The sequence below is a fragment of the Rhizobium lentis genome, from assembly GCF_014200175.1.
Taxonomy (GTDB): Bacteria; Pseudomonadota; Alphaproteobacteria; order Rhizobiales; family Rhizobiaceae; genus Rhizobium; species Rhizobium mulingense.
Map to the genome: position 1 here is coordinate 229,125 of NZ_JACHBD010000010.1, position 55,262 is coordinate 284,386.

A 55,262-nucleotide genomic window follows, 5' to 3' on the forward strand; every position below is an offset into this window, starting at 1 on the left:
TTTCTAGCGCTTGATCTCTGTGTGAGGCGGATCGACCCAGGCTATCATGTGAGGAACTCGAACATATGCAGCTGCCGCCGCTGAACGCATTGAGGGCCTTCGAAGCGACCGCCCGGCTGATGAGCCTGTCAAAAGCCGGAGACGAGCTGCATGTGACCCACGCCGCGATCAGTCACCAGATCAAGCATCTGGAAACGTGGCTGGGACGCAAGCTGCTGCAGAAATCTGGGCGCGGCGTTGCGCTGACGTCAGCAGGCACCGAATATTATCTTGCCGTCTCCGGCTCATTGGCAGCCATAGCCCACGCAACCGGCAACATGCGCAGAGACCACAATATGCGCTCGATCACCGTCGGCTGCATTCCTTCGATCGCGTCGCGCTGGCTGGTTCCCGCGCTGCCGTCGTTCCGGGAGAGCGATCCCGATCTCGATGTCAGGATCGTTTACGCCAGAGCGGAAGAACGCTTCGATCACGAAAGCCTGGATGTTCTCATCACCATGGGGGAAGACCTGTCGGGAGGCCGGGAGAGCCGTCTGCTTTTCTCCCGGCGCAACCAGCCGGTGGCGAGCGTCCATTATCTGGCAAAGCGGAATTGGACGATCGAGAACGTTCCCTTTGCCACGGCCGCCCTGCTGCATGACGAATCCGTGGACGGCTGGAAAGAATGGTTCCGCAAGGCCGGGATAAAGCCACCCGAGCCGATCCGTGGGCCGATATTTCAGGACTTCAATATTCTGGCCACGGCAGTGATTGCCGGGCATGGGATCGCTCTATGTCCTGTCGAGGTGTTTCGCCGTGAGATCGAGCGCGGCGACCTTGTCGTGCTTTCGGACATCTCGACGGCAGAGACCCAGGGATATTATCTGATCACTAGCGCCTGGGCGAAGAAACCGGTCCGTCGCTTTGCCGAGTGGTTTGTTAAGGAGTGTAGATCCAGCGCTCCTCCGATCATTGAATAGGCGAGCGACCGCCGGCAACCTGACCAGAGCTGGAATGTCACGAAACTTTCATATTGAAGCCATTGCGAAAATCGAAAAATAATCTACAGTTTTAGTCAGGAAACAAGATTTCCTGAAGCAAACGAAAGGATACTGATTGGTCACATTTTTCACGAATGTCTTTCTCATTGCCTATTTCGCTCTGATTTGCGCCCTGCTCGCTGCGATTGGCCAGCGCAGATCGAAAAGCTCCGGCGATGGCGGGGGAGGCTGGTTCGACGCCTCAGACGACGGCGGCTGTGACGGCGGCGGCGACGGAGGTGGAGGAGACTAGATCAAACTGAAATCGATAGAATGCCCGACCGCCTCAAGGCGGTTTTTTGTTGCCTGGTTTTAGGCCGTACCTTGCTGGCAGCGAGCCCTCCTTCCCCCTCCACGAGCATCGAGACGAAGAGCCTGCGCCGCAGGCAAGCGATCTTGGCGTGCCACAAACGCAAATGGCCGCCTTCGGGTGAAGACGGCCATTGCATGTATTTGCGATCGTGGTGCCTTAGGCGCGCGCCGGCAGCAGGGGGTAGCCGACCATGACGGCGCGGCCGAGCAGGGCTGCGACGAAAGCCTTGATGACGTCGCCCGGGATGAAGGCCATCGAGCCGACGAAGGCTTTGGTGAAGCCGAGGCCGGCGACGGTCGCGAGATAGGCAATGCCGAAGGCGTAGAGCACGACGATGCCGCCGGCCATGGCGGCGAGGAAGAAGCTGACCGTCTGCACCAGGCCGGATTGCCCGTGGTTGACCAGGCGCTCGCTGAGATATCCGGTGACGAAGGCGCCGAAGATCCAGCCGACGAGGAAGCCGGCCGTCGGCGAGGCGAAGATGGCAAGGCCGCCGCGGCCGCCGGAAAGCACCGGCAGGCCGATGGCGACGAGCAGCAGCACGATCAGCACGGAAATCGCGCCGCGCCGGGCGCCGAGCACGACACCGGCCATCATGACGCCGAGCGATTGGGCAGTGATCGGCACCGGAATGAAGCCGAGCGAGATCGGCGGCAGCAGGCCGAGCGCCACGATGATCGCGGCAAAGAGGGCGGTAAGGACGAGGTCGCGGGTGCTCATCATGGATTCCTGTTTATCAATCGTTAACTCACATGCCGCCGAATGCCGCGCGCGTCAATCGCCGCGGCGATATTATCCGCATCTCGGAGCGTCAGGATGATCAGCGGCGCAAGCAGGCTCGTCGGCCGGACCTTCAGCCCGCGGGCCCGGTGCGCCTCGCGGATCGCTTGATAACGCTCGACAATCTCCGGCACGAAGCGCAGCACCAGCCCAAGCGCCAGGCCGATATCGTCGGCCTGCACGAGGCCGGTGCGCTCGAGCGGGCGGGCAAGCGCCGTCACCTCGTCGATGAACTCCGTGATCGAAGTCGTCGCCGTCACGGTGGCGGCCAGCAGCATCAGCGCCGTAAGCCGCAACAATGGCACGAGCGCCTGCTGCCACGGATTGAAGATCAGGTTGAACAGCGCCACGACGGCGATCGTCAGGAAGACCGGCCGCAGCCGCCTGAGCGCCTCGCCGAGCGGCAGGCCGACCATGCGATAGACGACCGCCGTCATCAGCGCGGCGATCGAAAGCAGAACGAGGTTGTCGGTGATGAACAGCACGATGCCGAAGGTCGTCAGCGACAGGAGTTTCAGCCGCGGTGAAAGCCGGTGCATCACGCTGCTGCCTTCGACATAGAGCGACTGCATCAGGCGGCGATCTCCCTGTAGCGGGCGATCGACTCGCTCGCCGGCGCGTCGGCGGCAAGCCGCCCCTCATGAAACAAGAGCACCCGCTCGAACCCGGCGATCAATTCGAGATCATGGGTGATGACGATGGCGCTTTCCGGCAGCCCGGCGATGATGCTCTCGACCAGCGCCCGGTTTTTGAGGTCGAGCTGGTTGGTCGGCTCATCGAGGATGAGGATGCCCGGCCCCGTCGCCAGCACCGAGCAGAGCGCCGCCACCTGCAACTCGCCGCCGGAAAGCTCGTGCGCCCGGCGATCGGCGAGTGCCTCGGCGCCGAAGCGGGCGAGCACCCCCTCGACCTTGGCCTCGATCTCCGCCTTGCTGAAGCCGCGCCGCTTCAGCCCGAAGGCAATGTCGTCCCTGACGATCGGCAGGATGATCTGGTTCTGCGGCGACTGGAAGATGAAGCCGACATCGGCCGCCGCCGCCTTCTCATCGGCCGTGTCGCGGCCGTTGACGGTGACGCGGCCGACCGTCGGCTTGGTCAGCCCGTTGATCAGCCTAGCGAACGTGGTCTTGCCCGAGCCGTTGAGCCCGATGACGCCGATGCGTTTGCCGCTGATGCCGAGCGTCAGCGGTTCCAGCGCTACCCGCGTTCCGAAATTGACCCCGGCGCCTTCGAATTGTATGTCCAAATCAGTCCCTCGTATCCTGTCCGTTTAAGACGCGATCAGGATCAATGTCGTGCGGGAAGCGTCACGGCACGAGATTGCCGACACCAGCCCCTCATCCGGCTGCCGCCACCTTCTCCCCGCTTGCGGGGCTCCGAAGGGACATGCCGCGACCTCTCCTTTCCCACTCGCTCTCGCAGGGCAGGTCCACTCGCCCCAGGCGGGGAGAGGGTTAGGGTGAGGGGCAGCCACTGGCGCCAACCGGACAGCAATGCTTCTATACGGGGACATCGGCTTGATGAAGAGCAAATCGCGATATCGGGTGGCTAGGAAGATTTTCCGCGATATGATGGCCGCATGACGAATCTGCTTTCCAATTCCGACGCCCGCCGGGTCTTTCTCGCCAAGCAGGGCCTCAGCGCTCCGCCGAACCGCGCCCTGACCAAGCAGGGCCTGCTGCAGCTCATCCATGATCTCGGCTTCGTCCAGGTGGACAGCATCCAGACGGTAGAGCGAGCGCATCATCAGATCCTGTTTTCCCGCAACCAGACCTACAGGCGCGAACATCTGAAGGCACTGCTCGAGAAGGAACGAGCGCTGTTTGAGCACTGGACACACGATGCCTCCATTCTGCCCAGCGCCTTCTTCGTCTATTGGAAGCACAAGTTCCGCCATCAGGAAAAGGTCTTGGTCGAGCGCTGGCGCAAATGGCGCGGCGAGGGTTTCGAGGCGGCCTTCGAGGAGACCTATGAGCGTGTCCTTCGCGACGGCGCGATGCTGGCGCGCGACGTCAAGGCCGATGGCCACGTGTCCGGCGGCTGGTGGAACTGGCATCCCAACAAGACGGCGCTCGAATATTTCTGGCACACCGGCAAATTGGCCATCGCCGGCCGCTCGAACTTCCAGAAGATCTATGATCTGACGGAGCGGGTCATTCCGGCGGAATTCCGCGAGCCGGAGGTCAACCGCGAAGACTTCGTCGACTGGGCCTGCCGTAGCGCGCTCACCCGCCTCGGTTTTGCCACGCATGGGGAGATCGCCGCCTTCTGGAACCTCGTTTCGCCTGACGAGGCCAAGGCCTGGGTGTCAGCCCATCGCGACGAACTGACCGAAGTGCTGATCGAGCCGGCGACCGGCGACAGGGCGCGCGCCTCCTGGGCCTTTGCCGATTTCTTCTCGACGCTCGACAGCCATCCCGACGCACCGCCGCGCATCCGCGTGCTCAGCCCCTTCGACCCGATGATCCGCGACCGCAACCGCACCGAACGGCTGTTCGGCTTCTTCTACCGCATCGAGGTCTTCGTGCCGGAAGCCAAGCGCGAATATGGCTATTACGTCTTCCCGCTGCTCGAAGGCGACAGGCTGATCGGCCGCATCGACATGAAGGCGGACCGGAAGAAATCGACGCTCGATGTCAGGCGGCTCTGGCTGGAACCGGGCGTCAAGCCGTCGGCAGGAAGGCTGGAAAAGCTGGAAGCGGAACTGGAGCGGGTGGCGCGGTTTGCCGGCGTGGAGAAGGTGGTGTTGCTCGAGGGGTGGAGGGGGTAGCGAATTATCCGCTGACGTTCCGCGCCCTCCAGGGAGACCGTAATAAGTGCGGGCCGAATGTAACACCAGCAGCGGTGCCTCTCTGTACGCCGACGGCGAGTTTGGCAACAACGTCAACCACACTCTCCGTCATCCCAGGCCTTGAGCCTGGGATCCATGCCACGACTGCCGGTGGACGCGGTGTGGATGCTCGGCTCAAGGCCGAGCATGACGGAGAGCGGGGTGCACAGGAGGCACCCATTCACAGCGCAGATGCCGTGTCAGCCGCCATCCGCTAGAACAGGATGATTTTAGGCCCGGTCGGCCTAAAATCTGAATCCCGTTCTAAATTAAAGAGTTAGAGCATGATGTCGTCCGAAAACCGCCCACACTTTTTCGGCATAATACTCTAGCGAAATCAGACAGTCAGTCACGGCTTGAATTGATCACGGTAAGGAAGGAGAGACCTCAGCAAATCTCCGTCTTGCTGATCTTGATGCCAAAACCTTCCAGGCCGACGTAGTGGCGCTCGCGGCTGGTGAGCAGCTTGATCGAGCTGACGCCGAGGTCTTTGAGGATCTGGGCGCCGAGGCCGATTTCCAGCCATTCGCTTTCGCGGCTCTGCGCCTCGGCATGGGCTTCGCGGCCCTGGTTGCGGGCCTTGCGCCCATTGTCGTAATGTCCGACGCCGACGGAGCCCTCGCGCAGATAGACGATGATGCCGCGCCCTTCGGCGGCAATCTTCTCCATGTAGAAATCGACCGGGCTGTTCTTGCCGAAGAGATCTTCCGCGACACTCTCCGGATGCAGGCGCACCGGGATGTCGACGCCGTCGCGGATGTCGCCGAAGACAACGGCGAGATGCTGCATCGGGTCCCAGGGCAGGGAATAGGTATGCGCCTTGGCCTTGCCGAAGGGCGTGTCGATGTCGAAGCTCGTGCCGTGCTCGACCAACGTTTCCTTGCGCTGGCGATAAGCGATGAGGTCGGCGACGGAGACGAGCTTCAGCCCGTGCTTTTCGGCGAATTCGACAACCTGCGGCCCGCGGGTGACGGTGCCGTCATCATTGACGAGTTCGGAGATGACGCCGATCGGCGGCAGGCCGGCAAGCTTGCAGAGATCGACGGCGGCTTCCGTATGGCCCGAGCGCATCAGCACGCCGCCTTCGCGCGAAACCAGCGGGAAGATATGGCCGGGCCGGACGAAATCGGCGGCCCCGACATTCGGATTGGCGAGGTTGCGCACCGTCAGCGTCCGGTCGTCGGCGGAAATGCCGGTCGTCGTGCCGTGCTTGAAATCGACGGAGACGGTAAAGGCGGTCGTATGGGCCGAGTCGTTTTCCGCCACCATGGCGTTGAGGTTGAGGCGCTTGGCCTCTTCCTTCGGCATCGGCGCACAGACGATGCCGGATGTGTGGCGCACGATGAAGGCCATCTTCTCCGGCGTGGTGTGGACGGCGGCGACGATCAGGTCGCCCTCGTTCTCGCGGTCATTGTCGTCCATGACGACGACGATTTCGCCGGCCTCGAAGGCCCTGATGGCGTCGACGACGCGTTTCTGATCGTAAGACATGGACGCTCCTATTTCAGCCGGCCGGTCTGGCCGCGGTCGCGAAGATAATGATCTGCGACGGCGCAGGCGACCATCGCCTCGCCGATCGGCACGGCTCGGATGCCGACGCAGGGGTCGTGCCGGCCCTTGGTGCGGACATCGACATTCTTGCCTTCGGCATCGATCGACTGGCGTTCGGTCAGGATCGACGAGGTCGGCTTGACGGCGAAACGCGCCACAACCGGCTGCCCGGTCGAGATCCCGCCGAGAATACCGCCGGCATTGTTGGAAAGAAAGATCGGCGTGCCGTCATTGCCCATGCGCATCTCGTCGGCATTGTCTTCGCCCGATGTTTCGGCGGCGGCAAAGCCGTTGCCGATCTCGACACCCTTGACGGCGTTGATCGACATCAGCAGCGAGGCGATATCCTGGTCGAGCTTGGCATAGATCGGGGCGCCAAGGCCGGCGGGCACGCCCTCCGCGATCACTTCGACGACTGCGCCGATCGAGGAGCCGGCCTTGCGGATGCCGTCCAGATATTCCTCCCAGACCGGCACGATCGCCGCGTCCGGCGAGAAGAACGGGTTCTGCCCGACCTGCTCCCAATCCCAGTTGCGGCGGTCGATCTTGTGTTTGCCGATCTGCACCAAGGCCCCGCGCACGGTCACACCGGGAACGACGAGGCGGGCAATGCCGCCGGCCGCAACCCTGGCTGCGGTCTCGCGTGCCGAGGAACGGCCGCCGCCGCGGTAGTCACGGATGCCATATTTGAGATCATAGGTATAATCGGCGTGGCCGGGGCGGTATTGCCGGGCGATCTCGCCATAATCCTTGGAACGCTGGTCGGTGTTTTCGATCAGCATCGAGATCGGCGTGCCTGTCGTCGTCATGGTCTCGCCGTCGACATCCAGCATGACGCCTGACAACACCTTCACCAGGTCGTCCTCGCGCCGCTGCGTGACGAAACGGGATTGTCCGGGCTTGCGCTTGTCGAGCCAGACCTGGAGATCGGCGAGCTTGAAACGCAGGCCAGGAGGGCAGCCGTCGACGACGCAGCCGAGCGCCGGACCATGGCTTTCGCCCCAGGTGGTTACGCGGAAGAGGTGACCGAATGTATTGTGCGACATGTGTTCCCACGGGCGGCGCCAGGGCCGGTCGCCGCCGGCCGCGCCATTGCTTGAAAAGGCGCGTCACTCATAGGCCAAAAAGCCGCCGAGGCAAAAGCCTTTCTTTGCGCGAAACCGGCAGCTGCGGAAATCCTGTTTCCGGGCTCGGGAAAGGGTAGCCGCCACGACGGCGGAGGTAGACGCCGCGGGAGGCGCCATGATTAACGCGGCATCTTGATTATATTTAAAATCCTATTCATCAATTGGGCGGGAAAAGCCATTCTTACGGGCAATTTTCGCCATATTCAGGAGCTTATCTGTGGCCAGTGTTCTCGTGCAGCGTTTCAAAAGGATTGTTGCCATGCGTTTCGTCGTCGCCACGCTTTTGGCCACAGCAAGTTTCCTGTCGCCGATGAGCGGCTTTGCCGAGAGCGCCGACGTCGAGGCGACGATCAAGAAGGTCGACACGGCCAATCTCGTGCTGACGCTTGACGATGGCAAGACCTATCAGGCGCCGGAGGAATTCAATTTCGACGGCCTCGAAGCCGGCGTCAAAGTGATCGTCTTCTACACCGAAGTCGACGGCAAGCGCGTCATCAACGATCTCGATATCGTCAAGTAAGCGACCATACGCCGAGATCGGCGTATAACATTCACTTTCATTCAGTTACATATGTACACTATGACGCGGCGATGGATGCCAGCCGTGGGGAACACTCGTGTCCGTTATGGAGAATGGTCTATGAAGCGCGCCTCGATCATAGTGCGCGCGGATTGAGATGAAGAGGCAGGCGTTTGGGTTGCCAGCAGCAATGATATCGAGGGGCTGGCCGTCGAGGCTGATACGCTCGAAGCACTCAAGCCGAAGGTTGTCGCAGCGATCACCGATCTTTTCGAATTGAACGGCTTCACCTCGAGCCCGCCGGAAATCCCCGTTCATATCAGCCGAACAGCGTTCGCATTCCTAATCCAACTTACTGAGCGCATGGCCGGCTATCTCCGCAAACTTAAGGAGTTGCCGTTGAAAGGTGGCTGCGAATACGTGCGACCGGGGAAGGGCGATCAAGAAATCTGGTAGAGCCCGATTTCCAACCGCCACTTCACCGTCGATCATGGCGTAAAATCTCGCCCTACAGCCAATGAAACGCTGAAACAGGCCGGATTTCCGAAGGCATTCTGATCGAGACGTAGTAACGACGCCTACAGCCAGACGATCGTCCGCTCCTTGGTGTCGATCCTGACGATCTGGTCCTGCGGGATCCCGCCTTCCGCCGCGCTGCTTTTCGGCAGGTCGGCGACCATCTGGAAAAGCGTGCGGATGACGCCGCCATGGGTGACGCAGACGGTCGGGCGATCGACGGAGCGCAACCATGAGCCGGTGCGCCAGGAGAGGATCTCATAGCTTTCCGCGTCGTCGCCGGGTGGGATGAAATCCCATTTCGAGGCATTGCGTTCCGCCACCCGCTCGCGCTGCGTCGCCTTCAACTCCTTGAGCGTCGAGCCCTCCCAATCGCCGAAGGAAATCTCCACCAGCCTCGGATCGGTGCGATAGGCAAGCGGCGGCAGCCCCATGGCGGCGCGCATGATTTCCATGGTCGCGCGCGTGCGCCCGAGCGGGCTGGCGACAAAATCGAATTCGCCCACCGTTTCGCCAAGAATTTCCGCCAGCGCAATGCCGTTCCGCCGGGCCTGTTCCAGGCCGATGGCGTTCATCGGAATGTCCTTCTGGCCCTGCAGGCGGCGCTCGGCGTTCCAGTCCGTCTGACCGTGTCTGATCACATAGATAAGCACGGTCCAGACTCCGGAGGCATTTAGTCCTTGACGACCGAAATATCCGGCGCGTCGACGGCCTTCATGCCGATGACATGATAACCGCTGTCGGCATGGTGCACTTCGCCGGTGACCGAGCGCGAAAGGTCGGACAGGAGATAGAGGCCGACATCGCCGACTTCCTCGATGGTGACGGTGCGCCGCAGCGGGGCGTTATATTCGTTCCACTTCAGAATATAGCGGAAATCGCCGATGCCGGAGGCGGCGAGCGTCTTGATCGGTCCGGCCGAAACGGCGTTGACGCGGATGTTCTGCGGCCCGAGGTCGACGGCGAGATATTTGACGCTGGCTTCGAGGGCGGCCTTGGCGACACCCATGACATTATAATTCGGCATCACCTTCTCGGCGCCGTAATAGGTCAGCGTCAGCATCGAGCCGCCTTCCGTCATCAGCTTCTCGGCGCGGCGTGCGACCGAGGTGAAGGAATAGACGGAGATCTGCATCGTCTTATTGAAATTGTCGGGCGAGGTGTCGATGTAGCGGCCGGTCAACTCGTCCTTGTCGGAAAAGCCGATCGCATGCACGAGAAAATCGATCTTGCCCCACAGTCTTTCGACATTCTCGAAAACCGCGTCGATGGTGGCTTCGTCGGCGACGTCGCAATGGCCGACGAGCGTCGCTTCGATTTCGGCGGCGAGCGGCTCGACACGCTTCTTCAGCGCATCGCCCTGATAGGTGAGCGCAACTTCTCCGCCCTGCGCATGAATGGCCTTGGCAATACCCCACGCAATCGAACGATTGTTGGCGACACCCATGATGACGCCGCGTTTGCCTGCCATGAGGCCGGATGCTTGAGCCATATTTCGCTCCCTAGGATTCTGATCGATCCTGCCTATGGCATAGGCCGTTAATCGGTTCAAGCTTGGCCTGGATCATCAACTGTTAGGGATCGTAACAAAGGGTGCGAATGTCGTAAAAATTTCACAAAAACAGGCCTTCACGCATGCTGCGCATGAGATCGGTGATCTTGTCGTCGGGTTTTTCCCACAGAATAATGCGCAATTCGACGACGAGATCGCCTCTGCTGCCGTCTTCCCGCGGCAATCCCTGGCCGGAAATCCGGATCGTCTTGTCCGAGCCCGACCATGCGGGAACGGTGATATTAAGCGGCCCGGCCGGTCCATCGATGCGCGCCTCGGTGCCGAGCACGGCGTTTTCGATGCTGAGCGGCAGCACGGCGTGCAGGTCGAAACCGTCGACGGTGAAGCGCGGATCGGGGGCGATGCGGATATTGACGACGGCATCGCCGCGCTGCATGCCCGGCAGCTTGAAGCCCTGTCCCTTGAGCCGGATCTCGTGACCATCCGTCGTGCCCGCCGGCAAGGCGAAGCCGATTTCGCGACCCTCCGGCAGCGACGCGGTGATCCAGCCGCTCTTCAGCACGTCGTCGATCGTCACCGTCGCCGTCGTCACCTCGTCAGGCGCCTTTTCGAGGCCGGCATCCTTGGCGCCGGTGAAACGGCGCACCAGCGATGTCAGAATGCTGAGCGGCAGTGGCAGGTTGACGCCGGCATTGTTTGACGCCTCGCCGGTTTCCTCCTCGGCTTCGGCGGCGTCGCCATCGGCCCGCTTGCCCGCTTCGGCCTGCGTCTGGCCCTGCATCTGCTGATTATGAGTCTGCTGATATTGGGTTTGCTGATTCTGGGCTTGATGCGGGCGGCCCTGCGCCCGGCCGCCCGCCGCAGCGCGTGTCTGCGCGCCAAAAATGCGTTCGACCATCTCTTCGGCGCCTTCGGCAGCAGCGGCGTGCTGCTTGGAGCCTTCGGCCGCGGTCTTCTGGGCCGCCCGGGCAAGCTCTTCCATCACCCGCTCGGCATTTGCCTGGGCCGCCTTGGCGCGGGCTGCAGCCTCACGCGCGGCCTGGCGCTGCTGCATGATCGTCTGTTCCTGCTTCTTGGCCTCCGCCATCCGCATGGCATTGTCGAACAGGCTGCGCTTGCGCGGATCTCTTAACGTTTCATAGGCACGGCCGATCTCGGCGAACCGGGCGGTCGCCGTCGGATCATCCTGGTTGTGATCGGGATGCGCGGCCTTCGCCATGTTGCGCCAGGCTGCCTTGATCTCGTCCGCCGCCGCGTCGCGCTTGACGCCCAGAATTTTGTAAGGATCGCGCATGTCAAAACCGCCGGTGTTGCGATGCGGGCGCCTGTCCTTGCCCGGCATCCCCGCCCAATATCAAAGTCCAATATCAACGCCGTGAGGCGCCACCGGCCGCAAAGGCAAGCAGAGCCACTCTCAACGCCGATCGTGCGGCCGAGTTGCTAACCACTTCTTATTTCTGTGAAGGGATTGGGAGTGTTTTGCCGGAAATGGTTAGCTCTTTGCTAAGCATTGGGTGGAAAGCCGGCGGCCATTAACCTGTCGGCGCGCCGGATTAGCGTCAACTTTCCCGCCGGATCAGCTCTCCGGTTGGAAGCTCAGGAGCTGCCAGTTGCCGCCGCCGACAAGGCAGGTCTTGCCGTAGAATTTGGCGATGCCGACATACGAGTGCCGTGTCGTGCGGAACTGCCGGCAGACCTGGCCCGCCTCATTGTTTTCGACGATCGTATCGATAACGCCGGCGCTGCCGGTCGATGCATTCGCCCAGGGAAGCGGCTGGCCTTCGAGCTTGTTCACATCGGCCGAAGTCACGGCGTTGCGCACCGTCATCTCGTCAGACAGCGTGTCGGTGCTCGGCGGCGTCTGCGGCACCGTGCCTGTTGCCACCGACCGGTCGACCTTGGCTTCGCTCAAGAAATCCATGCCGCCGCCAACGCAACCGGAGAGCGACAGCATTGCAGCGCCGATGACCAGGAAGGCGCAGCTGCGTTGCCGCAGACCCTTTGTATGGCGATATGACTTTGCTATGACTTCCACCCTGCATCCTGTCCAGTTATGAAAAGCTGGGCGAATTTTGAACAATCCGGGGCATTTGAACCAATATGTCGGCAAACGAGTTAACAAGCGGTGACTTTACCGAAAGTGGCGAGCCCTTCAAGCTCTTTGCCGAATGGCTGAAGGAGGCGGAGGCCTCCGAACCGAACGACCCGAATGCCGTGGCGCTGGCGACGGTCGACGAGGATGGTCTTCCCAATGTCCGCATGGTTCTCCTGAAGGGATTCGATGACGACGGTTTCGTCTTCTACACCAATTTCGAGAGCCGGAAAGGTCTCGAAATCTTGGGGCAGAGGAAAGCCGCCATGTGTTTCCACTGGAAAAGCCTGCGCCGCCAAGTGCGGCTGCGCGGCCCTGTCGAGATTGTGAGTGACGCCGAAGCCGACGCCTATTTCCAAACGCGGGCGCGCGGCAGCCGCATCGGCGCCTGGGCTTCCAAACAGTCCCGCCCGCTCGAAAGCCGATTCGCGCTGGAGAAGGCGGTGGCCGAATATACGGCGCGCTACGCCCTCGGCGAAATTCCACGCCCCGCCCACTGGTCGGGCTTTCGCATCCGGCCGACCTCGATCGAATTCTGGAAGGACCAGAAATTCCGTCTGCATGACCGTATCGAATTTCGCCGGCCGTCGCCGGAAGGCGCGTGGGAAAAGGTGCGGATGTATCCGTGACGATTTACCTGCCCATCAGCTTCAGCGGTATGCCGGAAGCAAGGGCTGAGACGTAGCGTCGCTTTTGGTAGAAGCCGTTCAGCGACATGCGCGGCAAATAGGCGGTGCTGGCGGCTGCCGGCAGCCCGGGCTGCGTGGTGACGGCGACCGAAAAGCCGAGATCGCAGGCAATCCGCGCCTCACGGGCGGTGGCAGCCTGCGGCGTGCCGTAGGGATAGGCGATCGTATCGGGGCGGATGCCAGTCAGCCCCTCGACATAATCGGCCGAAACCTGCATCTCTATCCGCGCTTCGGCTGCTGGCAGGCGGGCAAGGGCGCGGTGGCTGATCGTGTGCGCCCCGAGTGCGGCGAGCGGATGTCTGGCAAGCCATTGCAGCTCACCCGGCCCCATGACCAGCTCGCGCACGATATTCACCGGCTCGAGGCCGTTTTCCCGCGCCAGGCTGTCGATGGCGGCGACGGCGCGTGCCTCGTCGGAACGGTGGATGTAAGCGGCAAAGCGGTCGAAGGCGTCCCATTGTTGCCGCGGGCTTTCGAGCGCCAGCCGCTCGCTGCCGCGGCCGAAATCGAACCGGATTTCAGTTGCTTGGCGCAGGAGAACAGCGAGCGTCTCCCACCAGATGCTGTGGGAGCCCTCGGCAAAACCCTGGCTGACGAAAACCGTGAACGGCGCCTGGTGCCGTTCGAACACCGGCAGCGCATGCTCCAGATTGTTGCGGTAACCGTCGTCGAGCGTGAAGGCCGCAAACGGCCTGCCGCCCTCCGGCTCCGCCAACAGCGCCGGCATCCGATCGAGCGGCACGAAACGATAGCCCTCCCGCGCCAGCCGCCTGAGCGCCGCGTCGAGAAAGTCAGGGGTGATTTCGAGATGCGCATTCGGCGCGAAAGGCTGGGTCACATGCGGGCGGACGTGATGCAGCGTGAAGACGACGCCGCTCCCGCGCGCCTGGCGCATCAACCCGGCCGCCGCGAGCAGCCAGGATGCCTCGAGCCCGGCGCCGATCGCCGCGCGTTTTGCCAGTTGCTTCAATTGTCCCCTCATGCGCCGCCCATTGCCTTTTGCGACAAACTAGCAACAGCGGCTTAAGCCTTGCTGAATCACGATTTCGCACAGCTTCTTTGGTTTTTTGTTAACCAAGGCGATGAAAAGACTAGAAAAATGGTAGGCGTTGCCGCAAAGTCGCGACAAACTTGCGGCTTCTGTCACATTACGACACAGGGCCGGCCCATCAAGAGCCAGCGCATCAGGGGGATTCCATGAGAAAGCTATTGGCGGCTGTTTTGACCGTAACGCTGGCCGTCTCGGCGCCGCTTGCGGCTCTTGCCGGCAACGCTTCGCTGATCCTCGATGCCCGCACCGGCAAGGTCCTTGCCGCCGAAAACGCCGATACGCTGAACCACCCCGCCTCGCTGACGAAGATGATGACGCTTTATCTCACCTTCGAGGCGCTGAAACGCGGCAGGATCGCCTGGGATACGCCGATCAAAATGTCGAAATATGCTGCCGCCCGGCCGCCGACCAAGCTCGGCGTCAAGGCGGGCGGCACCATCACGGTGCGCGAGGCGGTCTATGGCATGATCGTCAAATCCGCCAACGATGCTGCCGCCGCGATGGCCGAGACGCTCGGCGGCTCGGAGAGCGGTTTTGCGCGGATGATGACGGCAAAAGCCCGCCAGCTCGGCATGAGCCGCACCGTCTTCGTTAACGCATCCGGCCTGCCGAACAGCAGCCAGGTGACGACGGCGCGCGACATGTCGACGCTCGGCGTGGCGCTGATGAAGCATTATCCCAATGAATACCGCCTGTTTTCGATGGCGAGCTTCAATTTCCGCGGCAAGACCGTGCGCGGCCACAACAATCTCATGTACCGCTACCAGGGCATGGACGGCATCAAGACGGGTTATACCAATGCCTCTGGCTTCAATCTCGTCAGCGCCGTCAAGGACGGCAACCGCCGTGTCGTCGGCGTCGTGCTCGGCGGCCGCACCGCCCGCAGCCGCGACGCCAAGATGGCGGCGCTGCTCGATCGCTATCTCGGCCGTGCCTCCGGCGGCGCCAGGCTGATGGCGAGCGTCGGCGCCAAGGAGGCCGTCGAAGTCGCTTCCGCCGCCGATGCGTCCGATGTTCCGGTGCCGCTCAACGCGCCGCGCTCGGCCGGCGATGCCGCGCCGAACGGCCTCGGGGCCAACAGTCTGGCCTATGCCGACGATGCGGTCGTGCCGTTGGAGCGTCCGGCCGCGATGGACGAAATCCTCGCTGCCGGCAAGACGGTCAAGCCATCGGCCGAAAAAGCCGATGGAACCTGGCAGATCCAGATTTCGGCCGCGCCGAGCGCCGATGCGGCGCGTGCGCTTCTCGCCCAGGCGCAATCGGAAGGCGGCGCGCCGCTCGTTTCCGCTTCGCCCTATACCGAGGCGGTCGGGACGGGCGCCAACAAGATCTATCGCGCCCGCTTCGTCGGCTTCGCCAGCAAGGATGCCGCCGTTTCGGCCTGCGACGCGCTGAAGCAGCGCTCCTACGACTGCATGCTGTTGCCAGACCACGGCTGATCGTTACCTGGCACTCAAGGCAATCCCCTCTGGACAAGCAGCGGGAATCAGCGTCTCTTCCATAAACAAAAGGAGAACGCCGATGTTGCGTCGTCTTGCCGAACAGTTCGAAACCTCGTCCGCCGCCCATGTCGCCGCCAACGGCATCGAACGCGATGCCGACTGGTTCCTCCTGAAGCTGCAGGAAGAAATGGGCGAGCTGACACAGGCGTGGAACCGGCTGACCGGCCGGGGCCGTGCCAAAGGCCGTTCGCCCGAGGAAATGCGGCGCGATCTGGCCGACGAGACCGCCGACCTGCTCGGCCACTTGCTGCTGTTTGCCCGCCGCAACGATATCGATCTTGCCGCGGCGATCGAACGCAAGTGGCGGTTTCAGCCGATGCAGACGGCGAACACCTAAGAATTGCAGTTTCTGCCGGACGGCATCGACGTTAGAAGATCTTGTTCACTCCGATCACGAGCCAGAACGAAAGCGCCGAAATCATCGCCGCAGCCGGCAGCGTGACAACCCATGCGACCACGATATTGCCGGCAAGGCCCCACCGGACCGCGGAGACGCGCCGTGCGGCGCCGACGCCGATGATGGCCCCGGTAATGGTGTGAGTGGTCGAAACGGGAATGCCGAGCCAGGTGGCGCCGAAGAGCGTCAAGGCGCCGCCCGTTTCGGCGCAGAAGCCTTGCATCGGGTTCAGCCTGGTGATCTTCGAACCCATCGTATGCACGATGCGCCAGCCGCCGAAGAGCGTGCCGAGCGCCATGGCCGCCTGGCACGAAATCACCACCCAGAGCGGCACGTGGAAACTGCCGCCGAGGTAGCCCTGCGAATAGAGAAGCACGGCAATAATGCCCATGGTCTTCTGTGCGTCATTGCCGCCATGACCAAGCGAATAGAGCGACGCCGACACGAATTGCAGGAAACGGAAGGACCGATCGACCGCAAAAGGTGTCTGCCGGATGAAGGTCCAGGTCACCGCCAGGATGAGGAACAGGGCGAGAAGAAAGCCGATCATCGGCGACATGACGATTGCGGCAGCGGTCTTGAGGAGGCCGCTCCAGACAATCGAACTCAATCCGGTCTTGGCAAGGCCCGCGCCGACCAGGCCGCCGACAAGCGCATGGGAGGAACTGGAGGGAATGCCGAATATCCAGGTCAAGACATTCCAGGCGATGGCGCCGATCAGGGCGGCGAAAATCACCTGCGGCGTGACGATCGCCGGATCGATGATGCCGGTGCCGAGCGTCTCGGCCACATGCAGCCCGAAGAACAGGAAGGCGATGAAATTGAAGAACGCCGCCCAGAAGACCGCATATTGCGGCCTCAGAACCCGCGTCGATACGATTGTCGCAATCGAATTGGCCGCATCATGCAGGCCATTGAGAAAATCGAAGAGCAGCGCGACGCCAATAAGGCCGACGAGAAGCGGAAGAGCGAGGGTGGCATCCATCAGACATTCTCGATCACGATGCCGCTGATCTCGTTGGCGACGTCCTCGAAACGGTCGACCACCTTCTCCAGCTCGCCGTAGATCTCGCTGCCGATCATATAGGCCATCGGATTGTTGGCGCCATGTCTGCGAAACAGATCCTTGAGCCCTAGCTCATGCAGCTCGTCGGATCGGCCTTCCACGCGCGTCACCTGTTCGACGATGGCGGACAGCCGCGGCGCATTGGCAGTCATGCGATCAAGCAACGGAATGGCTTCGGCAATGAGATTGGCGGCCTCGACGACGGTCTTGCCCATCTCCCGCATGCCAGGATCGAAGCTGGTCTGCTCAAAAAGCCGGATGGTCTTGACGGTCTTGTGCATCATGTCGATCGCATCATCCATGGATTGGATGAGATCCTTGATGTCGCCGCGATCGAAAGGCGTGATGAAGCTTCGCCGGACCGCAAGCATGACTTCGCGGGTAATGTCGTCGGCCTGGTCTTCCAACCGCACGATCGTCTCGCATTGATGTTCGATCTCTATTCCCGACAGCAACCTGTCCAGAGCCTGTGCGGCCTCGACGATCGTCGTGGAATGTTGTTCGAAGAGCACAAAGAACCGGTCTTCGCGCGGCATCAACTTTCGAAACCAACCCAGCATGAATACCTCGCGATCCCTGATTTGCGCTATCGACGATGAGAGCAACCCTTTTATGTGAAGCCGTCCTAAACCCTATCCCTTTGAAGAGATAGGGGCAAATTTCGGTTTATGACAGATTTGTGACAATGGCGCCTTGAAAAAGGAGCACAGTTGAAGAACATTGTCGGTCACCGAACCCTTGGTCCATTGTCCCTCGACACAGCCCAGGCTTTCATTCCACCATTGACCTGGAGATCGACATGGCGTCCGCCACAAATAATTCCCGACCAGTGGTGGCTGACGCGAATGCCGAAGAAAGCTAGGTCCTATCTCGGCCGGCTCGCAGGCGCGACCGAGCAGCTGTTTCGCGGGGAAGCGATCGAGCAGTTTGCGGCGATCTGCTACCGAAAAGTCGGAGACAGCGCGGTGGAGGTTCTGCTGATCACATCGCGCGAAACTGGCCGGTGGATCATTCCCAAAGGCTGGCCTATCGCCAAGCTCGCGCCCCATCAGGTTGCCGAGCGCGAGGCATGGGAGGAAGCCGGTGTGAAGGGTAAGGCCAAGAAGCGCCCCTTCGGCTTCTATACCTATATCAAGACGCGCGCCAACGGTGAGCGCGTTCCCTCGGTCGTTCAGGTCCATCTCCTGAAAGCCCGGGAAATAGACGAGAAATTTCCAGAGGAAAAACAACGGAGCAGCCGATGGCTGCCGCCGCTCGAAGCCGCGGTTCTCGTTCGCGAGCCCGAACTGAAAAGCTTGTTGGGCAAGGTTGAAAAAACGGTGATGAAACCGCCTAAAGCGTGATGCCGAAGCCTAGAGCGGTTTTCGGAGCCGCATCCTCTGTTTCATCACCCGACCTTATATCGGTAGAACTTGCTATCCACCGCCATCAGCGGGAAGGCCCGGGGCAGGGCGCTTTTGGCAATTTCGGTAAAGCCGTTCTTCTCGTAGAAACGATGGGCGGCGACGAATTTGTCGGTTGTGCCGAGGAAGATATCGGTCAGGCCGGCATCCCTGGCGTGGGCAAACAGGTGATCGAGAAGCCGCGCCGCCACGCCATGTTCGCGGCCGCGAACCTCGGCGGCAACGAACATCTTGCGCAGCGCCGCCTGATTGTGGCCGATATCCTTCAAGCCCAGGGTCCCGACGATGACGCCGTCCTTGACGGCGACCCAGAAGTGGCCTTTGCCGGACTGGTAGAAATCCGGGATGACCCTGAGATCCGGCTGCGCATCGGCGGTGATGTCGATGCCGAATTCTTCGCGCTGGATCGGCAGGATCAGCGACAGCACGTCATCGGCGTCGCCGACGGCAAAAGGTCTGATTTCGATCTCCGCCATCGGCTCCTCCCGCCTCAGGTCTGCGTGCCGCCGACCGTCACCTGATCCATCCGCAGATGCGGCTGACCGACGCCGACCGGAACCCATTGGCCCCCCTTGCCGCAATTGCCGATGCCGGTGTCGAGCTTCATGTCGTTGCCGATCATCGTGACCCGCTTCATCGCATCGGGCCCGTTGCCGATCAGCATCGCGCCCTTGATGGGCGCGCCGACCTTGCCGTTCTCGATCAGGTATGCCTCGGTGCAGCCGAAGACGAACTTGCCGGAGGTGATATCCACCTGGCCGCCGCCGAAGGAGACGGCATAGATGCCCTTCTTCACCGAGGCGATGATTTCATCAGGCGTCTTGTCGCCGCCGAGCATGTAGGTGTTGGTCATGCGCGGCATCGGCACATATGCATAACCCTGGCGGCGTCCGTTGCCAGTGGGCGCCATGCCCATCAGCCTGGCATTCTGCCGATCCTGCATATAGCCGACGAGCTTGCCGTTCTCGATCAGAACATTGTAGCCGGACGGAGTGCCCTCGTCGTCCACGGTGATCGAGCCGCGGCGGTTGTCGATCGTGCCGTCGTCGACGACGGTGACACCGGGTGCTGCCACCATCTGGCCGAGAAGGCCGGCAAAGGCTGACGTCTTCTTGCGGTTGAAATCGCCTTCCAGCCCGTGACCGACCGCCTCGTGCAGCATCACGCCCGGCCAGCCGGAGCCGAGAACGACATCCATCGTGCCGGCCGGCGCATCGATCGCCTCGAGATTGACGAGCGCCTGGCGCAGCGCCTCGTCGGCGCCGAACTTCCAGCTTCCCGTTGCGATGAAATCGCCGAAGCCGATGCGGCCGCCCTGGCCATAGGAGCCGCTTTCCTGCCGATCGCCTTCGCCGACCACGACCGAGATATTGATGCGCGTCATCGGGCGGATGTCGCGCACCCGATGGCCGTCGGCGCGCAGGATGTCGACCATCTGCCAGCTTGCCGCGACCGAAGCCGTCACCTGCCGTACCTTATCGTTCTTGTTCCTCAAATAGGCATCGATCTCGGTCAGCACCTTCACCTTTTCCTCGAAGCTCGGAGAGCCGATCGGATTTTCGTCGGTATAAAGCTTGCGGTTGGTCCGCTGGGGTGCTGCGGCATAGCTGCCGGCATAACCGCGCGTCACCGCACTGACGGCATCAGCGGCCCGTTTCAGCGCCGTGACGGAAAGATCGCCCGCATGCGCGTAGCCGACCGCTTCACCGGCAACGGCACGCAGTCCGAAACCCTGCTCGGTATTGAAGCTGCCACCCTTCAGCCGGCCATTGTCGAAGGTCAGCGCTTCGGCCTGCGCATGCTCGATGAACAGCTCGCCGTCATCGGCGCCGGACAGAGCCTCGGCGACCAGACCGCGCATGGTGGCGTCGTCGGCATCGAAAAGCGTCAGGAGATCGGTGGTCATGGTCTGGCTCCAATGGGCATGCGTTCGGGAATGCGCTTACTCCCTAGATAGGGTTCTACCTGATAAAGAGTGAAGCCCTGCGGCCAAATTATTCCTTGTGGGGCAAGTTCATTTCAGGAGATGGGAGTGCGCGCGAAGGAGATATCTGCGTTTTTCGCTTTACGTTCAGGGGCGCCCCCGCGCCAGCGTCAAGCTTGACTGGAACGTCACCCCATCCTCCGTCATCCTCGGCCTTGAGCCGAGGATCCATACCCGCCCACTGATGGATGCCGCGTGGATACTCGGGTCAAGCCAGAGGGTGGGATGAGCCTTTGGAGCACGTGCAGCGAGGGAAGTTGGAAGACGAGCCTAGTGGCGCCGCGCTCGCATGCCCTACGGCAGCGCATCGAAACCCTCAGCGAAACCCTTGAGGTCGACGGGGATGCCGATGCCTTCTTCGGGGGTCTGAAAGACGATGAAGGTTGCCTGGGCGCCGCTGCGGAAGGTCTTCAGCAACTCGTCCTCGAGCACGACCTCGGCATAGCAGCCATCGGCGAAGCAGCGCACGAAATAGGCGCGGCCGATATCCTTGCCGTCGACATTGAGGCCGAGACCGTTCGGCAAGAGCACGCCGAGCGGTGCTAGCACGCGCAGGATCTTCGACTTGCGGTCGGCCGTCTTCAGCACGACGACGGAAAGCCCGACTTCTGGCCGGTCCTCGGCGATGACGTTCTGCATCAGCGCGCATTGTTCGGCCGAAGCGCCGGCCGGCTTGTCGCAGACAACAGACCAGGCGCCATGATTGGATTTCACCGTGCCCGGCGCCTGCGGCTGTGTCTGGCCGGGCGTCGCCGGTTCGACCTTCGGGCTGGCGGCGTTCGGCTGCTGCGGGGTGGGGGCAGGGGCGGCCGGGGCTGGCGCGGTGGGCGCGGCCGGGGAGGGGGCGGGTTGCTGTGCGAAAACGGGCGTCGCCGTGGCAGCCGCGATGCTGGCAGTCACGACGAGCGACTGCGCGAGGGAACGGAAACCCATGAAAACCTCTGGATATCGAATCATTGCGGCTATTGTTGAAGCTGCCCACCGAAAATGAAAAGCCCCACCCCGTGAAAACCGGGGGACTGCGGCAGAAATTGGACCTTTCGACAAGAATGTGCGGCGGCCGGATTGGCCGGAAAGGCGTTTTTTCATATGCTGATGAAAAACTTGGGATGTTTTGCCGTCCGCGCCTGCCTGCTCTTTAAGCAAAAATGCCGCATAGACAATTGCTCTGGCCTGTTGCGGCAAATGCCAAACTGTGGTTTGAAGCGCTGAAGATGGCAAGGATTCTGCGTTGGTTTTGCAGGTCAAGCGCTCGAGGGAGATAATAAGGTGATGAAGAAGGCTTATGCAGCTCTGACCGCGCTGGTCTGTCTGCTTTTTGCTTCCGGCACATATGCCGACCAGCCGAAGCCGTGGCAGGCGACGCTGCAGCCGGCGGCGACGCCGATCATGCGGGAAATCCACTGGTTCGAACAATATACGCTGTGGTTTATCGTTCCGATCACGCTCTTCGTTCTGATCCTGCTCATCGTCGTCTGCTTCAAGTTCCGCGCCAGCGCCAATCCGGTGCCTTCGAGGACGAGCCACAACACGCTGATCGAGGTCATCTGGACCGTGGGGCCGGTCCTGGTGCTGCTCCTTCTCGCCATTCCCTCCTTCAACCTGCTGACGGCGCAGCTGACGCTGCCCGAAAACCCCGATGTGACGATCAAGGCGACCGCCACGCAGTGGCAGTGGAACTATGAATATGAAGGTTCGGGTGACAGCCCGCTCGCCTTCGATTCCTATCTTCTGAAGGATCAGGACCGCGCCGCTGCCGGCAAGGAAGATAAGTCGATCTATCCCAGGCTTCTGGCCGTCGACAACGAGCTGGTCCTGCCTGTCAACAAGACGGTGCGCGTCCTCGTGACCGCGGCACCCACCGACGTCATCCACGCTTTCGCCATGCCGTCCTTCGGCATCAAGATCGACGCCGTGCCGGGCCGTTTGAACGAGACCTGGTTCAAGGCCGAGCGCGAAGGCCTGTTCTATGGCCAGTGTTCCGAGCTCTGCGGCAAGGACCATGCGTTTATGCCGATCGCCATCCGCGTCGTCTCCGAGGACAAGTACAAGCAGTGGCTGAGCGCGGCCGCCAGCGACCTGCCCGGCGCCTACAAGACACTCATGGCCGCAACCGATGGTCCCGCAAAGGCCGTCGACGTCGCCGAAGCACAGTAATCAAAGGGGATCGGGACAATGGCTGGACCTTCCGCTCACGACGATCATTCTCACGCCCATCACGATCACGCGCACGATGATCACGATCACCATGATCACGGGCACAAGCCGAGCTTTGTCAATCGCTGGCTGTTCTCGACCAACCACAAGGACATCGGCACGCTCTACCTGATCTTCGCGATCATCGCCGGCATCATCGGCGGCGCGCTGTCGGTGGCCATGCGCATGGAGCTGCAGGAGCCGGGCATCCAGATCTTCCACGGCCTGGCCTCCATGGTCTACGGCTATGAGGGCGATGCCGCCATCGACGGCGCCAAGCAGATGTTCAACATGTTCACCACCGCGCACGCGCTAATCATGATCTTCTTTATGGTCATGCCGGCGATGATCGGCGGTTTCGCCAACTGGATGGTGCCGATCATGATCGGCGCCCCCGACATGGCCTTCCCGCGCCTGAACAACATCTCCTTCTGGCTGATCGTTCCGGCCTTCGCGCTGTTGCTTCTGTCGATGTTCGTCGAAGGTCCGGCCGGCGCCTACGGCACGGGTGGCGGCTGGACGATGTATCCGCCGCTGGCAACGAGCGGCACGCCGGGACCGGCGGTGGATCTGGCGATCTTCGCGCTGCACATTGCCGGCGCCTCGTCGATCCTCGGTGCGATCAACTTCATCACCACGATCCTCAACATGCGCGCTCCCGGCATGACGCTGCACAAGATGCCGCTCTTTGCCTGGTCGGTGCTGATCACCGCCTTCCTGCTCTTGCTGTCGCTGCCGGTTCTGGCGGGCGGCATCACCATGCTGCTGACCGACCGCAACTTCGGCACCTCCTTCTTCTCTCCGGAAGGCGGCGGTGATCCGATCCTCTACCAGCACCTGTTCTGGTTCTTCGGTCACCCCGAGGTTTACATTCTCATCCTGCCGGGCTTCGGCATGATCAGCCACATCATCTCGACCTTCTCGAAGAAGCCGATCTTCGGCTACCTGGGCATGGCCTACGCCATGGTCGCAATCGGCGCCGTCGGCTTCGTCGTCTGGGCCCACCACATGTACACGGTCGGCCTGTCGCTTGATGCGCAGCGTTACTTCGTCTTCGCCACCATGGTCATCGCCGTGCCGACGGGCGTGAAGATCTTCTCCTGGATCGCGACGATGTGGGGCGGCTCGATCTCGTTCCGCACGCCGATGCTCTGGGCGATCGGTTTCATCTTCCTGTTCACGGTCGGCGGCGTCACCGGCGTCCAGCTTGCCAATGCCGGTCTCGACCGGTCGCTGCATGACACCTATTACGTCGTGGCTCACTTCCACTACGTTCTGTCGCTCGGCGCCGTCTTCGCGATCTTTGCCGGCTGGTACTACTGGTTCCCGAAGATGACCGGCTACATGTACAACGAGTTCCTCGGCAAGCTGCATTTCTGGGTCATGTTCATCGGCGTCAACCTGGTGTTCTTCCCGCAGCACTTCCTTGGTCTCGCCGGCATGCCGCGCCGCTACATCGATTATCCGGATGCCTTTGCCGGCTGGAACTATGTTTCCTCGATCGGCTCCTACATCTCGGCCTTCGGCGTGCTGATCTTCCTCGTCTCGGTCTTCGAAGCCTTCGCCAAGAAGCGCATCGCCGGCGAAAATCCGTGGGGCGAGGGTGCGACGACTCTGGAATGGCAGCTGCCTTCGCCGCCGCCCTATCACCAGTGGGAACAGTTGCCGCGCATCAAGTAAAGCGTGCGGAAAACCGGACGCCGCATTCCATACGGCGTCCGGCGTAAGGAAATTCAGGACGGAATGATGACGGTTATCGACAATCACGAGGCGCTTGCAGAGGACGGCGAAATGTCGGAAGCGAGCGCGCGCGATTATTTCGAGCTCTTGAAGCCACGGGTCATGTCGCTCGTGGTCTTCACCGCCTTTGCCGGCCTGGTGCTGGCGCCGGGCCACATCAACCCCGTCCTCGGCCTGATCGCCATCCTTTGCATCGCCGTCGGCGCCGGCGCCTCCGGCGCGCTGAACATGTGGTACGACGCCGATATCGACGCCGTCATGAGCCGCACGGCCAAGCGCCCAATTCCGGCCGGCCGCGTCGCGCCGTCGGAGGCGCTCGCCTTCGGCTTGGTGCTGTCGGGCTTTTCGGTGGTCATTCTCGGCCTTGCCGTCAACTGGCTGTCGGCCGGCATCCTTGCCTTCACCATCTTCTTCTACGCCGTCATCTACACCATGTGGCTGAAGCGTTCGACGCCGCAGAACATCGTCATCGGCGGTGCCGCCGGCGCCTTTCCTCCGATGATCGGCTGGGCGTGCGTCACGAATTCGGTGACGATCGAGAGCACCGTTCTCTTCCTGATCATCTTCCTGTGGACGCCGGCGCATTTCTGGGCGCTTGCCCTGTTCAAGATGCGCGATTACGAGGCCGTCGGCGTGCCGATGCTGCCGAACGTCGCCGGCGAGCGGGTGACCAAGCATCAGATCGTCGCCTATGCGGTGCTGACCGCCATCTGCGCGGTGCTGCCCTCCGTCCTCGGTTTCGCAAGCTTCGGCTACGGTCTCGTCGCCGCCGCTCTCGGCGCGATCTTCATCTACTGTTCCATCGCCGTCTGGCGCATGCCGGACGGCGATCTGAAGATGATCCCGGCAAAGAAGCTCTTCGCCTTCTCGATCTTCTACCTCTTCGCCGTATTTTCAGCCCTGATGATCGACCGGCTGGCTTCGGTCTTGGTTTCGCACGCTGGAGGTTGGTTCTGATGGATCTGGTCAAGCTCACCGAAAAGCAGATGAAGTCGCGCCGCAACCGCAACATCGCCCTCGGGCTGGTGCTGGCCGGCCTTGTCGTCCTCTTCTATGCGATCACGATCGTCAAGATCGGCGGGGGAATGGCCGGATGAGCGAAAAAGCCGCCGCACCCAGGAAGGAGGGCCGCAACAACGGCGCCGTCGTCATGATGTGCCTGAGCTTCGTCTTCGGCATGGGCGCGATGAGCTATGCCGCCGTGCCGCTCTACCGCATCTTCTGTCAGGTGACCGGCTATAACGGCACGACGCAACGCGTCGAGCAGATGTCGAGCGTCGTGCTCGACCGCAAGATGCGCGTCACCTTCGACGCCAATGTCGCCCCCGGCCTGCAGTGGAATTTCAAGCCGGTCGAGCGCGAGGTCAATCCGAAGATCGGCGAAACCATCCAGGTCAATTTCGTCGCCGAGAACCGGTCGACCGAAACCCAGCGCGGCCAGGCGGTGTTCAATGTCACGCCGGGCGAGGCGGGCGCCTATTTCAACAAGGTGCAGTGCTTCTGCTTCACGGAAACGGACCTGAAGCCGGGCGAGAAGCTGGAGATGCCGGTCGTGTTCTATATCGACCCTGAAATCGTCAAGGCTGTGGAATCGAAGGATATCCACACGGTGACGCTGTCATATACGTTCTACCCGAAAGAGGGTCCGAAGCCTGTCGCTTCGAATGAGGGTGGAACGGTGAAGATTGAAAAGAAACTTTGATCAAGGCTCGTTTCCGGCTATGCCGGGAGCGAAGTGAGGAAGACATCCGGGGATAGCCACATGGCCGATGCGCATCAGAAGAACCACGACTACCACATCATCGATCCGAGCCCGTGGCCGATTCTCGCCTCGCTCGGCGCCTTCATCATGGCGATCGGCGGCGTCTGCTATATGCGTTACCTGAACGGCGGCTCCTTCAAGGTCGCCGGCGCCGAATTGGCCAATCCCTGGCTCTTCTATATCGGCCTGGTGCTGGTTCTCTACGTCATGTACGGCTGGTGGGCCGATACGGTAAAGGAAGCCCATGAGGGCTCTCACACCCGCGTCGTCTCGCTGCACCTGCGTTACGGCATGATCATGTTCATCGCTTCGGAAGTGATGTTCTTCGTCGCCTGGTTCTGGGCCTATTTCGACGCCAGCCTCTATCCGCACGAGGCGATCCAGGCCTCGCGGCTCGCCTATACTGGCGGCGTCTGGCCGCCGAAGGGCATCGAAGTCCTCGATCCCTGGCACCTGCCGATCTACAACACCGTCATCCTGCTGCTCTCGGGCACGACCGTGACCTGGGCGCACCATGCGCTGCTGCACAACGACCGCAAGGGCCTCATTCAGGGCCTGACGCTGACCGTGCTGCTCGGCATCCTGTTCTCCTGCGTGCAGGCCTACGAATATGCTCACGCTCCGTTCGACTTCAAGAATTCGATCTATGGCGCGACCTTCTTCATGGCGACCGGCTTCCACGGTTTTCACGTCCTCGTCGGCACGATCTTCCTCCTGGTCTGCCTGCTGCGTGCGCTTCGCGGCGACTTCACCCCGAAGCAGCATTTCGGCTTCGAGGCAGCCGCCTGGTACTGGCACTTCGTCGACGTCGTCTGGCTGTTCCTGTTCTTCTGCATCTACGTCTGGGGCGGCTGGGGCGCACCCGTCGCCGCAGGCTGATCAGGAAGTCAGCTTCAAACAGAAGGGCGGGCCTCGGGTCCGCCTTTTTTGTCTTTGGCCAAACGCTCCGTCATCGAGGGGCTTGACCCACGACGCGGCCCCTGACTACCTGCTACGATTGAGTGAGAATAACCAAGGTCTCCGGCAATACTCCGTCATACTCCATCGCATCCGCCGCTTGCTTGGACTTCATAAATTCTTCCAGGCGGCCCATGTCGGGGACGTCCATGACCAGGCCAACTCGGTTGGATCCTTGTGGATCGACGAACGTACGAATGTTTGTGCAGCCTAGGGGCTCGAAAACCTCTTTGCGGCGTGGTGAAGTGAGCCAATGTTTGACGTCTTTGACGTCGTGATAGGCCAATATGGTAGGCATAGCATCCTCCGCTCAAAGCCAATTAGAACACTACGCCGCGATTGATCACATTGATATTACCCGGATGGGCGGGGCGCAGCGTCGTCGGCAAATGGCAAAGATGTCGACGCTCTCGTCGCTTCCGGCCCCAGCTTCGCATTAGAAGCAATCATGGTAGCATTTGCTACCGGACTTCGCATCGAAAGCTCGGGTCAAGTCGGTCAAACCTGAGCATGACGGCGACTGGGACGTGCGATTGGCAAGAGGCGGACACTCATCCCATGATCGGGGATCGACAAAGCATTTGCTTGATCCGGGAGAGATCAAGAATGCTCCATCCCAAGAACTCCCGAATTCGCAGAGGAGTAGGCAATTTGCAGATCCCCGATCGTTTTCGAGACGGATGGATGGTTGGTGAACCATCGGATGAATTCCGCTCTTCCCGGCTATCTCATGATCAGCTCCAAGACGGATACGAACGATCTTTCCGATTTGTCCGAGGCCGCATTGAAGGAGCTTGGTCCGTTGCTGGCGACAGCTCAGGACGTACTGAAGCGGAAACTGGGAGCGCAACGCGTTTATATCGGCCGCTACGGACACTCTCCCGGCTATCCCATCCATTTTCATGTGATCCCGATCTATGAGTGGGTGGAGGAATTGTTCTGGAAAGACAGCCGATATCGCATCCTCCAGAGTTTTGCCGACGGACCGGGAGAGACCCCGACGGATGGCGCCGAACTGACCCTGTTCGTCTGGCGCGAATTCTGCGAGCGCGCGGAGCCGCCGCCGGTTCAAGGCCGGTCCGTCTCGGAGACCATTGAAATATTGCGAAGGGCGATGCGATGATACACCGATAGGTCGAGCATCGAGGAGGCTCCATGGTTTTCTGGGCAGCGAGTTTGTTTGGATTGGCGATCGGCTACCTCATCGGTTCCACGCCCACGGGCTATCTTGCCGGGAAACTGCTTAGAGGCATCGATATTCGCGACCACGGCTCCGGTTCCACCGGCGCAACGAACGTCTTGCGAACCCTGGGGAAATGGCCTGCGTCGGCGGTGCTTCTGGTGGATGTGCTAAAAGGCGCGGGAGCGATCCTGTTTGCCCGTTGGTTTTATCCGTGGCTCCACAGAGTGCTGCACGACATGCCGCCGGCCGCACTTGAGCTGCACGCTTGGCTACCTTGGGCTGTTTGTCTGGCCGGACTTGCCGCATTGCTCGGTCATAGCCGTTCGATCTGGCTGAATTATAAAGGCGGCAAATCCGTCGCTGCGGGGCTCGGCCTGCTGCTCGCAATATCCTGGCCGGTCGCTCTTGGCGCCCTTGCGACTTTTGGCGTCGTGCTCGCCATCTTCAGGATCGTTTCCCTCGGGTCGATGCTGGCGGCTTTGACTGCAATCGCTCTCATCTGCAGCCTCGAGCAGCCCTTGCCCTATCGGCTGCTGGTGATCTCAGGCGGTGCCTATGTGATCATACGTCATCGCGCCAACATTCGCCGGCTGCTGTCAGGGATGGAGCCGCGCCTGGGGCAAGGCAGCCCGGAATCAAAAGCGGCGTCGCAAAGTTAGAGCGGCGACGTGGGCCGTCTGCGGCCCCCTCATCCACCCTACGGGCACCTTCTCCCCGCTGGGAGAAGAGGGGAGTCGACACGCCGTGGCATAACACTTCGCCCCCAGAGTGGCAGAAGGTTGCGGCAGCCGGATGAGGGGCCGATCTCAACGCCCGCCGGCAATCCGCTCAAAAGCCGAAGGTTCGGGGATGCCGAGATCGAGGCGCTGGCGGATCGCCTCGGCGCACTCGAGGGCGGTCAGCACCGATGTATCGACCTCCATGTCGTAGATCCCGGGCCGGTGCACCTCGTCCTGCCAGCGCTGCACCGGTTCGGGGATCGACACCTCTTCGGTGGCGCGGAGATACAGCGTCTCGCGGCCTTCTTGGGCAACCTCGCGCCGCTGCATGATCGTCTCGATCGGACAGCGCACGCCGACGAACAGCACGGAAAAGCCTTCAAGGCGCCGGGCGCAGTCGGGAAGTATGCCGAGCGGGCGCGAATAGCTGTCGTGATGGCCGAGATCGGCGACCACATTGAGTCCCAATCCGGCATGAATGGCGATCGATTCGTAAAGGGCGGCATAGAGGAACGGTATCAACTCCTCCAGCTCCGGCCGCTCGCCGCCGGGCCTCAGCCCTATGCCGGGCAGATAGCGCTTCGGCGTCATGGCATTGTAGCTGTCGACGCCGAGGTTGATCCAAGGCCCCTCGAATTCCTCCTGGATTGCCCGGGCAATGCTGGATTTGCCGCTGCGCGGCGCCCCGTTCAGGATGATGATCTGTCCGGCATGGCTGTCATGGGTCATCAGTCTTCTTCTTCTGTTTGGCGCGAATCGTTCAGGGAGGTCGCGCAGGCATTTCCATTCGGGATGCGAATACTTTATGGGAGAGTTAAGGCAGCATGGAATTGTCAGAAGGAGTGGCATGAACGAGGACAGCGCTCATTTTCCCCCGGTCGACCCTGTTAAGACAGGCATCAAGGGCTGCTGCCCGCGTTGCGGCCAGGGCAAGCTGTTCGACGGCCTGCTCGGGGTAAAGCCGCGTTGCGCATCCTGCGGTCTCGATTATTCCTTCGCCGATTCCGGCGATGGTCCGGCCGTCTTCGTCATCCTTATCGTCGGCTTCATCATCATCGGCATGGTGCTGTGGCTGCAGGTGAATTACGACCCGCCGATCTGGGTGCATATCCTGATCTTCGCCCCGCTGACGATCATCCTGTCGCTGCTGACGCTGCGTTGGGCCAAGGGCATCCTGATCGCCATGCAATACAGACACAATGCCCGCGAGGGACGCCTGAGTGACTGAAGCAGAGCATGTAATGCCGCGCCGCCGGCTGCCTGTCATAACAGGCATGCTGGTGCTGATTGCGCTTGCCGTCCTAATTTCGCTCGGCACCTGGCAGGTCGAGCGCCTCCACTGGAAAGAGGGGTTGCTCGCCGATATTGCCACGCGCCAGGCTGCCGCTCCGGTGCCGCTGGCCGACATCGAGGCGATGGCCGCGAGCGGCGGCGATATCGAATACCGCAAGGTCACCGCCACCGGCCGCTACATCAACAACAAGGAGCGGCATTTCTTCGCCACCTGGCGCGGCCAGACCGGCTTTTACGTCTATACCCCGCTCGAGCTTGCCGACGGGCGCGTCCTCTTCGTCAATCGCGGTTTCGTTCCCTATGAGAACAAGGAGCCGGAAATGCGCATGCAGGGCCAGCTGACGGATCAGCAGACCGTCACCGGCCTGGCGCGGGCAAAACTTCCGGGCAAGCCCTCGCGGCTGGTGCCGGACAATGACGTCGCCAAGAACATCTTCTACTGGAAGGATCTCGACGTCATGGCCGAAAGCGTCGGGCTGGAGAAGGGGCGCGTCCTTCCCTTCTTCGTCGATGCCGATTCCACCCCCAATCCGGCCGGCCTGCCGGTCGGCGGCGTCACCCAGGTCGATCTGCCGAACGACCATCTGCAATATGCCCTGACCTGGTACGGCCTGGCCGCCGTGCTCCTCGTCGTGGTGGCGATCTCCTGGTTCCGCAAGTCAGGGAAGTCGCCTCGGCAATAGTATCGCTTCAATTCTTGGCCATATTGGGCTAGAGGTCCCTAACCCTCACAATCCGGAACAGACATGAATATTGCGGCGAAACCTCCCTTGACGATCAGGCTCTGCGGGCCGCGCGGCTTCTGCGCCGGCGTCGACCGCGCCATCCAGATCGTCGTGCTGGCGCTGAAATCCTATGGCGCGCCGGTCTATGTGCGTCACGAGATCGTCCACAATCGTTATGTCGTCGAGGGGTTGGAGGCCAAGGGCGCCGTCTTCGTCGAGGAGTTGGACGAGATCCCGGCCGAGCATCGCGCCCAGCCGGTGGTCTTCTCCGCCCATGGCGTGCCGAAATCCGTGCCGGAGGATGCGGTAAGCCGCAATCTCTTCTATCTCGACGCCACCTGTCCGCTGGTTTCCAAGGTCCACAAGCAGGCGATGCGCCACAACCGCCTCGGCCGCCACGTCGTGCTGATCGGCCATGCCGGCCATCCTGAGGTGATCGGCACGATGGGACAGCTGCCGGAGGGGTCGGTTTCGCTGATCGAGACCATCGAGGATGCCGACGCCTACGCACCCGCCGATCCGGACAATCTCGGCTATGTCACCCAGACGACGCTATCGGTCGACGACACGGCCGGCGTCATCGCCCGCCTGCAGGAGCGTTTTCCCAACCTGACCGCGCCGGCAGCCGATTCGATCTGTTATGCGACGACCAACCGCCAGGAAGTGGTGAAGCAGGCGGCGCCTGGCTGCGATCTCTTCATCATCGTCGGGGCGCCGAACTCCTCCAATTCCAAGCGCCTCGTTGAAGTGGCGCTGCGGGCAGGGGCGAAGAAATCGATTCTCGTGCAGCGCGCCGCCGAACTCGACTGGGACGAGATCGGCGCGATCTCGACGCTCGGCCTTTCCGCCGGCGCTTCGGCCCCCGAGGTGATCGTCAACGAGATCATCGAGGCGTTCCGCGCCCGCTTCGACGCCCGCGTCGAACTGGCCGAAACGGTGCAGGAAACCGAGAATTTCCTGGTCAACCGCGAATTGCGCAGCATCGAGCTGACGGCGGCCGACATGGCCTTCGTCAACGGCTAGGCCTTCATAGCGGCCGCGCCATCCATCATCCATAAGCAAAGACGAGACTTCACTTGGCAGTCTATACCGATATCGCCGAAGACGATCTGAAGTGGTTCCTGACCGAATATGACGCGGGAAGCCTGCTCTCTTACAAGGGCATCGCCGAAGGCGTGGAAAATTCCAATTTCCTGCTGCACACCTCCAAGGAGCCGCTGATCCTGACGCTCTATGAGAAGCGCGTGGAAAAGGGCGACTTGCCGTTCTTCCTCGGCCTGATGCAACATCTCGCAGCCCGCGGCCTCTCCTGCCCGCTGCCGCTGCCGCGCCGCGACGGCGCGCTGCTCGGCTCGCTCTCCGGCCGTCCGGCGGCGCTGATTTCCTTCCTCGAAGGCATGTGGCTGCGAAAGCCGGAGGCAAAACACTGCCGCGAGGTCGGCCGGGCGCTCGCCCAAATGCATGTGGCGGGTGCCGGTTTCGAGCTGAAGCGCCCGAACGCGCTTTCGCTCGACGGCTGGCGAACACTCTGGGAAAAATCCGAGGCGCGCGCCGACGAGGTCGAGCCCGGCCTGCAGGATGAGATCCGCAGCGAACTCGATTTTCTCGCTGCCGCCTGGCCGAAGGGTCTGCCGGCCGGCGTCATCCATGCCGATCTTTTCCCCGACAACGTCTTCTTCCTCGGTGATCAACTCTCCGGCCTGATCGACTTCTATTTCGCCTGCAACGACCTGCTCGCCTATGACGTTTCGATCTGCCTGAATGCCTGGTGCTTCGAAAAGGACGGCGCCTACAACATCACCAAGGGCACGGCGATGCTTGAGGGTTACCAGAGCGTGCGGCCCTTGAGCAGCGAAGAGATCGCCGCTCTGCCGGTGCTGTCGCGCGGTTCGGCGCTGCGCTTCTTCCTGACCCGGCTTTATGACTGGCTGACGACGCCCGAGGGCGCCATGGTCACCAAGAAGGACCCGCTCGAATATCTGCGCAAGCTGCGCTTCCACCGGCAAGTCGTCTCGCCGGCAGAATACGGGCTCAGCCAATGAAACACGTCGATATCTTCACCGACGGCGCATGCTCCGGCAATCCCGGCCCCGGCGGCTGGGGCGCCGTGCTGCGTTATGGCGACGTCGAAAAGGAGCTTTGCGGCGGCGAGGCGGATACCACCAACAACCGCATGGAACTGCTGGCGGCGATCTCCGCCCTGCAGGCGCTGAAGACGCCATGCGAGGTCGACCTCTATACCGACAGCGCCTACGTCAAGGACGGCATCTCCAAGTGGATTTTCGGCTGGAAGAAAAACGGCTGGAAGACATCGGACAAGAAGCCGGTCAAGAACGCCGAACTCTGGCAGGCGCTCGAGGAAGCCCGCAACCGCCACAAGGTGACGCTGCACTGGATCAAGGGCCACGCCGGCCACCCGGAAAACGAACGCGCGGATGAACTGGCGCGCAGGGGCATGGAGCCGTTCAAGAAGGGCAAGGCGGTTTCATTTTAGGAGTGTGACGGCTGCCCCTCACCAACGACCGTATATTGCAGGCCGAGACCGTTTTCGTTCGGGAGGCAAGAGTGTCATCTATTCCAACGACAGTCGAATTGAGCTCAACGATCGATCGTATGGAGGGCGTGTATCGTCGCCGCGAAGAGGCCAGCGCTCTTTTCGATGCCTATGAAAAGCTCAGTCAGCGTTTCGAACGGGATTTGGCGGACGAGCGCGATGTGTTGCTCAGCAAAGGGGCAGCGCTGATGATGATCAAATATTGGCTCGAAGAGAACGGCGCGGATCCCTTGCGCGGTTGAAGGAGGGCCGGTTTACGCGTTCATCCTGCGGCCGCGATGCGGAAGGCTGATAATAGGCGGATTGCGTCTCCTCTTGCTCCCTCGAACTTGGGTGAAAGATGATGCGGCGTTGCCACGATTCCCCTTCTCCCCAGCGGGGAGAAGATGCCGGCAGGCAGATGAGGGGGTGAGCGGCTGAGCCGCGAATGCACTGAGCGCAAGCGAAGGGCAATGAATGGCGTGCCGTGCCGCCCCCTCATCCGACCCTTCGGACCTCCGCTGGGAGAAGAGGGAGCCGGCGGCGACCTTCGGTATTCTCACCCCACCTATTGCCGCACCACCGCCGCTCCCTGGATCAGCCGATGCAGATATTCGAGCTTGGCCACGACAGGCGAGGACAGCACGAAGGGGTAGGAGTCGGGCTGGCCCATGCTGCGCTGGATGGCGTTGATCGCCAGGCTGAGCGGCACCCAGGCGCGGACCAGCTGTTCGGCGCTTGCCGCCCTGTAGGGGATGAAATCGACCTCGCCTGATATTTCTTCGTGGCCGCGTGGGTCGATGGCGATGCCGAAGGCGCGCGCCGTCTCCAGTGTGTCGACGATATGGAGGTAATGAGCGAAGCATTCGGCGAAATCCTCCCAGGGGTGGGAGGCGGCATAGGCGCTGATGAAATTGTCCTGCCATCCCAGAGGCGCGCCGCCGGCATAATGTTTTTGCAGTGCGGCAGCATAATCCTGCCGTTCGTCGCCGAAGACGGCGCGAAACTCCGGAAGGCCGCCGCGGTCGCGCACCAGCTTGTTCCAGATGAAATGGCCGGCCTCGTGGCGGAAATGGCCAAGCAGGGTGCGATAGGGCTCGTTCATCGAGTTGCGCGCCTGTTCGCGCGTCGCATCGTCGGCCTCGGCGGCGCGGATGGTGATCAGGCCTTCCTCGTGGCCGGTCATAGCAGGCACGACATGGCCGTCATTCTGCAACGAATCCTCGAGGAAATCGAAGACCAGCCCGCCTTGCGGATCCTCGCCCCGATCGGGATGCGGCAGCTTCCAGCGCAACAGCGAATAGAAGAGATGGCGCTGCGCCTGGCCGATGCGCCGCCAGCGGCCGATGCCATCCTCAGTATCGGTGTTGGGCACCAGCCGGTTGTGGCGGCAGGCGGCGCAGAACTCGCTGTCGCTGTCGCCCTCCACCAGCCAGTTGCAGATGTCGAGGCCGGCATTGGCGCAGAAGCGCACCTCCCGGTCGGGATGGGCAACGAGCTGCCAAGCCGTCTGGTCGCGCGGCTCCAGCGCATGCATGGCGAGATCGCCGGGCAGGAAGCCGAGGCGATGATTGCAGCGCACGCAGTGGCGGTTGTCGAAATGGACGACCTGATCGCAATTGTCACAGGCAAAAAGCTTCATCGCATTGATCTCAGCAAAACGGAGGCGGATTAAAAATGCCCGCCGCGCGAAGCGCAGCAGGCATGGTTCATCAAGGATGCGCTTGTGGTTCAGAGCCGGTCGACGGCGCCCTTGAGCTTGTCCTTGACCTTGCCGGTTGCGACCTGTCCCTTGCCTTTGGCTTCCTGGACGGCGCCCTTGGCCTGCATGTCGCGATCGCCGGTGGCCTTGCCGGCAGCTTGCTTCGTCTTGCCGGCAATTTCGTTGGCCTTGCCGGAAATCTTGTCGCTGGTGCTACCCATAGGTGATGTCTCCTTGGTTGGCGTCGGACCTCTCGTCCTCGCCGGAAGAAAACGTCACTTGCGGCTATTCGTTCCAGATCGCGTCAAGCCCGCCGCCGGGAGATGTCAGGCGTGTCCGGCTTCGGCCGAGAGCATGGCGGCTGTCACGCCCATGCCGGCAAGCGCCCGCTCGTATTTGTCCTCGAGGCTGCGGTCGAAGATCAGCTCCTCATTGGCCGGGCAGGTGAGCCAGCCATTGTTGGCGACCTCGGTTTCGAGCTGGCCGGCTCCCCAGGAGGAATAACCGAGCAGCATCGTCGCGCGCTTCGGTCCGGCGCCCTTGGAGATGGCGCGCACGATGTCGAGCGTCGCCGTCAGGCAGATGTCGTCGCTGACCGGGATCGAGGAGTCGCTGGTATAATCGTCCGAGTGCAGCACGAAGCCGCGGCCGCTTTCTACCGGGCCGCCGGTCTGGATCGGGAAGTCGCGGGCGCGCTGCGGCAGCACAATCGGCTCTTCCTGCTTGATCATGTCGAGATGCAAGAGCACATCGGTGAAGGTCAAGCTCTGCGGCCGATTGATGACGAAGCCCATGGCGCCGGCATCCGAATGCGCGCAGATGTAAATCACGGTGCGCGCAAAGTTGCGGTCTTCCATGCCGGGCATGGCGATGAGGAACTGGCCATCGAAGAAGCCACGTTCCCGTCTGTTCTTCAGCGTCGATAAGGACATCGTTCCTCCTGCTGCCAGACCGCACCAAGGCCCCGACAAGAGAAGGATGGGCCAATGTCAGCAATCAATCAACTGAAAATGAAGATTATGTGGCCGCCGCTTCTGGCGGCCAAACGGCACTTTGGGTAAACCTTTGTTCCATGATGATTATTTCTTTGGCACCGCGCCGGCTTTTCACGGCGGCCATTTCGCTGGCCGCAGCCTTCGCCCCGTTTTGTTCCGCGCAGGCGGAAATGAGCGCCTGGGCCGAGACTGAGGGCGGCCGCATGCGCCTCGTGGCGCTGGCGCCCGATGCCGGCGGCAAAATACGCGCCGGCCTGCAGATCGAGCCGAAACCCGGCTGGATCACCTATTGGCGCGAGCCCGGCAACAGCGGCATCCCGCCTCAAGTCACCATCGCGCCGAAAAGCGGCGTGGCGCTCGATGCCATCGGCTATCCCATTCCCAAGCATTTTCTCAAAGGCGGTATCGAGGATATTGCCTATGATGCGCCGGTGACGCTGCCATTGTCGCTGACGGCGGCCGGCGACGGGCCGGTCGCGATCGACGCTACCGCCTTCATCGGCATCTGTAGGGATATCTGCATTCCCTTCCAGGCGAATTTGGCGGTGAAGCTCGGCCCGGCCAAGCAGTCGCATCCGGAGGAAGAAGCGATCCTTGCGGCCGCCGATGCGGCCTTGCCGAAGCCGCCTTCGGCCGATTTCAAGGTCGCGGCGCATGCCATGTCTTCCGACAGGAAGACGCTCTCGCTGACGCTTAACCTGCCGGACGGCGGAAGCGCCAGCGCGCCCGATATCATCGTCACCGGCCCGAGCGGCTATGCTTTCACGAAGCAGGTCGGCGGCAAACGCGACGGCGCAGCCTTCAAGACCGACATTGCAATCGGCAGGCTGCCGAAGGATTATGACCTATCCGGCAAGCGCTGGAGAGTGCTTGTCATCGATGGCGACAAGGCGATGGAGACCACGCTTGCCTTTGACTGACCGTCACTTATAGTCGCCCCATCCCCGGCGGCTCCCCCGCCAGCCCGAACCCCAAGAAGCCCGAACCCCGAGGAGAAAACCCATGACCATCGCGATTGGCGACAAGCTTCCGGCCGCCACTTTCAAGGAAAAGACCGCCGACGGCCCGGTCGAAATCACCACCGATCAGCTCTTCGCCGGCAAGCGCGTCGTGCTGTTTGCCGTGCCGGGCGCCTTCACGCCCACCTGCTCGCTGAACCACCTGCCGGGTTACCTCGAAAACCGCGACACCATCCTCGCCAAAGGCGTCGACGATATCGCTGTTCTCGCCGTCAACGATTGGCATGTCATGGGCGCCTGGGCGCAATCCTCCGGCGGCCTCGGCAAGATCCACTTCCTCGCCGATTGGGACGCCGGCTTCACCAAGGCCGTTGGCCTCGAGGCCGACCTCTCCGCCGGCGGCCTCGGCCTGCGCTCCAAGCGCTATTCGATGCTGGTGGAAGATGGCGTCGTGAAGGCGCTCAATGTCGAGGAAAGCCCCGGCCAGGCCACGGTCTCGGGTGCGGCCGCGATGCTGGAACTGCTCTGAGTTTTCAGATAGGACGGCAGCGCCGGCTGGTCTGGCAGCAACAAGCCCCCAACCTTCGCCATCCCAGCCCAATCCATGGCCGTGCTGGACGAGACTGGCCTGGGTCCTCGGGTCAAGCCCGAGGACGACAGAGGGTGGGGTGAAGTTCCGTGGCAAATCTAGCGATGGCGAAGCAATAGCAGCGGCGTTGCGCCTCGTGCCGCTGGCCCTCCTCAACGTCGTCATTCCAGGCCTCGAGCCTGGAATCCATGGCCGCAGTCGACGAGGCCGGCATGGGTCCTCGGGTCAAGCCCGAGGACGACGGAGGGTGGGGCGAGCTCTGTGGCAAATCCGGCGATGGTGACGCAATAGCAGCATCATTGCGCCTCCCGCCAATCACCCGCTCAATACCTACACGACATCACCGCCTAGGAGATCTGTGAGGGCCCCTCATCCGGCTGCCGCCACCTTCTCCCCGCTCGCGGGGGAGAAGGCAACAAGTCGCGACCTCTCCGTCTCTCTCAAGCCTTCCAGGGCACGTCCCCTCTCCCCGTCAGAACGGGGAGAGGGTTAGGGTGAGGGGCAATCATTCGCGTGAACCGGACAGCTGTGGCCTTGCGCCTGGGATCCACCCTGGTGCCGGCAGAGGCCGGCCTGGGTCCTCGGGTCAAGCCCGAGGACAACGGAGGGTGGGGTGAGCTTGTGGCAAATCCAGCGCACGTGACGCAATAACAGCCTCGTTCCGCTTCCTGCCAATGCCTCTCCGTCATTCCAGGCCTTGCGCCTGGAATCCACCGACCACCCTGTGACAAGATAGCCGACCTCCCCGCCTCAATATCGCCGCAATCGTTATAACATAACCGTAATGTTATTACATTGTCAGGATGAGCCATGCACCCGAACCCCGATCGCCCCTCCATCAGCCTGCTGGGACAATCGGCCTTATCCAGGGTGATCGGCATCTCGCTGATCATTACCGCGCTCTGGCTGGCCATTCACTGGGCGGTTCTGCTGCCATGACGCCGTTGATCCGTCTCGATGACCTTACCGTCGCCTATGACAGACACCCCGCCGTCCACCATGTTTCCGGCGCTTTTGCGCCGGGCAGCCTGACGGCGATTGCCGGGCCGAATGGGGCGGGCAAGTCGACGCTGCTGAAGGCGATCATGGGCGAGCTGCGTCCGGCCGAGGGCAGGGTCGAGCATCGGCTGGGGCGGGCGGAATTCGGCTATCTCCCGCAGGCGGCCGAGATCGATCGGCGTTTCCCGATCTCGGTCATCGACACCGTCATGCTCGGCGCGTGGAAGAGCCGTGGCGCCTTCGGCCGCGTGGCACCCGCCGATGTGAAAAGGGCGGGCGAGGCGCTTGCCGCCGTCGGCCTCGACGGTTTCGGCAGGCGCCATGTCGGCTCGCTCTCGGCCGGCCAGTTCCAGCGCGTGCTCTTTGCCCGCCTGCTCCTGCAGGATGCCGGCGTCATCCTGCTCGACGAGCCGTTTACGGCAATCGATGCCCGCACGACCAGGGATCTGCTCGATATCGTTTCCCGCTGGCATGGCGAGGGCCGCACCGTCATCGCCGTGCTGCATGATTTCGAGCTCGTCCGGACGCATTTCCCCCAGACCCTGCTGCTCGCCCGCGAGCTTGTGGGCTGGGGGCCGACCGGCGACGTCATGTCGTCCGCCAATCTGATGAAGGCCCGCGCCATGGCCGAGCGCTGGGATGAGGATGCCGAGGCCTGCAGCCCGGCGGAGGCGCCGGCGGCATGACGGCTTACGATCTCTTCCTCGCGCCCTTCGCCGATTTCGGCTTCATGCGCCGCGCCCTTGTCGCCTGCCTCTGCCTCGGGCTCGGCTCCGGGCCGATCGGCGTCTTCCTGATGCTGCGGCGCATGAGCCTGATGGGTGACGCGATGAGCCATGCCGTGCTGCCGGGGGCGGCGATCGGCTATCTCGTCGCCGGCTCGCTGTCGTTGACGGCGATGGGCCTCGGCGGCCTTGTCGCCGGCCTGTCGGTGGCGCTGCTGTCCGGCGCCGTCAGCCGCATGACCGTGCTGCGCGAGGATGCGAGCTTTGCCAGCTTCTATCTCGCGTCGCTGGCTCTTGGAGTGCTGATCGTCTCGCTGCGCGGCTCGAACATCGATCTGCTGCACGTGCTGTTCGGCACCATTCTGGCGATCGATGCGCCGGCACTTTATCAGATCGGCGTCATCACCTCGCTGACCCTCGTCATCCTTGCCGCCATCTACCGGCCGCTGGTGGCCGAATGTTTCGACCCCGGTTTCTTGAGAGCCGTCGGCGGGCGCGGGCCGGTCTATCACGTCGTCTTCCTGCTGCTCGTGGTGCTGAACCTCGTCGCCAGCTTCCAGGCGCTCGGCACGCTGATGGCAGTCGGCTTGATGATGCTGCCGGCCGCCGTCGCCCAGCTCTGGTCGCGCAGCCTGCCTGTTATGATGCTGATTGCGACCGCCAGTGCGGCCGCCTCCGGTTATCTCGGCCTGATCGCCTCGTACCATCTCGAGCTCGCCTCCGGCCCGACGATCATCATGACGGCGGCGCTGTTTTACGCCTTCTCGATCCTCTTCGCGCCCTCCGGCATCGCCCGGCGCTTCTTTCCCCGCCCGCATCTGAAGGGCTGATTTCAAGGAGACTTCGATGATATCGCGCAGACTGCTTCTCTCAGCCGCCGCACTTTCCGCGCTGGTGGTGTTCTCGACCGCATCCGCTTCGGCCGAAACGCTGAAGGTTGTGGCGTCCTTCACCGTACTTGCCGATGTCGTCAAGCAGGTCGGCGGCGACCATGTAAAGGTGACGAGCCTGGTCGGACCGAATGGCGATCCCCATGAATTCGAGCCGTCGCCAGCCGACGCGAAGAACTTGAAGGCGGCCGAAGTTACCTTCGTCAGCGGCGAAGGTCTGGAAGGCTGGATGGACCGGCTGATCACCGCCTCGGGCTACAAGGGCAGGCCGGTGACGGTTTCCGAGGGCATCGCCACCCGAACCATGGAAGAGGACGGCAAAACCATCACCGATCCACATGTCTGGAACAGCCCCGTCAACGTCAAGGTCTGGGTCGCCAATATCGAAAAGGCGCTGTCATCGGCCGATCCCGCCGACGCCGCCGCCTTCAAGGCCAATGCCGAAAACTATACGCAGAAGCTGGATGAGTTGAACGCTTACGCCCATTCGAAATTCGACGCGATCGCCGAGGACCGCCGCAAGGTGCTGACCAGCCATGACGCCTTCGGCTATTTCGGCCGCGAATACAAGGTGAGTTTTCTGGCACCGCTCGGCCTCTCCACCGAGAGCGAAGCCTCGGCCGCCGATGTCGCCAAGCTGATCGAACAGATCAGGAGCGAGCGCGTGAAGGCCTATTTCTTCGAAAATTCCAACGACCCGCGCCTGGTCAAGCAGGTCGCCAAGGCAACGGGTGCGGAACCCGGCGGCGAGCTTTATGTCGAATCGCTGTCCGACGCCAAGGGACCGGCGCCGACCTACGAGAAAATGTTCCGCTACAATGTCGACCAGCTCGCCGCCGCCATGGCGAAATCGAGCTGAGGGTTTGGCCCCAAGCGGTCTAAAAAGGTCCCATCAAAACATCTCTCAGTTTTGATGGGATTGATTATGCAAAATAGGAGGGCTTATTGCATCCCCGTATTGACGGCTGAGGCAGTCCTGGGTTGTATCTGATGCCCGGCAAGGAGACAGGACCGAGAATGCGCCTCATCCCATTCGTTGGATTTTTTGCGGCGATCGCATCGATAGCTTGCGGGCAGGTGGCGAACGCAGGTTCCTTGGACGGAGACACTCTCAGAAATATGCCGATCGGCAAGCCCACGAAGTTTTCGAATCTGTCGTCCTTCGAGGCTCAAGCGATCTGTCTCCTCGAGCCTTACCAGGCGCGACTGTACTCCGAGGATGCGTTGGCGGCGCGGGTGAACCAATATCTCGCCGCCAATGATTACGCGCCCGACGAAGGACATTTTGCTCTTGTGCTGGTCGGAAGGCAGGCAATCGAGATTGCAGCGTTTGATCGTTCTCGAAAGCTCGATGTCTTGGCCAAGCATAAAGTGTCGTCGCCGGTAGCGGAGATGTTGCCTAAGGGTTTTGCTCCCCATGACTGCGCAAGCGGCCAATCTGCCGCTTTTCTCAAGATCGAGATTCGCGGAAGAACCTACGTCTTGCTTGGCGAAACACGGTAAGCGCTTAAACGAATGGGCAGGCCGAACACAAGAGTTGAAAGCGTCTTGTGCCTGTGGGGCAGGTCGCCTCAAATATTGAGATCGAAGACCAGGATGCCGGCGAGGCCTCCGTCCGTCGAGGAGACGATGCGCTCGCCGACGGCCACATGGTCTGGATGGACGAGATAGGCGTCCCGCGCTTCGGCGCTTTCGAAGGTGACGGCAAAGCCGTCGACGAAGCCGCCATGCAGCCCCTCGGGCGAAACATTGGGCCCGTATTTGATATCCACGATGCCGGGAATGACCTGTTTAAGGGCGGCAATCGCGGCAAACAGCGCCTGCTTGTCGTCGGTCGTCAGCGCGGTCTTCAGCCGCAGGAACACGCAGTGCAAGATCATCAGTGGTCCTCCCGATTGTCTTTGCCGGCAGAATAGCGGCGAAAGCCGGGAGGGCAATCAGATTTATCGTCGCCCGCACGCTGCCGGCCGGAGAGGTTACATCTGGTCGCTTTCAACAAGTGCGCGATTGTAGAGCTTGCGGATGAGTTCGCCGGACAAAGCGCGGGCTTCATCCTTCTGCGCCCGTGTCATCGGCCGGCAGGTGTTTCTGAGATTGGAACGGTCAAGCACCGTCGCAGCACCAGAATTGACGATGATGAGGTGCCAGCTGCAGGAGGCGACCCTGTTGATGGCGACGGCGCCATGGCAGCCGGAGGACAGGCAGAAGGCCACGGTCTGCTGGGCGACGTGATCGCCCTTCTGCGCCAGCGCCAGCGATCTCTTGAACTCCGTCGTCCATCGCTCGCAATGGGGCTTGCCCGGCACGCAGGCCTTGGTGGCGGGATAGAGATCGGTCGCCTCAACCGGCGAGACGAACAGGGCGCTGACCGAAAGGGCGAGCAGAAATTTGAGCATCGAATTGTCCTTGTGCGATAGGAAAGAGGCGCACATCGCCGGTCGTTGGTCAATCACCATTCATGGGTGACAGACGCGCCGCGCAGGCGGGAAAACCGGTTAAGCCGGTTTCGCCTGCGTTCATGCCCTTTTCGTCAGCGGAAACCGGTCGCGAAGCAGCCGCAGCACCGATTCCGACGGGATCGGCGGCCCGAACAGATAGCTCTGTCCGTAGCTGCAGCCCATCTTGGCGAGCTCGATCGCATCCTCGTTGGATTCGATCCCTTCGGCCACCACCTTCATCTCCAGCTCGCGCGCCATCGCGATGACCGAGCGGAGCACGGTCGCCTTCTTGTCGCTGCCGTCGCGCACCAGCGCCTTGTCGAGCTTGATCGTGTCGAAGGGGAAGCGGGTGAGATAGGCTAGCGAGGAGTAGCCGGTGCCGAAATCGTCGAGCGCTAGCCCAATGCCGGCTTCCTTCAGCTTTTGCAGCACCAGGCGGGCCTGTTCCGGGTTCTCCATCACCATGGATTCCGTCAGTTCCAGCTTGAGCCGCGAAGGCGCGCAATGGGTCTTGGCGAGAACCGAACGCACATCGTCATAGAGTTCATTGTTGAGCAGCTGCACGCTCGACAAGTTGATCGACATGAAGATCGGCAATTCACCGGTCTGGCTCTGCCAGCTCATCAGATCGTTGGTCGCCTGTTCCAGCGCGAACATGCCGAGCGGGCCGATGAGATCGGAGGCCTCGGCGATCGGGATGAATTCGGAGGGCGGGATATTGCCGCGTTTGGGATGTTCCCAGCGCATCAGCGCCTCGAAGCCGGCGATCTCCACATCCTCCAGCCGGGCGATCGGCTGATAGACCATCGACAATTCCTTGCGTTCGATGGCGCGGCGCAGATCCGTTTCGAGCTGCAGCCGGTCAGTGCCGAAATCGCGGAAGGCCGGCTGGAACGGCTCGACGCGGTTGCCGCCGGCCCGTTTCGCCCGGTACATGGCGAGCTCGGCGTCGCTGAGCAGGCCGCTGGCGCTTTCCTGCCGGTCCACCCAGGAGGCGAGCCCGATCGACGCCGTCAGAATGATCTCGCGGTTGGCGAAGTTGATCGGCACCATGATCGCCTTGCTGATCGCATCGGCGAAATCGGCGACCTTGGCCGGATTGTGCTCGGACACCAGGATGAGGCCGAACTGGTCGCCGGCAAGCCGCGCCAGCGTATCCTGCGGCTTCATCAGACGGCGCAGCCGCCGGGTCAAAGCGATGAGGATGTTGTCGCCGGCCGCAACGCCGAGCGCATCATTGACCAGCTTGTAGCGGTCGATATCAATCACCATCACGGTGGGCCTCAGCGTGTCGCCCCCCGGCGCCAGCGCCAGCACCGCCTGCAGCCGGTCGAGGAAGACCTGCCGGTTCGGCAGGCCGGTCAGATTGTCGTGCAGCGCATCCTGCAGCAGCCGCTCGACGGAATTCTTCTGCTCGGTGACGTCGACGATCGTGCCGACGCAGCGGATGATCTCGCCATTGGAGCCGAGTACCGGCCGGGCGCGGATTAACAGCCAGTGGAAGTGACCGTCCTCGGCGCGGATGCGGAATTCATGGTTCAGCCGCCCGCGCCGGTGTTCGAGCAGCACGTCGAGCGTGGCGCGGAAGCGGTCGCGATCATCAGGATGCAGCCGCGGCAGCCAGTTGCGCGCCGCCCCGTGCATGGTGCCGGGGGAAAGGCCGAGCTTGACCGAGACGTCGGGAATGGTGACGACGCGGTCGCGCGCCACATCCCAGTCCCACACCATGTCGCCCGAGCCGGTCAGCGCCAGCGATTGCCGTTCGAGATCGGAAAACAGCCCCTGCTGGAAGGCGCCGCCGGCAAAGGCGTGCTGCATGACGGTGAAGCCGATCAAGAGCACGATCAGCACCAGGCCGCCGCCGAGCGCCGGCTGGATGATGTCGTTGTCGAGCCGGCCGGTGACCGTCAGCCACGCCCCGAACAGCCAGACGAGCGTCAGCGCCCAGGCCGGCACCAGGAGGATGGCGCGGTCGTAGCGGTTGAAGCCGAGATAGATGATCAAAAGCAGGCCGGTTGCCGCCGTCAGCGCGAAGGACAGCCTGGCGATGCCGGCGGCAATCGACGGATCGTAGATTGCCACGCCGAAGAGCAGGGCAAGGCCGAGCACCCAGGCAAGGGTGGCGTAACCGAGATGCGCGTGCCAGCGATTGAGGTTCAAATAGGTGAAGAGGAAGATGACGAAACTCGAGGCGAGTGCGACTTCCGCACAGGCGCGCCATATTCGCTGATCGGACGAGGCGACGCTGATCAGCTTGCCGAGAAAGCCGAAGTCGACGCAGATATAACCGAGCACCGCCCAGGCAAGCGCCGCCGTCGCCGGCAGCATCGACGTGCCCTTGACGACGAAGAGGATGGTGAGAAACACGGCGAGCAGGCCGGCAATGCCGAGCACGATGCCGCGATAGAGCGTGAAGGCGTTGATCGTATCCTTGTAGGCGTTCGGCTCCCAGAGATAGATCTGCGGTAGCTCCGGCGTCGACAGTTCGGCGACGAAGGTGATGACGGCGCCGGGGTTCAGCGTGATGCGGAAGACATCGGCCTCGTCGCTCGGCTGCCGGTCGAGCGCAAAGCCTTCGCTCGGCGTGATCGCCATGATGCGCTGCGAGCCGAGATCCGGCCAGAAGAGCTTGGAATTGACCAGTCGGAAATGCGGCGCGACGATGACCCGCTCCAGCTGTTCCTCCGAGACGTTGGCAAGCGCGAATACCGCCCAGTCGCCCTGGTGATTCTCCGAGCTCGCCCGGACCTCGATGCGCCGACGGATGCCGTCGGCACCGGCGGCCGTCGACACCTGGAAGGCCTCGCCCTGGTTGGCGTAGATCTCGGTCGTCGCCGTAAGATCGAGCGCGGTATCGTCACGGGAAATCTTTACCGGTTCGGCCGCATGGGCGACACCCGCCGCAAGGGCGAAGGCCGCCAGGAAAAGGGCTGCGATCACCGCGATCACTCGTCCGGACGGTGACTTGGGCAGCATGCGGTTTCTTGTCATCGGCTGTCGGTTTTCCTGCCTTTTTCCGTATCGGTGGCGAGCCGTGAGAACATCACGTGGTCGTGCCACTGACCGTTGATCTTCAAATATCCGCGCAGATAGCCTTCACGCTGAAACCCGGCCTTTTCAAGCAGACGCATGCTGCGCGCGTTATCTGGAATACAGGCTGCTTCAATACGGTGCAACTCAAGCCCGGAGAAGATGTAAGGAATAACCAGCTGAAGCGCGGCATACATATGCCCCTGGCCGGCGTAGCGTTCGCCCATCCAGTAGCCGATCATGCAGCTTTGTGCCGCACCGCGCCTGATATAGCCGATGGTGATGCCGCCGACGAGGGCGCGGTTTTCCTTGAGGAAAATGAACAGCGGGACCGCTTGGCCGGAAGCATATTCCTGCTTGCCGCGGATGACGCGGGCGCGGTAGGCGCCCTCCGTCAGCTCGTCGCGCCGCCAGGTCGGCTCCCAGGGTTCGAGGAACTTGCGGCTTTCGGCCCGCAGCCGGTGCCACTGGTTGAAATCCTGGTAGCGCGGCAGGCGCAAGAGGTACTTGTCGTTTTCCAGCTCGACCGCATCCGGCTGCCGCGACAGGAACCGAAACACGGATTTTGGCATCGATCACTCCCGGCAGACGGATGTCGGCTCAGCGGCCCGCCTGCATCGTTTTCGGCGCGGAGACCGAAAGCGAGGCGGTGATGTCTTCCATCGGTGCGAGCTGTTCGAGCGGCCCGATCGCAGAAAGCGTCGGCACCGTGTCGTAGAACAGCCGGCCGGCGAGATCGGTCAGCCGCTCGATGGTGATGCCTTCCAGCCGTTCCATCATCTCCGGATTGGAGATCGGCCGGCCGTAAAGCATCATCTGCCTTGCGATCTGGCCCGCGCGGGCGGCCGGGCTCTCCTGGCCCATCAGCAGCTGGGCGCGGATCTGGGCGCGGGCGCGCTCGATTTCCTTCTGGTGGATTTCATTGGCGGACTTGTGCAGTTCGTCGATGATCACTGGCACCAGCTCCGGCAGGTTTTCGCCGCCGGTCGCGGCATGGATGCCGAAGATGCCGGTGTCGGAAAAACCCCAGTGGAAGGCATAGACGGAATAACAGAGGCCGCGGAATTCGCGCACTTCCTGGAACAGCCGCGAGGACATGCCGCCGCCGAGGATATTGGCCAGAATCTGCGAGCAGTAGAAATCACGGGCATGGTAGGGCTTGCCCTCGAAGCCGAGCAGGATCTGCGCATCCATCAGATCGCGCGGTTCGCGCACGCTGCCGCCGACATAACGCGCCGCTTCCATGACCGGCGGGGCGGATGGCGCGGTCGGCAGGCTGGCGAAACGGTCCTCGACCATGCGCAGAAATTCTTCATGATCGACGGCGCCGGTCGCTACCACGAACATGCGGTCGGTCGTGTAATTGCGGCCGAGATACGCGCGGATCTGCTGCGGCGAGAAGGAAACGACGGTCTGTGGCGTGCCCAGGATCGCCCTGCCGAGCGTCTGATCGCGATAGGCGGCCTCCGAGAACTTGTCGAACACCACGTCGTCGGGCGTGTCGTTGGCGGCGTTGATCTCCTGCAGGATCACCTGCTTCTCGCGCTCCAGCTCCTCCTCCTCGAAGGCCGATTCCGTCAGGATATCGGCGAGGATGTCGACGGCGAGCGGCACGTGGTCCTTCAGCACGCGGGCATAATAGGAGGTCGTTTCGGTCGAGGTGGCGGCGTTGACCTCGCCGCCCACATCCTCGATTTCCTCGGCGATCTCGCGGGCCGAGCGGCGCGCCGTGCCCTTGAAGGCCATGTGTTCGAGCAGGTGGGCGATGCCGTGCTCGTCTGCCGTCTCGTTACGCGATCCCGATTTGATCCACACGCCGAGCGCGACGCTTTCAAGGTGCGGCATGGTTTCTGTGACTACTGTCAGCCCGGATTTGAGCCGGGTGCACTCAACTGTCATTGGCTATCTTTCTGCGCCTGCCGTCGTCTTGCCACGGGCGTGTTTGCCGATAAAGGTTTGTACGGCTTTCAGCTCCGGTTCGATGATCTGGAAACGCTCCTCCCTGTGCATCAGATCAGCAAGCCACGTCGGAAGCGCCGGGTCAATACCGCAGGCCGATTTTACGGCGGCCGGAAATTTCGCCGGATGTGCGGTCGAAAGCGTCACCATCGGCGTATTCGGCTTCTCCTTCTTGGCGGCGACGAAGACGCCGATCGCCGAATGTGGATCGAGGAGATAGCCGGTTTCGGCATGGGTCTTGCGGATCGTCTCGGCCACCTGGCTCTCGCTGGCGCGGCCGGCGCGGAAGTCGCGGCGGATGGTTTTCAGCGCTTGCCCGCCGATCTCGAATCCGCCCGATTGTTTCAGGCTTTCCATCGCCGCGCGCACCTTCGAGGCGTCGCGCCCATAGGCTTCGAACAGCAGCCGCTCAAAATTCGAGGAGATCTGGATGTCCATCGACGGCGAGCTCGTCGCCTTGACCGCCTTCATGTCGTAGCGGCCGGTCTTCAGCGTGCGTGTCAGAATGTCGTTCTCATTGGTGGCGATGACGAGCCGGTCGATCGGCAGGCCCATGCGCTTGGCGCAGTAGCCGGCGAAGATATCGCCGAAATTGCCGGTCGGCACCGTGAACGAGACCTTGCGGTCCGGCCCGCCGAGCGACACCGCCGTGGTGAAATAATAGACGATCTGGGCCATGATGCGCGCCCAGTTGATCGAATTGACGCCCGACAGGCTGACCTTGTCGCGGAACGCCGCGTCGTTGAACATCGCCTTGACCAGGTTCTGGCAGTCGTCGAAATTGCCTTCGACGGCGAGCGCATGCACATTTGACGACGTCGAGGTGGTCATCTGCCGCTGCTGCACCGGCGAGACCTTGCCGTGCGGGAACAGAATGAAGATATCGGTGCGCTCGCGCCCGGCAAAGGCGTCGATCGCCGCCCCGCCGGTGTCGCCCGAGGTGGCGCCGACTATCGTCGCCCGCTCGCCGCGTTTTTCCAGCGCATAATCCATCAGCCGGGCGAGCAGTTGCATCGCCACGTCCTTGAAGGCAAGCGTCGTGCCGTGAAAGAGCTCCATGACGAAGCTGTTCGGCCCGGTCTGGACGAGCGGCGCGATCGCCGGATGGCGGAAGGTGCCGTAGGCCTCGTCGATCATCGACCGGAAGGTCGCCTCGGGGATCTCGCCATTGGTGAATGGCGACAGGATGGTGAAGGCGATCTCCTGATAGGTCTTGCCTCTCAGCGCACGGATCTCCTTCTTGGAGAAGTGCGGCCATTCACGCGGAACATAAAGCCCGCCGTCGCGCGCCAAGCCCGTCAGCAGGGCGTCGCAAAAGCCGAGGGAAGGGGCCTCGCCGCGGGTCGAGATATAGTCCACGTTGGTCATCCTTGATCTATCGCTGAAAGAAATCCGGTCGGGCCGGGCCGTGGCCCGCACTGCCGGAAACCGGCGAGGGGCTGCCTCCAGGCCATACACTCGCCGTTATCTTGTTGAAGTTGCCCGCATCCGGCGGCGAAAAGTGCATCAAAACGGTGCGTACCCAATCGATTTTTGTTTGCGCCGCTGATATAGACCATCGCAAACCGTCGTGAAAGGCCTCACGCAAAAGACATGAGGCCTCCAAGAAACGCTTGTGCAAAGGGTGGAACAAAGTGCTCGGCAAGGTCTCGCGTCTTATCATCTCCACGTCTTTCGTTGCCCTGCTTGCCGGCTGCAACTCGCTTGGGCTCGGCGGCGACAGCAAGCCGGAGGCGGCGCCAACCCAGCCGAACGGCAACGCCCAGATCATGCCGCTGGCGCCGGCCAACCCGTCATCCAACAATCCTTCGATCGGCACGGCCAAGACGGCGCAGGGCACGGTCGCCCCGGTCGTCCAGGGCGCCTGCCCGCAGATATTCCTGCGTGACCAGGATGCGATCTTCCGCACCTATGCCAAGGGCAAGAAGGACGACCCGCAGCAGATCGTCTTCCAGGCCTCCTTCGGCGATTACACCCGCCAGTGCACCCTGAACGACACGGCCCTGACGATGACCGTGGTTGCCCAGCTGCGGCTGATCACCGGCCCGGCCGGCAATCCCGGCCCGGTGACGCTGCCGGTCCGCGTCACCATCCTCGATGGCGAGAACGTGCTCTATTCCGAGGTCACCAAGTTCCCCACCGAAATCCCGGCGGGCGCACCGGGCACGCAGGTCATCTTCCGCAAGGAAGGCATCAAGATGCCGGTCGGCGCCGGCGCGCTGGTGCGCGTCAATATCGGCTTCGACACCCAGCCGGCCAAGAGCAAGAAGAGCAGCTGAGGAAAGAAGTGCTGGCCCGCATGGGTCCTCGGGTCAAGCCCGAGGACGACGGAGTGTGGGGAGCGGATGCGGCAGGTGCCGCGGTTTGTGTGACTTGGCGACCGCTGTTCGCCCGATTACCGCGCAAAACCGCCCGCGCATGAAATTTCTGCAGACGTCTCGCCTCTTGTCGGCCGCTCTCCCCACTCTCCGTCATACTCGGGCTTGCCCCGAGTATCCACGCCGCAAGCACTCCACTGAATTTGTTTCGGCCGACGGTCGCTTATCAGTTCGATAGGGACGAGGTGCCGGCCCGCATGGGTCCTCGGGTCAAGCCCGAGGACGGCGGAGGGCGGGGGAGCGTGGGTGGCAAATAGCGAAGTAGTCAGCGGTTTAATAAATTGCCGCCTATTTACGGCAAACCGCCCGCGCATTACCGGAATTCCTCCGGAGGTTCCGCCTCTTGCCGGTCACTCTCCCCACCCTCCGTCATACTCGGGCTTGACCCGAGTATCCACCCGCAGCACTCCGCTTCAATTTGCTCGGCCGGTGGTCGCTTGCCAGTTCGATAGGAACGAAGTGCCCGCCCGCATGGGTCCTCGGGTCAAGCCCGAGGACGACGGCGGGGGAGCGTGGGCGGCAAATAGCGAAGTGGGCAGAGATTGCCTTAAAGCACGCCTTCCCAGGCAGCCAATGCGGCGACGACGCCCGGCAGGTCGTTCATGCGGGAGATCACCGTCTCGGCGCCCGCGTCCGTCAGCTTGTCGGCATGCGCGGGGTAGCTGTGGGAGGCGCCGGTAAAGCCGATGACGCGCATGCCGGCGGCGCGCGCCGCATGCACGCCGTGCACGGAGTCCTCGACGACGACAGTCCTGTCGGGCGAGACGCCCATCCGGCTTGCGCCATGCAGGAAGATGTCGGGCTTCGGCTTGACGCGGTCGGGACCGAGATCCTTGGCGGAGAAGATGTTGGGTGCAAACAGCGGCTTCAGACCCACTTTGCCGAGCATCATGTCGAGCCGCTTCGTGCTCGAATTCGAGCAGATGCAGCGCTTCATCGGCAGCCTTGAGACGGCGAATTCGACGCCCGGTATGGCCTTGACGTCGTTCGCCAGCCTGACGTCGAGCACTTGTTCCGACTTATCAAGCAGCGAGGCCGAAAGCGGGATGCTGGCCTCGCGCTCGACCTGCAGCAGGATGTTGTGCCAGGTCATGCCGGCGAAACGCTCGCCCATTTCCTCGACGCCGATCGGATATCCGGCTTCCGTCAAAAGCGCGGATTCGACTTCCGCGGCGATGATTTCGGAGTCGACGAGCACGCCGTCGCAATCGAATATGATGAGGTCGAAGCCATCCATGTTCACGCCTTGCTGAAATCTGGTCTTGTCCGGGGATGCTGCGGCTTTACACGATGGCCGGCCAAAGCTCAACCTGATCCCAAGCATGGCTGCGATGCGGCAGGCGACGGGCTCGGTGAAGCCCGCTTCCACCCGGACGACCAAAAGCTGGTTCAGGTCGCTCCGGATTTCCCCACCACTTCATAGCGCGCCCGGCTCAGACTGACCATACTGGCCATGGCAGCGCAGCCGCCTGATATTGCGACCGCAAAGTTGAGTGCCGTCGCCAACGGCAATGTTGCGAAAATGATCGACATGGAGATCCCACCCAGGGTTTGGCCAAGAAGCCGGGCGGTACCTTGCATGGCGCCCGCCGCACCGCTTCTGGCTTTCGGTGCCGAAAGAAGGAGAATGCGGTTGTTCGGCGTTTGGAACAGTCCGAAACCGAGGCCGGCGATCACCGCGCCGACGAGAAAGGCGATGCCGCGCGGATCGGGCGGCGTCAGGCCGGCCACCAGAAGACCAAGCGCCATCAGCCCCCCGCCGATGGAACAAAGCCACGCCGTCTTGACGCGGTTTGCCATGCGTCCGGAGACCGGCGCAATGACAGCAGTCGCGGCCGGCCAGGCCATCATGTAGAGACCGGCCAGAACCGGCGTCATGTGCAGCCTGTGCTGCAGGTAGAAAGGGAGCGCGATGGTGCCCAGCATCTGGCCGCAGAAGCAGAAGACCGAGGCAATGACCGACACGCGGAATGCCGGTGCGGCCAGGAGATCTGTCGGAATGAGCGGGACGTCACTGTTTCGTTCGAGGCGCAGCAGGCCGAAAAGGCATGCGAGCGACGCCACGATGAGGGCGGCACCGCTGATCGGCGCGGTCGCAATCCGATCGGCGCCTGAGAAGAACAGGATGAACATCGCGGTATTGGCCAGCAACACCTTCGCATTCAGCTTCCGCCTCGCGCCGTCGACATGTCCCAGCAGGCCGCCGCCGAAGAGAACGACGAGGCCAAGCGGTATGTTGACTGCAAACAGCCAGGGCCAGCTCGCAACGGAAAGGATGGCGCCGGCGATGCCCGGACCCGCCGCCGAAGAAATTGCGATGATCATGGCATTGATGCCGATGATCGGACCCAGCATGTGCTGCGGCAGGGCCTGGCGCAGGTTCATCATCGCGAGCGCCATGATCGCGCCCGCGCCGAGGCCCTGCGCGAAGCGAGCAAGGATCAGCACGGGCAGATCGCCCGCCAAGGCGCAGGCTGCGGATGCCGCGGTAAACAGCGCGACGCCGATCAGGAAGACTCGCCGCGCGCCGTAGATTTCGCCGAGCGCCCCGCAGGGAAGAATGGCGACGAGCACGGCCAGCTGATAGGCCGACACGACCCACACGGTGCTATCCGCTTGCGCTTGCAGCGAAAGCGCGATCGAAGGCAAGGCGACGTTGGCGATCGCCCCATCCAGAACGACGACAACAATTGCCAGAAGCAGGAAGGCAACAGCCAGGTACCGTCGGGGCGACGCCAGGCCATCTTGAGAGATCGGTGCGGTGTAGGTGAGGGACATGAGAACTCCTCGGTGCGAGTGGGAGGTTCGACAGTAGGCCTTGCCGATCAACCGCGCCAGACGCAACAAGATCAACTGACTGTTGCGTGTCACGCCATGCCAGAGTATGACTTCGCCATGTCTGATCTCGATTTCAATCTCCTGGTGGCGCTGGACGCATTGCTGCGCGAGCAGAGCGTATCGGCCGCCGCTCGCCGGCTTCGCCTCAGCACGTCAGCCATGAGCCGGACACTGTCGCGCTTGAGAACGGCGCTCGGTGATCCGATCCTCGTGCCGGCCGGGCGCGGCATGGTTGCTACGCCGCATGCCCTGGCGATTGCTGAAGAGGTGCATGCGTTGAAAGACGCGGTGAAGACCGTGCTCAGTCCGCCGTCGACCGTGGAGATCCGCGAGGTACGGCGCCACTTCACCATCCGTGCCAATGAGGCCTTCGTGCTTCTCTATGCCGCCGGTCTGAGTGCTGCCGTGACCAACGCCGCGCCGGGGATAAGGCTTCGCTTTGCGCCGCGGTCGGACAAGGACGTTCAGGCTTTGCGGGACGCGGCAATCGATTTGGATATCGGTGTCCTGCCGCGCGACGGCGGGGAACTGCGTTGCCAGTGTCTTTTCGAGGACGGGTTCGTCGGTGTCGCAAGGGCAGGGCACCCGATCTTCGATGCAGGGCTAACGGCTGCGGGCTATGCCGCCTGTGGCCATGTGGTCTTCTCGCCGCAAGCCGACTATGCCGGTCCCGTCGACAGGGCGCTCGCCGAGTTGGATCTTTATCGTGATGTCAGGCTGATCGTGCCGAGCTTTCCAGCAGTTATTGCAGTTGCGGCGGCTTCCGATCTGATCGGCTCGATCCCGAAGTCCTATTGCAAGTCTTCCCCGATCAGCGAGATCAGGACCTTTGACCTGCCAGTCGCCGTGCCGGGTTTTAAAATCGTCCAGGCCTGGCATCCCCGCATGGACGCAGATCCCGCGCATCGCTGGCTCCGAGCGCTGATTTTCGAGACTTTCCACGCCATGAACTGAGGAAGCGGCCAGCCACAGCAAACGCTTCGTCACGTTTCACCGGAATGAGCGAGTGATCGTTTTCAGGGCAGCGGTGAGTTTTTCAACAAAGCCGTCAGGCCGCCCACTGCGCGCTCCGCCGGCCGGTCGCGGGCTGCGTCGAAGCTGTCGCACGCAGCTTGAAGCGGGAAACGAGCTCACGCAGCTTGGCTGCTTCGTCGGCAAGATGGCCGGATGCCGCTGTTGATTGCTCGACCATGGCCGCGTTCTGCTGGGTCACGTGGTCCATGGAATTGACGGCGGTATTGACTTCGGCAAGGCCGGTCGACTGCTCTCTTGCCGATACGGCGATGGCATCCATGTGCTGGTTGATGCGGGCGATCTGTTCGCTGATCGCGCTCAGAACCCGGCTCGTATCGAGAACCAGCTTGACGCCGCTTTCCACTTCCACCGATGATTTCTGAATGTGGCCCTTGATTTCCTTTGCCGCCCGAGCCGAGCGCTGGGCGAGTTCGCGCACTTCCTGGGCCACCACTGCAAAACCTTTGCCGGCCTCTCCGGCGCGCGCCGCTTCGACGCCGGCATTCAATGCCAGCAGATTGGTCTGGAAGGCGATCTCGTCGATCACGCCGATGATGCTGGAGATTTGCTGCGACGAGGCCTCGATGCGGCGCATCGCTTCTTCGGCATGCGACACGACCTCCGCGGACTTGGCGGCATTGCGATTGGCATCCGTCGCCTCGGCCCGCGCTTCGTCGGTGCGCTTGCTGGAATTGGAGACATTGGCAGTGATCTGATCGAGCGCTGCGGCGGTTTCTTCGAGAGACGCCGCTTGCTGTTCAGTCCGCTTCGACAGATCGCCGGCCCCCGACGCGATTTCCCTGGTCCCTTCGTCGATCGCGGCAATGGCCGTCGCAATGGCGCCGAGCGTATGATCGAGCTGCCTGATCGACATGTTGAAATCATGCCGGAGGCCCTCGAAGTCAGGTGCGAAGGGCTCGTCGATCTGGAAGGCAAGATCGCCTGATGCAAGCCGCTTCAGGCCTGCGGCAAGCCCCGATGTCGCCGCCCGCAGGCGCTCGGCGGCATCTTCGTCAGCCTGCTTGCGGGCCGTGACCCGCTCGGTTTCGCCTTGCAGGCGAGCCGCCGCGGCGTCCTGCTCGAGTTGCTTGTTGGCAATCGCCGCCTGGCGGAAGACTTCGACAGTCGAGGCCATCACGCCGATTTCATCCGTGCGGCCGATGCCGATGCAGGCAACGGCGGTGTCGCCGCCGGCGAGCCTTTGCATATCGTTGGAAAGCGAAAGGATCGGTTTGGTGACGGTCTTGCGGGTGAGGAAATAGAGGCCAAAAGCGAAAAACGCGGC

Annotated in this window: 59 protein-coding genes and 1 pseudogene (1 of these 60 only partly in view); 31 read left to right on the forward strand and 29 right to left on the reverse strand. The window is 62.2% G+C overall.

The annotated features are described in order from the left end of the window. Nucleotides 1-65 precede the first annotated feature (65 nt). Entirely contained in the window at nt 66-959 is an 894-nt protein-coding gene (locus tag GGI60_RS22995; RefSeq protein WP_183918735.1) for a LysR substrate-binding domain-containing protein, read from the forward strand. A gap of 529 nt (nt 960-1,488) precedes the next feature. Here the strand turns inward: GGI60_RS22995 and GGI60_RS23000 are convergent. The 3 genes from GGI60_RS23000 to GGI60_RS23010 are packed head-to-tail and all read right to left on the reverse strand — an operon-like array spanning nt 1,489 to nt 3,358. Further along, nucleotides 1,489-2,052, reverse strand: coding sequence for a biotin transporter BioY (locus GGI60_RS23000; protein ID WP_183918736.1), 564 nt, complete (start codon nt 2,050-2,052; stop codon nt 1,489-1,491). 23 nt (nt 2,053-2,075) lie between these two features. Then, entirely contained in the window at nt 2,076-2,684 is a 609-nt protein-coding gene (locus GGI60_RS23005) for an energy-coupling factor transporter transmembrane protein EcfT (protein WP_183918737.1), read from the reverse strand. Next, nucleotides 2,684-3,358: an energy-coupling factor ABC transporter ATP-binding protein gene (locus GGI60_RS23010; protein WP_183918738.1), complete on the reverse strand. Its 675-nt coding sequence runs from the start codon at nt 3,356-3,358 to the stop codon at nt 2,684-2,686. The genes GGI60_RS23005 and GGI60_RS23010 overlap by 1 nt, the downstream gene beginning before the upstream one ends. 333 nt (nt 3,359-3,691) lie before the next feature. Between GGI60_RS23010 and GGI60_RS23015 the strand changes: the two genes are divergently transcribed. Next, nucleotides 3,692-4,882 carry a winged helix-turn-helix domain-containing protein gene (locus tag GGI60_RS23015; protein WP_183918739.1) on the forward strand — a complete coding sequence of 397 codons (1,191 nt, stop codon included), beginning with the start codon at nt 3,692-3,694 and terminating at the stop codon, nt 4,880-4,882. A gap of 447 nt (nt 4,883-5,329) precedes the next feature. Here the strand turns inward: GGI60_RS23015 and ribB are convergent, their stop codons facing one another. Both ribB and aroC read right to left on the reverse strand, forming a co-directional pair. Next, on the reverse strand, nt 5,330-6,433 hold the full coding sequence (ribB, locus tag GGI60_RS23020) for a 3,4-dihydroxy-2-butanone-4-phosphate synthase (protein WP_183918740.1): 1,104 nt from the start codon (nt 6,431-6,433) through the stop codon (nt 5,330-5,332). A gap of 8 nt (nt 6,434-6,441) precedes the next feature. Further along, entirely contained in the window at nt 6,442-7,539 is a 1,098-nt protein-coding gene (aroC, locus tag GGI60_RS23025) for a chorismate synthase (protein ID WP_183918741.1), read from the reverse strand. A gap of 340 nt (nt 7,540-7,879) precedes the next feature. Here aroC and GGI60_RS23030 point away from each other — a divergent pair, with 340 nt between their 5' ends. Then, nucleotides 7,880-8,140, forward strand: coding sequence for a DUF1344 domain-containing protein (locus GGI60_RS23030; RefSeq protein WP_003569889.1), 261 nt, complete (start codon nt 7,880-7,882; stop codon nt 8,138-8,140). Between the two features lie 195 nt (nt 8,141-8,335). Then, a pseudogene (locus GGI60_RS32650) lies at nt 8,336-8,499 on the forward strand (DUF1902 domain-containing protein). A 219-nt stretch (nt 8,500-8,718) separates the two neighbouring features. Here GGI60_RS32650 and GGI60_RS23040 read toward each other — a convergent pair. The 4 genes from GGI60_RS23040 to GGI60_RS23055 all read right to left on the reverse strand — a co-directional run bounded on the left by GGI60_RS23040 (nt 8,719) and on the right by GGI60_RS23055 (nt 12,204). After that, entirely contained in the window at nt 8,719-9,309 is a 591-nt protein-coding gene (locus GGI60_RS23040; protein ID WP_183918742.1) for a histidine phosphatase family protein, read from the reverse strand. A gap of 20 nt (nt 9,310-9,329) precedes the next feature. Next, nucleotides 9,330-10,148 carry an enoyl-ACP reductase FabI gene (fabI, locus tag GGI60_RS23045; protein ID WP_085777195.1) on the reverse strand — a complete coding sequence of 273 codons (819 nt, stop codon included), beginning with the start codon at nt 10,146-10,148 and terminating at the stop codon, nt 9,330-9,332. Nucleotides 10,149-10,269: 121 nt separating this feature from the next. Next, on the reverse strand, nt 10,270-11,463 hold the full coding sequence (locus tag GGI60_RS23050; RefSeq protein WP_183918743.1) for a DnaJ C-terminal domain-containing protein: 1,194 nt from the start codon (nt 11,461-11,463) through the stop codon (nt 10,270-10,272). A gap of 282 nt (nt 11,464-11,745) precedes the next feature. Further along, nucleotides 11,746-12,204 (reverse strand): RT0821/Lpp0805 family surface protein, encoded by a 459-nt coding sequence (locus tag GGI60_RS23055; RefSeq protein WP_183918744.1) that lies wholly within the window; start codon nt 12,202-12,204, stop codon nt 11,746-11,748. Between the two features lie 65 nt (nt 12,205-12,269). Between GGI60_RS23055 and pdxH the strand changes: the two genes are divergently transcribed. Then, entirely contained in the window at nt 12,270-12,890 is a 621-nt protein-coding gene (gene pdxH / locus GGI60_RS23060; protein WP_183918745.1) for a pyridoxamine 5'-phosphate oxidase, read from the forward strand. 4 nt (nt 12,891-12,894) lie between these two features. Here pdxH and GGI60_RS23065 read toward each other — a convergent pair whose 3' ends face one another. Beyond that, complete coding sequence (locus GGI60_RS23065) at nt 12,895-13,932, reverse strand: polysaccharide deacetylase family protein (protein WP_183918746.1); 1,038 nt, start codon at nt 13,930-13,932, stop codon at nt 12,895-12,897. 215 nt (nt 13,933-14,147) lie between these two features. Between GGI60_RS23065 and GGI60_RS23070 the strand changes: the two genes are divergently transcribed. Both GGI60_RS23070 and GGI60_RS23075 read left to right on the forward strand, forming a co-directional pair. Further along, nucleotides 14,148-15,440, forward strand: coding sequence for a D-alanyl-D-alanine carboxypeptidase family protein (locus GGI60_RS23070; RefSeq protein ID WP_183918747.1), 1,293 nt, complete (start codon nt 14,148-14,150; stop codon nt 15,438-15,440). Between the two features lie 82 nt (nt 15,441-15,522). Continuing rightward, entirely contained in the window at nt 15,523-15,840 is a 318-nt protein-coding gene (locus tag GGI60_RS23075) for a pyrophosphatase (RefSeq protein WP_183918748.1), read from the forward strand. 31 nt (nt 15,841-15,871) lie between these two features. On the opposite strand, the gene GGI60_RS23080 is transcribed toward GGI60_RS23075, so the two are convergent. After that, nucleotides 15,872-16,885, reverse strand: coding sequence for an inorganic phosphate transporter (locus GGI60_RS23080; protein ID WP_183918749.1), 1,014 nt, complete (start codon nt 16,883-16,885; stop codon nt 15,872-15,874). After that, on the reverse strand, nt 16,885-17,526 hold the full coding sequence (locus tag GGI60_RS23085; protein ID WP_183918750.1) for a DUF47 domain-containing protein: 642 nt from the start codon (nt 17,524-17,526) through the stop codon (nt 16,885-16,887). Before GGI60_RS23085 ends, GGI60_RS23080 begins: the two co-directional genes overlap by 1 nt. A gap of 405 nt (nt 17,527-17,931) precedes the next feature. Between GGI60_RS23085 and GGI60_RS23090 the strand changes: the two genes are divergently transcribed. After that, nucleotides 17,932-18,309, forward strand: a complete 378-nt coding sequence (locus tag GGI60_RS23090; RefSeq protein ID WP_409527275.1) for an NUDIX hydrolase — start codon at nt 17,932-17,934, stop codon at nt 18,307-18,309. Nucleotides 18,310-18,353: 44 nt separating this feature from the next. Here the strand turns inward: GGI60_RS23090 and GGI60_RS23095 are convergent, their stop codons facing one another. From GGI60_RS23095 to GGI60_RS23105, 3 genes are all read right to left on the reverse strand, one after another. Then, on the reverse strand, nt 18,354-18,845 hold the full coding sequence (locus GGI60_RS23095) for a GNAT family N-acetyltransferase (protein ID WP_183918752.1): 492 nt from the start codon (nt 18,843-18,845) through the stop codon (nt 18,354-18,356). A 14-nt stretch (nt 18,846-18,859) separates the two neighbouring features. Then, entirely contained in the window at nt 18,860-20,275 is a 1,416-nt protein-coding gene (gene tldD / locus GGI60_RS23100) for a metalloprotease TldD (protein WP_183918753.1), read from the reverse strand. 372 nt (nt 20,276-20,647) lie between these two features. Next, nucleotides 20,648-21,310 (reverse strand): invasion associated locus B family protein, encoded by a 663-nt coding sequence (locus tag GGI60_RS23105; RefSeq protein WP_183918754.1) that lies wholly within the window; start codon nt 21,308-21,310, stop codon nt 20,648-20,650. Nucleotides 21,311-21,625: 315 nt separating this feature from the next. Here GGI60_RS23105 and coxB point away from each other — a divergent pair, with 315 nt between their 5' ends. The 6 genes from coxB (at nt 21,626) to GGI60_RS23135 (ending at nt 26,930) form a co-directional block, all read left to right on the forward strand. Next, nucleotides 21,626-22,510, forward strand: a complete 885-nt coding sequence (gene coxB, locus GGI60_RS23110) for a cytochrome c oxidase subunit II (protein WP_183918755.1) — start codon at nt 21,626-21,628, stop codon at nt 22,508-22,510. Nucleotides 22,511-22,528: 18 nt separating this feature from the next. Next, nucleotides 22,529-24,229, forward strand: a complete 1,701-nt coding sequence (ctaD, locus tag GGI60_RS23115; RefSeq protein ID WP_183918756.1) for a cytochrome c oxidase subunit I — start codon at nt 22,529-22,531, stop codon at nt 24,227-24,229. Nucleotides 24,230-24,295: 66 nt separating this feature from the next. Further along, nucleotides 24,296-25,246 carry a heme o synthase gene (locus GGI60_RS23120; protein ID WP_183918823.1) on the forward strand — a complete coding sequence of 317 codons (951 nt, stop codon included), beginning with the start codon at nt 24,296-24,298 and terminating at the stop codon, nt 25,244-25,246. After that, nucleotides 25,246-25,386 carry a hypothetical protein gene (locus GGI60_RS23125; RefSeq protein WP_004672998.1) on the forward strand — a complete coding sequence of 47 codons (141 nt, stop codon included), beginning with the start codon at nt 25,246-25,248 and terminating at the stop codon, nt 25,384-25,386. Before GGI60_RS23120 ends, GGI60_RS23125 begins: the two co-directional genes overlap by 1 nt. Beyond that, complete coding sequence (locus GGI60_RS23130) at nt 25,383-25,991, forward strand: cytochrome c oxidase assembly protein (RefSeq protein WP_183918757.1); 609 nt, start codon at nt 25,383-25,385, stop codon at nt 25,989-25,991. Before GGI60_RS23125 ends, GGI60_RS23130 begins: the two co-directional genes overlap by 4 nt. Nucleotides 25,992-26,051: 60 nt before the next feature. Then, nucleotides 26,052-26,930, forward strand: a complete 879-nt coding sequence (locus GGI60_RS23135; protein ID WP_183918758.1) for a cytochrome c oxidase subunit 3 — start codon at nt 26,052-26,054, stop codon at nt 26,928-26,930. 112 nt (nt 26,931-27,042) lie between these two features. Here GGI60_RS23135 and GGI60_RS23140 read toward each other — a convergent pair whose 3' ends face one another. After that, nucleotides 27,043-27,306 carry a hypothetical protein gene (locus GGI60_RS23140; RefSeq protein ID WP_183918759.1) on the reverse strand — a complete coding sequence of 88 codons (264 nt, stop codon included), beginning with the start codon at nt 27,304-27,306 and terminating at the stop codon, nt 27,043-27,045. 351 nt (nt 27,307-27,657) lie between these two features. Here GGI60_RS23140 and GGI60_RS23145 point away from each other — a divergent pair, with 351 nt between their 5' ends. Together GGI60_RS23145 and plsY are read left to right on the forward strand one after the other, a co-directional pair. After that, the gene (locus tag GGI60_RS23145) at nt 27,658-28,131 is read left to right on the forward strand and encodes an HIT family protein (RefSeq protein ID WP_409527278.1); all 474 of its coding nucleotides are present in this window, start codon (nt 27,658-27,660) and stop codon (nt 28,129-28,131) included. A gap of 32 nt (nt 28,132-28,163) precedes the next feature. Beyond that, nucleotides 28,164-28,850 carry a glycerol-3-phosphate 1-O-acyltransferase PlsY gene (gene plsY / locus GGI60_RS23150; RefSeq protein ID WP_183918761.1) on the forward strand — a complete coding sequence of 229 codons (687 nt, stop codon included), beginning with the start codon at nt 28,164-28,166 and terminating at the stop codon, nt 28,848-28,850. A gap of 147 nt (nt 28,851-28,997) precedes the next feature. On the opposite strand, the gene GGI60_RS23155 is transcribed toward plsY, so the two are convergent. Beyond that, nucleotides 28,998-29,639, reverse strand: coding sequence for a chloramphenicol phosphotransferase CPT family protein (locus tag GGI60_RS23155; RefSeq protein ID WP_183918762.1), 642 nt, complete (start codon nt 29,637-29,639; stop codon nt 28,998-29,000). 118 nt (nt 29,640-29,757) lie between these two features. Here GGI60_RS23155 and GGI60_RS23160 point away from each other — a divergent pair, with 118 nt between their 5' ends. The 6 genes from GGI60_RS23160 to GGI60_RS23185 all read left to right on the forward strand — a co-directional run bounded on the left by GGI60_RS23160 (nt 29,758) and on the right by GGI60_RS23185 (nt 33,724). Continuing rightward, the gene (locus GGI60_RS23160; RefSeq protein ID WP_183918763.1) at nt 29,758-30,138 is read left to right on the forward strand and encodes a DUF983 domain-containing protein; all 381 of its coding nucleotides are present in this window, start codon (nt 29,758-29,760) and stop codon (nt 30,136-30,138) included. Between the two features lie 13 nt (nt 30,139-30,151). Then, nucleotides 30,152-30,886 (forward strand): SURF1 family protein, encoded by a 735-nt coding sequence (locus GGI60_RS23165; RefSeq protein ID WP_210314544.1) that lies wholly within the window; start codon nt 30,152-30,154, stop codon nt 30,884-30,886. A gap of 63 nt (nt 30,887-30,949) precedes the next feature. After that, complete coding sequence (gene ispH, locus GGI60_RS23170; RefSeq protein ID WP_183918765.1) at nt 30,950-31,951, forward strand: 4-hydroxy-3-methylbut-2-enyl diphosphate reductase; 1,002 nt, start codon at nt 30,950-30,952, stop codon at nt 31,949-31,951. Nucleotides 31,952-32,004: 53 nt separating this feature from the next. Continuing rightward, nucleotides 32,005-32,970, forward strand: a complete 966-nt coding sequence (locus tag GGI60_RS23175; protein WP_183918766.1) for a homoserine kinase — start codon at nt 32,005-32,007, stop codon at nt 32,968-32,970. Further along, nucleotides 32,967-33,422: a ribonuclease HI gene (gene rnhA, locus GGI60_RS23180; protein ID WP_183918767.1), complete on the forward strand. Its 456-nt coding sequence runs from the start codon at nt 32,967-32,969 to the stop codon at nt 33,420-33,422. The genes GGI60_RS23175 and rnhA overlap by 4 nt, the downstream gene beginning before the upstream one ends. A 98-nt stretch (nt 33,423-33,520) precedes the next feature. Continuing rightward, complete coding sequence (locus tag GGI60_RS23185; protein WP_183918768.1) at nt 33,521-33,724, forward strand: hypothetical protein; 204 nt, start codon at nt 33,521-33,523, stop codon at nt 33,722-33,724. Nucleotides 33,725-34,029: 305 nt separating this feature from the next. Here the strand turns inward: GGI60_RS23185 and GGI60_RS23190 are convergent, their stop codons facing one another. The 3 genes from GGI60_RS23190 to GGI60_RS23200 form a co-directional block, all read right to left on the reverse strand. After that, complete coding sequence (locus GGI60_RS23190) at nt 34,030-35,103, reverse strand: putative zinc-binding metallopeptidase (RefSeq protein WP_183918769.1); 1,074 nt, start codon at nt 35,101-35,103, stop codon at nt 34,030-34,032. Nucleotides 35,104-35,192: 89 nt separating this feature from the next. Further along, a complete protein-coding gene (locus GGI60_RS23195; RefSeq protein ID WP_183918770.1) occupies nt 35,193-35,384 on the reverse strand; it encodes a CsbD family protein in 192 nt (63 codons plus the stop codon). 105 nt (nt 35,385-35,489) lie between these two features. Further along, nucleotides 35,490-36,095, reverse strand: a complete 606-nt coding sequence (locus GGI60_RS23200) for a YqgE/AlgH family protein (RefSeq protein WP_183918771.1) — start codon at nt 36,093-36,095, stop codon at nt 35,490-35,492. A 140-nt stretch (nt 36,096-36,235) separates the two neighbouring features. Between GGI60_RS23200 and GGI60_RS23205 the strand changes: the two genes are divergently transcribed. The 7 genes from GGI60_RS23205 to GGI60_RS23230 all read left to right on the forward strand — a co-directional run bounded on the left by GGI60_RS23205 (nt 36,236) and on the right by GGI60_RS23230 (nt 41,823). Continuing rightward, nucleotides 36,236-37,078, forward strand: coding sequence for a protein-disulfide reductase DsbD domain-containing protein (locus GGI60_RS23205; RefSeq protein ID WP_183918772.1), 843 nt, complete (start codon nt 36,236-36,238; stop codon nt 37,076-37,078). Between the two features lie 82 nt (nt 37,079-37,160). Further along, a complete protein-coding gene (locus GGI60_RS23210; protein ID WP_096772253.1) occupies nt 37,161-37,646 on the forward strand; it encodes a peroxiredoxin in 486 nt (161 codons plus the stop codon). A gap of 870 nt (nt 37,647-38,516) precedes the next feature. Beyond that, a complete protein-coding gene (locus GGI60_RS32520; protein WP_281414047.1) occupies nt 38,517-38,645 on the forward strand; it encodes a hypothetical protein in 129 nt (42 codons plus the stop codon). Continuing rightward, nucleotides 38,642-39,391: a metal ABC transporter ATP-binding protein gene (locus tag GGI60_RS23215; RefSeq protein ID WP_183918773.1), complete on the forward strand. Its 750-nt coding sequence runs from the start codon at nt 38,642-38,644 to the stop codon at nt 39,389-39,391. Before GGI60_RS32520 ends, GGI60_RS23215 begins: the two co-directional genes overlap by 4 nt. Then, the gene (locus GGI60_RS23220) at nt 39,388-40,260 is read left to right on the forward strand and encodes a metal ABC transporter permease (RefSeq protein ID WP_183918774.1); all 873 of its coding nucleotides are present in this window, start codon (nt 39,388-39,390) and stop codon (nt 40,258-40,260) included. Before GGI60_RS23215 ends, GGI60_RS23220 begins: the two co-directional genes overlap by 4 nt. Before the next feature lie 16 nt (nt 40,261-40,276). Continuing rightward, entirely contained in the window at nt 40,277-41,179 is a 903-nt protein-coding gene (locus tag GGI60_RS23225) for a metal ABC transporter solute-binding protein, Zn/Mn family (protein ID WP_183918775.1), read from the forward strand. Between the two features lie 158 nt (nt 41,180-41,337). Then, nucleotides 41,338-41,823, forward strand: a complete 486-nt coding sequence (locus GGI60_RS23230; RefSeq protein ID WP_183918776.1) for a hypothetical protein — start codon at nt 41,338-41,340, stop codon at nt 41,821-41,823. A 68-nt stretch (nt 41,824-41,891) separates the two neighbouring features. Here GGI60_RS23230 and GGI60_RS23235 read toward each other — a convergent pair whose 3' ends face one another. The 6 genes from GGI60_RS23235 to thrC all read right to left on the reverse strand — a co-directional run bounded on the left by GGI60_RS23235 (nt 41,892) and on the right by thrC (nt 49,115). After that, nucleotides 41,892-42,200, reverse strand: a complete 309-nt coding sequence (locus tag GGI60_RS23235) for a Dabb family protein (protein WP_183918777.1) — start codon at nt 42,198-42,200, stop codon at nt 41,892-41,894. Between the two features lie 96 nt (nt 42,201-42,296). Beyond that, nucleotides 42,297-42,716, reverse strand: a complete 420-nt coding sequence (locus GGI60_RS23240; RefSeq protein ID WP_183918778.1) for a hypothetical protein — start codon at nt 42,714-42,716, stop codon at nt 42,297-42,299. 120 nt (nt 42,717-42,836) lie between these two features. Continuing rightward, on the reverse strand, nt 42,837-45,749 hold the full coding sequence (locus GGI60_RS23245) for a sensor domain-containing phosphodiesterase (RefSeq protein ID WP_183918779.1): 2,913 nt from the start codon (nt 45,747-45,749) through the stop codon (nt 42,837-42,839). Next, entirely contained in the window at nt 45,746-46,360 is a 615-nt protein-coding gene (locus GGI60_RS23250; protein ID WP_183918780.1) for a GNAT family N-acetyltransferase, read from the reverse strand. Before GGI60_RS23250 ends, GGI60_RS23245 begins: the two co-directional genes overlap by 4 nt. Nucleotides 46,361-46,388: 28 nt before the next feature. Next, nucleotides 46,389-47,687: a M16 family metallopeptidase gene (locus GGI60_RS23255; RefSeq protein ID WP_183918781.1), complete on the reverse strand. Its 1,299-nt coding sequence runs from the start codon at nt 47,685-47,687 to the stop codon at nt 46,389-46,391. Nucleotides 47,688-47,690: 3 nt separating this feature from the next. Further along, complete coding sequence (gene thrC, locus GGI60_RS23260; RefSeq protein WP_183918782.1) at nt 47,691-49,115, reverse strand: threonine synthase; 1,425 nt, start codon at nt 49,113-49,115, stop codon at nt 47,691-47,693. Nucleotides 49,116-49,381: 266 nt separating this feature from the next. Between thrC and GGI60_RS23265 the strand changes: the two genes are divergently transcribed. Continuing rightward, on the forward strand, nt 49,382-50,026 hold the full coding sequence (locus GGI60_RS23265) for a hypothetical protein (RefSeq protein ID WP_183918783.1): 645 nt from the start codon (nt 49,382-49,384) through the stop codon (nt 50,024-50,026). Between the two features lie 646 nt (nt 50,027-50,672). Here the strand turns inward: GGI60_RS23265 and GGI60_RS23270 are convergent. After that, nucleotides 50,673-51,362 (reverse strand): HAD family hydrolase, encoded by a 690-nt coding sequence (locus GGI60_RS23270; RefSeq protein ID WP_183918784.1) that lies wholly within the window; start codon nt 51,360-51,362, stop codon nt 50,673-50,675. A 152-nt stretch (nt 51,363-51,514) separates the two neighbouring features. Further along, nucleotides 51,515-52,903, reverse strand: a complete 1,389-nt coding sequence (locus tag GGI60_RS23275) for an MFS transporter (RefSeq protein ID WP_183918785.1) — start codon at nt 52,901-52,903, stop codon at nt 51,515-51,517. Between the two features lie 117 nt (nt 52,904-53,020). Here GGI60_RS23275 and GGI60_RS23280 point away from each other — a divergent pair, with 117 nt between their 5' ends. Then, nucleotides 53,021-53,917 (forward strand): LysR family transcriptional regulator, encoded by an 897-nt coding sequence (locus GGI60_RS23280; RefSeq protein WP_183918786.1) that lies wholly within the window; start codon nt 53,021-53,023, stop codon nt 53,915-53,917. Nucleotides 53,918-54,011: 94 nt separating this feature from the next. On the opposite strand, the gene GGI60_RS23285 is transcribed toward GGI60_RS23280, so the two are convergent. Next, nucleotides 54,012-55,262, reverse strand: the 3' portion of a protein-coding gene (locus tag GGI60_RS23285; protein WP_183918787.1) for a methyl-accepting chemotaxis protein. The gene runs 582 nt beyond the window's last position; only the last 1,251 of its 1,833 coding nucleotides appear in the window; its start codon lies off the right edge, out of view; it ends in the stop codon at nt 54,012-54,014.

Coding starts and splice junctions, on each gene's coding strand:
- GGI60_RS22995 (WP_183918735.1), top strand. CDS start 66: ATGCAGCTGCCGCCGCTGAACGCATTGAGGGCCTTCGAAGCGACCGCC.
- GGI60_RS23000 (WP_183918736.1), bottom strand. CDS start 2,052: ATGAGCACCCGCGACCTCGTCCTTACCGCCCTCTTTGCCGCGATCATC.
- GGI60_RS23005 (WP_183918737.1), bottom strand. CDS start 2,684: ATGCAGTCGCTCTATGTCGAAGGCAGCAGCGTGATGCACCGGCTTTCA.
- GGI60_RS23015 (WP_183918739.1), top strand. CDS start 3,692: ATGACGAATCTGCTTTCCAATTCCGACGCCCGCCGGGTCTTTCTCGCC.
- ribB (WP_183918740.1), bottom strand. CDS start 6,433: ATGTCTTACGATCAGAAACGCGTCGTCGACGCCATCAGGGCCTTCGAG.
- aroC (WP_183918741.1), bottom strand. CDS start 7,539: ATGTCGCACAATACATTCGGTCACCTCTTCCGCGTAACCACCTGGGGC.
- GGI60_RS23030 (WP_003569889.1), top strand. CDS start 7,880: ATGCGTTTCGTCGTCGCCACGCTTTTGGCCACAGCAAGTTTCCTGTCG.
- fabI (WP_085777195.1), bottom strand. CDS start 10,148: ATGGCTCAAGCATCCGGCCTCATGGCAGGCAAACGCGGCGTCATCATG.
- GGI60_RS23050 (WP_183918743.1), bottom strand. CDS start 11,463: ATGCGCGATCCTTACAAAATTCTGGGCGTCAAGCGCGACGCGGCGGCG.
- pdxH (WP_183918745.1), top strand. CDS start 12,270: ATGTCGGCAAACGAGTTAACAAGCGGTGACTTTACCGAAAGTGGCGAG.
- GGI60_RS23065 (WP_183918746.1), bottom strand. CDS start 13,932: ATGAGGGGACAATTGAAGCAACTGGCAAAACGCGCGGCGATCGGCGCC.
- GGI60_RS23070 (WP_183918747.1), top strand. CDS start 14,148: ATGAGAAAGCTATTGGCGGCTGTTTTGACCGTAACGCTGGCCGTCTCG.
- GGI60_RS23075 (WP_183918748.1), top strand. CDS start 15,523: ATGTTGCGTCGTCTTGCCGAACAGTTCGAAACCTCGTCCGCCGCCCAT.
- GGI60_RS23080 (WP_183918749.1), bottom strand. CDS start 16,885: ATGGATGCCACCCTCGCTCTTCCGCTTCTCGTCGGCCTTATTGGCGTC.
- GGI60_RS23085 (WP_183918750.1), bottom strand. CDS start 17,526: ATGCTGGGTTGGTTTCGAAAGTTGATGCCGCGCGAAGACCGGTTCTTT.
- GGI60_RS23095 (WP_183918752.1), bottom strand. CDS start 18,845: ATGGCGGAGATCGAAATCAGACCTTTTGCCGTCGGCGACGCCGATGAC.
- tldD (WP_183918753.1), bottom strand. CDS start 20,275: ATGACCACCGATCTCCTGACGCTTTTCGATGCCGACGACGCCACCATG.
- GGI60_RS23105 (WP_183918754.1), bottom strand. CDS start 21,310: ATGATTCGATATCCAGAGGTTTTCATGGGTTTCCGTTCCCTCGCGCAG.
- coxB (WP_183918755.1), top strand. CDS start 21,626: ATGAAGAAGGCTTATGCAGCTCTGACCGCGCTGGTCTGTCTGCTTTTT.
- ctaD (WP_183918756.1), top strand. CDS start 22,529: ATGGCTGGACCTTCCGCTCACGACGATCATTCTCACGCCCATCACGAT.
- GGI60_RS23120 (WP_183918823.1), top strand. CDS start 24,296: ATGACGGTTATCGACAATCACGAGGCGCTTGCAGAGGACGGCGAAATG.
- GGI60_RS23125 (WP_004672998.1), top strand. CDS start 25,246: ATGGATCTGGTCAAGCTCACCGAAAAGCAGATGAAGTCGCGCCGCAAC.
- GGI60_RS23130 (WP_183918757.1), top strand. CDS start 25,383: ATGAGCGAAAAAGCCGCCGCACCCAGGAAGGAGGGCCGCAACAACGGC.
- GGI60_RS23135 (WP_183918758.1), top strand. CDS start 26,052: ATGGCCGATGCGCATCAGAAGAACCACGACTACCACATCATCGATCCG.
- GGI60_RS23140 (WP_183918759.1), bottom strand. CDS start 27,306: ATGCCTACCATATTGGCCTATCACGACGTCAAAGACGTCAAACATTGG.
- plsY (WP_183918761.1), top strand. CDS start 28,164: ATGGTTTTCTGGGCAGCGAGTTTGTTTGGATTGGCGATCGGCTACCTC.
- GGI60_RS23155 (WP_183918762.1), bottom strand. CDS start 29,639: ATGACCCATGACAGCCATGCCGGACAGATCATCATCCTGAACGGGGCG.
- GGI60_RS23160 (WP_183918763.1), top strand. CDS start 29,758: ATGAACGAGGACAGCGCTCATTTTCCCCCGGTCGACCCTGTTAAGACA.
- GGI60_RS23165 (WP_210314544.1), top strand. CDS start 30,152: ATGCCGCGCCGCCGGCTGCCTGTCATAACAGGCATGCTGGTGCTGATT.
- ispH (WP_183918765.1), top strand. CDS start 30,950: ATGAATATTGCGGCGAAACCTCCCTTGACGATCAGGCTCTGCGGGCCG.
- rnhA (WP_183918767.1), top strand. CDS start 32,967: ATGAAACACGTCGATATCTTCACCGACGGCGCATGCTCCGGCAATCCC.
- GGI60_RS23190 (WP_183918769.1), bottom strand. CDS start 35,103: ATGAAGCTTTTTGCCTGTGACAATTGCGATCAGGTCGTCCATTTCGAC.
- GGI60_RS23195 (WP_183918770.1), bottom strand. CDS start 35,384: ATGGGTAGCACCAGCGACAAGATTTCCGGCAAGGCCAACGAAATTGCC.
- GGI60_RS23200 (WP_183918771.1), bottom strand. CDS start 36,095: ATGTCCTTATCGACGCTGAAGAACAGACGGGAACGTGGCTTCTTCGAT.
- GGI60_RS23205 (WP_183918772.1), top strand. CDS start 36,236: ATGATGATTATTTCTTTGGCACCGCGCCGGCTTTTCACGGCGGCCATT.
- GGI60_RS23210 (WP_096772253.1), top strand. CDS start 37,161: ATGACCATCGCGATTGGCGACAAGCTTCCGGCCGCCACTTTCAAGGAA.
- GGI60_RS32520 (WP_281414047.1), top strand. CDS start 38,517: ATGCACCCGAACCCCGATCGCCCCTCCATCAGCCTGCTGGGACAATCG.
- GGI60_RS23215 (WP_183918773.1), top strand. CDS start 38,642: ATGACGCCGTTGATCCGTCTCGATGACCTTACCGTCGCCTATGACAGA.
- GGI60_RS23220 (WP_183918774.1), top strand. CDS start 39,388: ATGACGGCTTACGATCTCTTCCTCGCGCCCTTCGCCGATTTCGGCTTC.
- GGI60_RS23225 (WP_183918775.1), top strand. CDS start 40,277: ATGATATCGCGCAGACTGCTTCTCTCAGCCGCCGCACTTTCCGCGCTG.
- GGI60_RS23230 (WP_183918776.1), top strand. CDS start 41,338: ATGCGCCTCATCCCATTCGTTGGATTTTTTGCGGCGATCGCATCGATA.
- GGI60_RS23235 (WP_183918777.1), bottom strand. CDS start 42,200: ATGATCTTGCACTGCGTGTTCCTGCGGCTGAAGACCGCGCTGACGACC.
- GGI60_RS23240 (WP_183918778.1), bottom strand. CDS start 42,716: ATGCTCAAATTTCTGCTCGCCCTTTCGGTCAGCGCCCTGTTCGTCTCG.
- GGI60_RS23245 (WP_183918779.1), bottom strand. CDS start 45,749: ATGACAAGAAACCGCATGCTGCCCAAGTCACCGTCCGGACGAGTGATC.
- GGI60_RS23250 (WP_183918780.1), bottom strand. CDS start 46,360: ATGCCAAAATCCGTGTTTCGGTTCCTGTCGCGGCAGCCGGATGCGGTC.
- GGI60_RS23255 (WP_183918781.1), bottom strand. CDS start 47,687: ATGACAGTTGAGTGCACCCGGCTCAAATCCGGGCTGACAGTAGTCACA.
- thrC (WP_183918782.1), bottom strand. CDS start 49,115: ATGACCAACGTGGACTATATCTCGACCCGCGGCGAGGCCCCTTCCCTC.
- GGI60_RS23270 (WP_183918784.1), bottom strand. CDS start 51,362: ATGGATGGCTTCGACCTCATCATATTCGATTGCGACGGCGTGCTCGTC.
- GGI60_RS23275 (WP_183918785.1), bottom strand. CDS start 52,903: ATGTCCCTCACCTACACCGCACCGATCTCTCAAGATGGCCTGGCGTCG.
- GGI60_RS23280 (WP_183918786.1), top strand. CDS start 53,021: ATGTCTGATCTCGATTTCAATCTCCTGGTGGCGCTGGACGCATTGCTG.